Raw genomic sequence first — 57671 nt, 5'->3', positions numbered from 1 at the left:
TCACCTCACCAAAGAACAGCTTCTTGATTTTATTGAAAAATCGTTAAATGATGTAGAGCGACTGGACGATATGGTTGAGAATATGCTGCTTGCATCTAAGATCGAAAACCGCTCATATAGTTTCCCTAAGGCCAGCTTTAACCTTTCGGTTTTGGTTGACAGCATTGTTAACCGTCTGCAGATTTCCAAATGCGATTGCAACCAGCAGATCATCGAGGCCGAGATTGAGCCTAAGGTTGAAATAGTTGGCGATAAGTTTGCCCTGACATCGGTAGTAACCAATTTAATAGAAAACGCCGTAAAATATTCAAGCCCCTGCTCATCGGTTGGGGTAAAGCTGTTTTCGAAAGATGATAAAGTTTATTTGCAGGTATCTGATCATGGTATCGGCATAGCCGACGAGGAGAAAACCCGAATTTTCGACCGCTTTTACCGCGTGGGCAGCGAAGAAACCCGTAACACCAAAGGTACCGGACTGGGCCTTTACATTGTTAAGGAGGTGTTAGATAAGCACCAGGCCAGCATCAGGGTTAAAGATAACCGCCCTGCTGGTAGCATTTTTGAAGTTACATTTGGACTAACCTAAATTAAGACAATGAATAATATGCCAAACAAAAAAAGGATTTTATTGGCCGAAGACGAAGAGCATTTGTTAGAAGCAATTAAGCTTAACCTTGAGCTGGAAGGCTATAAGGTAACTCCGGCTAAAAACGGCAAAAAAGCTTTACAGTTATTTAAGGAAGAACGTTTTAACCTGGTGATACTGGACGTAATGATGCCCGAAATTGACGGCTTTGTTGTTGCCGAAACCATCAGGCTTGAAAATACCGAAGTACCTATCATGTTCCTTACGGCTAAAAACACCAATGAGGACAAGATTTCGGGCTTAAAAAAAGGTGCTGATGATTATCTTACCAAGCCGTTTAACCTCGAGGAGCTTATTTTAAGGGTGAACAACCTGGTAAAACGCAGCTTAAAAGGCGAAGACCTGAAAGAGTTTAACAGCTATAAAATAGGTGATAAAACCATCCATTTTAACTCATTTGAGCTGGTTAACGAAGATGGCTCCATTACCGCCCTTACCAAAAAGGAAACCATGCTGCTTAAATTGTTGATTGAGCGCCGTAATGACGCCGTATCGCGCGAGCAAATCCTGGAAACCGTTTGGAATTATGACGTTTATCCGTCAACCCGTACTATCGACAATTTTATCCTAACCTTCCGTAAGTACTTTGAACCAGATCCTAAAAACCCGGTTTATTTCCACTCCATTCGTGGCGTTGGCTATAAATTTACCGATAACCAGCATTAATGTTCAGTAACAGGACACGTATATTCATTGCGTTTATATTTCTGCTGTCGTTAGGTATATTGGTATACTTTCATATTTATGAACTTGCGGCAGTTGCAGCTATGATGATCATCCTGCTTATTTGGGATTATTTCAGGCAGGGTACGTTGGTTGTAGCATCCAAACATTTTCATGTAAAGGATTATGATAAAACTGCTGCCTCGTTAAACGAGATCATGAAACCCGAATGGCTCAGCAAAAACCGCCGGGGATATTATGAGTTTATATACGGCGGTTTATGCCTGCAAAGGCAGGATTTTGAAGGGGCAGAAATGCACTATGAAATAGCGGCACAATACCCCTTGCGTTCGGTTAACGACCACGTAGCCGCTTTGGTTAGTGTGGCCAATATCAGCATCAGGCGCGGTAATTTTGAAAAAGCCCAGGCCTATCTGCAATTAACTGAAAAACATAAAGAAAAAATAACTGCCAAAATGAGGGAAGTGATAAGCCGCCTTCAGCAGGAGATCAGGGAAGAGCCAGGAAAAAAGAGTCAAGAGACAAGAAAATAAGAAATAAGACGGCAGGAGTCAGGAAGCAAGAATTATTAAGGGAGACGTTCTCTTCTTGGTTCTTGATTCTTGACCTCTTGCATCTAACTAAAGTATGAGAGATTCGTTATTAATAAAAGCGGCATTTTCGGAGCAGACAGAACGCCCGCCGGTTTGGATGATGAGGCAGGCAGGCCGCTTTATGAAAGAGTATTGGGATATTAAAAACAAATACTCGTTCCTCGAAATGTGTAAAACACCGGAGATTGCTGCCGATGTTACCATGCTACCGGTTGATCTGTTAGGGATTGATGGAGCGATTTTATTTTCAGATATCCTGGTAACCGGTGAAGCCATGGGCGGCGACCTAAGTTTCAACGCAGGTGTTGGTCCACTGTTTGCCAACCCTGTACGTACACAAGTCGATATCGATAACCTGCAAACTGATGTTATTGATAAGCTGCAATATGTTGCAGATGCTATTAAGGTGATTCAACAGCGCCTTGGCGGCCGTATTCCGCTTATCGGTTTTGCCGGTGCGCCATTTACCGTAATGAGCTACCTTGTTGAAGGCGGATCTTCAAAAGATTTTAAACGCACCAAACTGATGCTGCACAATGAGCCCGAAATGGCCCATCAACTGTTATCAAAAATTGCCACTGTCACAGCAGATTATCTGAACATGCAGATTGCAGCAGGTGTAAACGCAGTACAAATCTTTGACAGTTGGGCGCAAGCTTTGGCATGGGATGATTATAAAGAATTTAGTCACCGTTATATTGCGGAGATCATCAGCAAACTAAACCGTAAAGATATCCCGGTGATCTCTTTCTGTAAAGGCAGCTCGGTTTTTGCGCCGCTGATGGCAGAGGCTAAGCCAGATGTAATTTCTATCGATTGGAATGTCGATCTGTTAGATATCAAAAAACGTTTACCGGCAGGTATTGCAGTACAGGGTAACCTTGATCCGCATATCCTTTATGCCGATAAAAAAGTAATTAAAGAACGCATCTACCGCCTGTTCGACCGAATGAAAGGCGAAAACGGCTTCATCTTTAACCTGGGTCACGGTATTATGCCTGATATCCCGTTTGACAACGTGAAGTACGCGGTAGAAGTGATAAAAGAATACAGAAATTAAGAATAAAGCCAAAATGTCATTGCGAGCGATAGCGTGGCAATCCCGAACTATGCAAGTCGCTCTGTAAAGTTCGCGATTGCTTCGTTCCTCGCAATGACATGTATTAATTGACATGTACGATTACGTAAAAGCTATACATATCATTTTTGTGGTCTGCTGGATGGCGGGGTTATTTTATAGCGTACGTTTATTTATTTATCATACCGAAGCCCAGGATAAGCCCGAGCCGGATCGTACTATATTGTCTAAACAATTCGAAATCATTGAACGCAAGTTATGGAATATCATAACTATCCCCTCAATGTACCTTACTATAGCAGCGGGCGCAACGATGCTTATCCTCAAGCCAATTTGGCTTCAATTTGGATGGATGCATATCAAGCTAACCTTTGTTGTGGCTTTAGTGATCTATCATTTCATCTGCCAAAATAAAATAAAACAGATGCGTAACGGCGTATTCAAATGGACATCCATTCAGCTCCGCTTGTGGAATGAAGTTGCTACCATTTTTCTGTTCGCCATTGTTTTCCTTGTGGTGCTTAAGAGCGCTTTGAATTGGATCTTTGGTGTTGTTGGCTTGGTATCGCTGGCTGTGATATTAATGATAGCGGTGAAGATTTATAAAAGATATAGGGAGAAGAAATAATCAGCTGATTTTAATATTTATCTAAAAGCCTCATCGTCAAGTTCTATTTTCCCCTCCAGTTCAAGCAACTTCTTTTGATTTTCTAAAATCGCAGATATATCTAATTCATGATCTCCCCTTTGAGCTCTTTGCCATTCTACCGGATCCCCAAATGAAGATTCAGAAGCAGCCCTGAAATTCAAAATCCGCTCTTTGAGCGCTTCGCGGCTTATACTCTCAGTTCCTGCACTTTTTTCTTCTACAATAACATTAAGCTCTTTAGCCAAAGCGATTATCTTCGCGATGCTTTGCTTGTTATCTGATTTTAGGATTAATTCCATGATTTTATCTATTGGCGCTTCTCAAAAAGCTGTAAACCGAAGTTACAACAAATCATCATCATTCATCTTCTTAAACTATTCATCAAAATATTTACATCCCCATGCAACCATTTGCATCACTCTACCATCTTACTTATAAATGATGTTTTTGGAACCTAAATATACCATTCACCAACTAATAGACCGCTGCCGGGCCGGTGAGCGGAAGGCGCAGGAACTGCTTTATAAGCAGTTTGCTTCAAAAATGCTGGGGGTATGTATGCGTTATGCCACCGACCGCATGGAGGCCGAAGACATGTTGCAGAATGGCTTTATAAGGGTTTTCCACAAAATGGATGATTACCGGGGCGATGGTTCATTTGAGGGCTGGGTTAGGCGCATCATGGTTCACAGTTCAATTGAATACTATCGCAAACATCATAAAATGATGCAGTTAATTGATATTGAAGAAGCTGGGCATGAGCCATCGGTTAATCCATTAGCTGCGGCCAACCTGGATGCAAAAGTGCTGATGGGCATGATACAGCAATTGGCACCGGGTTACCGGATAGTGTTTAACCTTTACGCGCTGGAAGGTTATTCGCACAAAGAGATAGCGGAGATTGTGGGCATTACCGAGGGTGCCTCTAAATCGCAGCTGTCACGGGCTCGTACAATATTGAAAGAACAAATTGCTAAAATGGAGGGCAAAAGTTATGGATATGCAGGATAAGGAACTGGACAGGCTGTTTCAACAAAAGCTTGATGACCTGGAAATACAACCGTCGGCCCATGTATGGCAGGGCATCAACGCCGAATTAAACGCCGGCAGGCGTAAAGGAATATTATTGCCTTTGCTAAGCGCAGCAGCAGGTGTTATATTACTGATCACCGCAGGTATCCTGTTTATCCCTAAACAAAGAGTTAAACATAATGACCATCCAACAGAAATAGTTAAAACCCATCAACCAGTAAAACAATCCGTTGCAGTTACAGTTGAGCCTGTGGTACCTCCAACCCCGGCGCAAAACAAAGTACCCGCAAATCCGGTTATAGCACCTGTTAATACTATAGCGAAAGTTAATAAAACCAAAATAAAAAGCAATTTGACACCATCTGTATCACAGCCGGTAAATCCTATCCCCTCACCTGTAACCGCCCATACAGATGAACCATTATTAGCAAATGCCCCTGCCGCAGATTATCCTGTTGTTAACGCCGCAGCCCCGGATACAGCAGCCAGGATCAGCCCGAAATCAACCATCATTGCCAGCGACAACACACAGCCGGTATTGATAGCCCAGGTACCGCATGCCGTTCCTGCTACAGCAAAATCTGTAAAAAAGCACCGCATCCGCAGCCTTGGCGATGTTTTTAACGTGGTGATAGCCGCTGTTGATAAACGTAAAGACAAAGTAATTGAATTCAGTAATACCGATGAAGACGATGCCACCATTACAGGCCTGAACCTGGGCTTTATTAAAGTAAAAAAAGAGAAAGACAAATAATATCTTAGCGAACGATAGACATACCACAACATATGAAACGCCTTATTTTTACCATCACAATATGCCTTGCCGTGAGTTTTGCTTTTGCTCAAAGCACACCTGCCGATTCTGCACAAAACACCACCGATACCACTACACATAAAAAGCATGTTAAAGTAAAACTTGGCTTTGGCGATGACGTAACCCAGGTTAACATTAATAATGATGAGCCAGATACTACCTACCATGCCCACAAGGCACCTGGATTTTCCTTTGGGGTAACCTTTTCAAGGATCGACCTGGGTTTTGCCACGCTGATTGACAATGGCAGTTTTACCCTATCTGACAAAAACAAATTTTTAAGCTACCGCCAATGGAAAACCAGCAACTTTGGTTTTGATGTGCTGCAATTTGGTTACCGGTTTAACAGTGCTTTCAAAATTTATGTATCCGGCGGTTTCGACTGGACCCATATCCGCCTACGTAATGATATCACCATACAGCGTAACGCGCCGGTGCTCACCTACGTTCAGGACAGTATCCACTTCAGTAAAAACCGTTTTTCATCAACCTACCTTCGCATACCGCTATCGTTCTATTACCGCAGCCATGAAGATGACCGGGGGAATTATTTCAGGTTAGTTGCCGGTCCGGAGATTGGCATCTTACTCAACGGCCGTGTAAAACAAATCAGCGAGGAAAATGGCAAGCAAAAATTTAACGACGATTATCATTTTGCCAAACTGCGCAAAGGCGTGTTTGTACGCATGGGATACGGCATCATGGGTCTTTATGCCAAGTATTACTTCAACGATATGTTTGAAAACAGCCCGGATCAAAAAGGCTTGAGAAACTTCTCGTTTGGATTGACTTTTGGCTTCTGACCGTTGATTTATTTGATTGCGCTGATTTCGCTGATTATTTTTGGATGTGAATGATTAAGATGATTTGATAATCTTCCGCGAGATCTCATCCCGAAAATGATCAGTGTAATCCCAAAAAAGAAATCAACGCAATCAGCGTAATCATAACTATCAACGGTTTATCTTTGCCACTGATGTCAGAGATTCCTTTTTTGCAGGCAGTTGCCATAAGTAAAATATACCCGGGAAAGCAGCAGGCCGGTGTAAAAAAAACCGGGCTCATTATTGAGCCGGGCAAAATCACCGCCATTATTGGCGAAAGTGGCAGCGGTAAAAGCACTTTACTACGCTTGTTATATGGATTGCTCTCACCCGATGAAGGCACCGTTTACTTTAAAGGTGAACGCATTTGGGGCCCTGAAGAAAAGCTGATCCCCGGTCATGATGCCATGAAAATGGTAACCCAGCATACCGATGATCTTAACCTGTTTGCCAAAGTTTGGGATAACGTGGCGGCTATGCTGCCGGCAACAGATCTCAAAGCCAAACAGGAGAAAACCGAAAGCGTGCTCAAACAGCTCAATATGTTCAACATGGCTGATAAGCGGGTGGCCGACCTGAGCGGTGGCGAAAAGCAACGCGTAGCCATCGCCCGCGCCATCGTTACCCATCCCCAGGTATTATTGCTCGATGAACCTTTTAACCAGGTTGATACTTCGTTCAGGGAAGGCCTGCAGCATGATATCAGGCAGATAGTTAAAGAAACCGGATTAACGGTGATCATGGTATCCCATGACCCTGCCGAAGTGCTATCGATGGCAGATGAGCTCATTGTTATAAACAAAGGAGAAATTGTTGAGCATGGCAACCCTAAGGCGTTATACAAACATCCAAAATTTCTTTACACAGCTCAATTACTTACCAACTGCAACGTACTAACCGCTCATGAGGCCCGTTTTTGCGGCATTGACATAACCAAAGAATATGCGGTTGTTTATCCCGAGCAGATCAAAATTAAATTGATAGCAGCTACCAAAAGCTGGATTGTTAAGCAGGTGTTATTTAAAGGTTTTTACGAGGATCTGATCCTTCAGCATGAAGATATAACCCTACGGGTTTTGAGCGAGGAAACCGGGAAATATATCGAGGGAGATTTGGTAGCGGTAAGGGTTGAGAAGTATTTGGAGTATTAATCCCACGATTAGGCTTACAAGGCAAGCAAGATATTTAGTTGTAGTTAACTGATATCGGCCCGCTCATTCGCCGCGGGTTGGCTTTGTTCTTTTTCTTGATAAAAAGAACCAAAAATCAAGTCAGCAGATAGGCTTCTTTGCGCTCAAGGCCTTTGCCCTGCAAACCGGGCATAACCACGGGCTGCAATTATTTTGCCCTGCTTCGCTCGCTCGTTGTCCCCGCTTCTGCAAAAACTTGCTATGCCCCAACAGCAGCACAGGCCACCATTGTTCTGCCCGCTTTCGCCCGAAGCTTACCTGCTGACGGGAAGGAAAAGAATTTTCTTAAAAATAAACCGGCGCCATACCTCGCGTTGACCACCGGTTTTTAAACGTATATTTAAAAAAGATCTTAATGCCTTAAATCAAGGCTCAGCATTACCAGATTTTTACTTTCAACATAGGCGGTGCGCTCGTTCAACCTGTCAAGGACCTGATCAAGCGCCAGGCGGGTCTTTTTCTCTTTAATGTTGAGTTTGCTGTAAACTGTTTCCTCGTATATCAGCTTATTGTTATCGTTATAAAACTTAATGGTTTGCACGCGGGGCAAATTAATGTTGTGTTCAACTACCCAAAAACCGTGTACGTTTGTTATTTTATTTTGAGCCTGCACCGCAACTGCTGCAAATGCCAGTATACAAACTGTGATAATCAACTTTTTCATGGTGTTATTTTTAATATAAACTAAAATTAAGGGCTCGTAAAATGGCTTGAAAATAGCATAGGCACACAACCCGCCAGTTACGATTAACCGCATTTTAATACGACAAATAAACATCCAACCTGAAAAACGTACCGAAGCAGCCTTACTCCAGGTAGTTCGTCATCAAATGATTGCAGTTTGTCGCACTTTTATCCTAAAAGCCGTCCAATTAAACTGTTTTACAGTAAATTAGCTATATGAATACCGGCTTCGATCTCCTGCTCAATAATATAAAGCTGCCGCGCTTTTGGCAGCACGTGATATTTTGGGTAATTGTATCGTTTTTCATCACGACGCTTTATTCGTTCCAGACCAATTTTTGGGTATCCTTACGCAATAACCTTTTGTACATGCCCATACAAATAGCGTATTACTATGCCATTGCTTACTGGCTGGTGCCCAAATATGTTTTTGAAAAACGATATGTGATGTTTTTCATGATGCTGATACCGCTTGTTTTTGCATGTATGTTTATCAGCCGTACCATCGGAATCCTTTTTGTTGCGCCCTACCTGATCAGGGTGATGCACGTAACAGATGCCGGTTATATCGCCTCAACCCAACGCCCGTTTTTTGAGCAGTTAACAGATGGGCAAAGCCTGGTAAATTCATTTAAAGGGACCAACCTGTTTACCGGGTTTGTGCTTGCTATTAAACTTTTTAAAATGTGGTATGAGCGCAAGCAGGCGGCATTAGAAGCCGAACTCAACGCGTTGAAAGCCCAGGTACATCCGCATTTTTTATTTAATACACTTAATAACCTTTATTCGTTAAGTCTTAATAATTCGCCCAAATCGCCGCAGGCCATAATTGGCCTGTCGGATCTGCTGCGCTATATGCTCTATGAATGCTCAGATAACGAAGTACTTTTGGAGAAGGAAGTATTTATGATGCAGCAATATGTAAAGCTCGAAAAACTACGCTATGAAGAACGCATCGACATTAACTTTACCATTACCGGTAATTTGAAAGATAAAACTATAGCCCCGCTGCTCATTTTACCTTTTATCGAAAATGCCTTTAAACATGGCACCAGCGAGCAGGTAGGCGCTACCTGGATCAATATTGATATCAGCGTTACACTAAACCACTTCAAGTTAAAAGTAGCCAACAGCAAACCCGAACATCCCGTTGAAGAAGGCTATACGCCGGGGCATATCGGGCTAAAGAATGTGACCAAAAGGCTCAACCTGCTGTACCCTCATACCTCACGGCTGAAGATCGTGAACGAAGAAGATACTTTTTTTGTAGCGCTTGATCTCGACCTGAAAATCATAAAACAATCTGCTGCACAACAAATGGTAACCGCATGAAAATCCGTACACTTATAGTCGACGATGAGCCACATGCCATTGAGGTATTGAAAAACTATCTTGCGCGCTTCAGCGAGATGGAGGTTACCGCCACCTGTAATGACGGTATTGAAGCCTTTCGCCTCTTGCAACAAAAACCTATCGATTTGATGTTCCTGGATATTCAGATGCCGGGAATAAAAGGTACCGATCTGCTGAAAAGCCTCAAGAACCCGCCTAAAGTAATTTTCACCACCGCCTACAGCGAATACGCCCTTGATGGTTTTGAGCTCAACGCGGTTGATTACCTTTTAAAGCCTATCTCTTTTGAGCGTTTCCTGCGGGCGGTCGACAAGATTTATCAGCTAAACGAGCATAAGGGCAAACTCCTGATTACCCATGAAGAGCCTGTAAGTGATACCCATACATTCATTTATCTTAAAGTAGACCGCAAAACAATTAAGGTTAATATCAATGATATTTTATGGATAGAAAGCCTGCGCGATTATGTTAAAGTAGTGGCCGTAAATAACCACGTCCACATTACCAGGCAAAAGATCAGCTTGCTCGAAGAAATGCTTCCTGAGAACAGGTTCGTACGCATCCACCGGTCATTTATAGTGGCATTAAACAAAATAGATTCTTTCTATGCCTATAGCATGGATGTTGCCGGGCATGAGCTGCCTATCGGTCGCAACTATAAGCAGGATGTACAGAAAAAGCTGAAGAGTGAACGGTTGCAGATGGGGTGATGTGTCTTAAAATTCTATTAATAATAAAAGCGTCATTGCCAGGTACGAAGACAACCGACCGCAGGGAGATCATGATTGTAAGTCATTGATTATTAAGTGTATTTTTCTTGATGGATTTTATAACATGGGCATTGCCTGCGGCCCGGGCTTTCCGTTGCAAGTCCTCGCCTTTCCCGCCCGCAACCCCTTTACGCGCTCCGGGCTTTACACTGCAATCCCTAATGCGGCCGACGCGCAACACCGTTAAAATATATTTTACATGTCATTACATTTTTTTTAGGGTTTCCCTAATGGATACTCGCAATAACTTTTTTTTAAACTCACGCAACCCACCAGTCATTTACCAAATTCAATTCATCTTTTGCACGGGTAACGGCAGTGTACCACCATTTGCAAAGTTCATAGTATGGTGAACCGTACATGCTTTTATCTAAAAAGAGGTAAACATTGTTCCACTCGCCACCCTGGGCTTTATGACAGGTTACGGCATAGCCGTACGAAACTTTAAGGCAGTTGAGATAAGGGTCTTCGCGCATGGCTTCCCTATACTGTTCACTTTTTTGAGAAATGCCTTTTGCCTTCATCTGGTCATTAAAATCGATGATCAGCGCTTTGGATTGATCGTTAGTGAGATTTCCCTTTAAGCTTTCAAGCGCATCTAAAGAAAGCAGCATCTTAAACTCCTTCCCCGAAGCCAGCGCGGTGACCAACACTTTTTGAAATTTCATGCCCAGCTTTTGTTCGGTTTTTTCAAGCTCATTTACAATTACAAAATCGCCGTTGGTGAGTGGTACCGAATAATTATTTTGTGTTACCAGCAGCACATCGCCTACCTGCAGGGGCACATATCCCGAACCAAAAAGTTCGCGTCGCATATTCCGGTTTATCATTTGAACTTTTTTATTGCTGCGTGCTATAGCCAGGCAGCTATTGGGTCCGGCCGCCTTATAATTTGCCGCGTACAGGTTAAACATAACATCGTCTGTAGCGTGAAGTTTTACATTGTTGAGGTTTGATGCCGGGATCTTTGGAAATTTGGTGCGCTCCCGGCTTTCGCTCATCGTGCGGATAGCTCCTGCCAAAACCAGAATATCGTTGTCATCTTTATTACGTTCTATTTTTGAAAGCTTAACAGATACCGGGAAACGCTGATTTTTAGCCAGCCAGTCTGTATCAAGCGCGGGGCTAAAGCTTTGCCCTACGGGTGGCAACTGGCAGGGGTCGCCGACAAAAATAATCTTGCTCTTGTTAGCTACCTGGAAAAAATCCTGCAACAGGATTCCCGAGCCAAAAACCGCGAAGCCATTGCCTTCAGTCAACGTGCCTGAAAGCATCGAAGCCTCATCAACAATATAAATGGTGGTTTCAGCATCGGCAGTGCGGGTTGAAAACTGCATGGTCATTTGTCCGGCCATACGTGGTGCCGAACTTTCGGCCAGTGTTTCCTCGTCAAGGCCATCTATCTTATCAAAATTATATAATTCGCCATGAACTGTTGAGGCGGAGAAACCCGTTTTACCCCTTAAAACTGTGGCGGCTCTGCCCGTTGCCGCCAGCATGCAAAACTTCTTTTCCTTTTCTTTAAGCCATTGCGCAATGTGCTGCATCAAAAAGGTTTTACCGGTACCAGCATATCCTTTCAGCACAAAAACATCGGCAGCCGGATGGTCAAGAAATTTTTGGATTGCCTTGAAGGCTGCCTTTTGATCTGTATTTAAATTAATCGGCACAGGAATCCGTCTTTAATTAACGGGCACGAAACCGGCAAACATATCCCGGGCCTCTTTCAAAGTACTCAACGGCACATAATCACAAACCTCAGCGTATTCGCTCCACATTTGCTGCACTGCTTTATTATGATGGGCATTTGCAATAGCCTCGGCACTCAACCATTCAAAAACTTCAATGACGGTGCCATCGGCAGCTTCCATAATGATGGATTTGCGGTCGGTCACCAGTCCTTCCTGTTTCAGGCGCGGTATATGCGTTTTCATTAGTTGTTTCAATGCCTCCTCCTTGCCTGGTTTAGGTTTATAGGCAACAATTACAATCTGTCCCATGGGCTTCCGTTTATTAATATGCAATTTACAAAAAACTGCAGAGGCTATATGACTAAAAAACAAGTTTAAAACTGGTCGTTCCTGAGTATGGTGTTTAGCATTGTAAGCAGGGGCACTTATCGCTATTGGAGACCAGGCAAGGGACGCTTAATGCAAAAACGGCGACAAGATATCTTGTCGCCGTTCACTGATCTCCCCTTCAGGAGAGATTTATAAGATTATTTTTTCCAAACGTTATTTTCAGGATTGTAATCCGGTAATACTTTATCAGGATCGTAAGTAACCGATTCAATTTCTTCGGTTGATGGATATTTAAATGTCCATGACGCATAACGCTCCCAAATTTCAACCGGCAGTTTTACGCGGTCAACTTTACCACCTTTGGTTTTAACTTCCAGGATAACCGGCATTGCCATTTTACCCAGGTTATCTAAAGTGATCAGCGAGCCTTTGGTTGGATCATTATCAACATATTTTACATCGCTTACAGCAACATCCAAACGCCAGTCGTTCAGGAACCAGCCTCTCCAAAACCATTGCAGGTTTTCGCCGCTTGCATTTTCCATCGTGCGGAAAAAGTCGTCGGGAGTTGGGTGTTTAAATGCCCAGCGGTTAATGTAGGTTTTAAAGGCGAAATCAAAACGCTCAGGACCTAAGATCTGCTCGCGCAGCAATACTAAACCGGCACTTGGTTTTGAATAAAGCAGGGTGCCGGTATTTTTTTCTTTAAGGTTGGCCGGCTGGCTCATAACAGGCTCAAGGTCGGGCCTGGTAAAGAAAGCGCCGATAGTGTGCATATCCGGCACGCGGGTATTTTTGTATTCGCCGTTATTAAAGTTAGCTGTCGATAGCGTATTGATGAACGTATTAAAACCCTCGTCCATCCAGCCGTACATACGCTCGTTTGAGCCTACGATCATCGGGAACCAGGTATGACCAAATTCATGATCGTTTACACCCCAAAGACTTGCCTTTTTGGCTTTAGCTCCGCAGAAAACAATGCCTGGATATTCCATACCACCCACTATACCTGCAACCGCAGTAGCAGCAGGATAAGGGAACTCGAACCATTTTGATGAGTTATACTCAATAGATTTTTTAACATACTCTGTTGAACGGCCCCAGGCATCGTTGCCGTCGCTTTCAACCGGGTAGGCAGATATGGCAGTTGATTTTTTACCGCTTGGCAGGTCCATTTTGGCAGCATCGATAATAAATGCTGCAGATGAAGCCCATGAAGCATCGCGAGCGTTCTTGATTTTAAAGTGCCAGGTTAATTGAGTTTTACCTGCAGGACGCGATTTTGGATCGGTAACCTCAGCAGCCGAACGGATGATCACTGTGCTTTCGCTTTTTTCGGCGGCAGCCCAGCGTTTCAATTGCTCAGGGGTATATACTTCCTGCGGGTTTAATAATTCGCCCGATGCTACCACGATATGGTTTGCAGGAGCGGTGATGCTCAGGTCGAAATCGCCATATTCCAGGTAAAACTCACCCGGACCGCTATACGGCAGGGTGTTCCAGCCCATTACGTCGTCATACACACATACACGCGGGTACCATTGTGCAATAGTATAAACTTTACCATTTTTGGTTTGCAGGTAGCCCATACGGTCTGATCCATAGTTTGGCGACACAAATGAGTATTCAATTTTCAATTTAGCCTGACCGCCATTGGCAGCAATTTCCTTCGGAAGGAAAACCTGCATCCTGGTATCGGTGATCAGGAATTTAACGTCAACGTATTCTCCTTTCAAACTGGCAACTTTTACCGATTTAATTTTATAACCAGCATCAAATGCTTCACCGCGGCCCCAGTTACGGCTACCCGCAGGCGGAACGATAGCTGTGCCTCTTGAATCGAGCTTAAACAGGTTCTGATCAAGCTGCATCCACATAAAGCCCAATGTTTGCGGACTGTTATTGGTATACGTTAAAACTTCCGAACCGGTAATTTCGTTGGTTTGATCGTTCAGCTTTGCCGCCAATTGGTAGTCGGCACGGTTTTGCCAGTATTTATATCCCGGCTCACCGCTTGCCGCGCGGAACTCAGTACCATTCTTAGTGTAAAACCCGGGACCGAAAGTTTCGTGATAATCGTAAACAGAACCGGCGGGGAGTGTGGTGGTAGGCGCTGGCTGCTGGGCATAACTCACCCCTGCGGCCAACATAAAGGCAAGGCTGCAACCTGCCATCAGTTTTAGTTTCATGTTCAGTCAAATAAATTGCGTAAAGGAACAAGTATACTACAAATTAGGCAGAAGCAAAAGATCGGTAAAACGATTGTTACGGATTTATTAAGGAATTGATTTCGTGCTTAAAGGCTGCTTATCAAGTGAATTGGTTATTGTTGGTGACAACACCGACAATTGCTAAAAAATTAGGGACGCGTTAGATACCACGCCGTTGTTGGTGTTGTCACCAACAACTATTCACCCTGCATGATGTGTAACTAAACCGAACTCGTCTATCCCTGTTTCATAAAACCTGGCCGACGAATATTTATATTCTTCAGGATGTTGAGCCAGCTTCCATTTATCTTGTAAAGGATTATTATGTATGTAATCCAATTTTTGCATAAAAACTTTTGGAGACCACAAATCAATACTCAAAGAGTTGCGTTCCCAAAACTGATATTTCCTATCTTTTGCATTAACTATGAATTGGGTTAATCTATCATCATCGCTATCCAATAATTTGAACTTCATTTGCTGAGCAGTAAATTTCAAGAAACGCATTTGAACCAAATCACGTGTATGTCCGTCTTGTATCTGCCATATCAAATGAATATGATTAGGCATTATCACGAAACCATAAACAACTATACTTCCTTCATTTTTTAAAAACAGCAGACTCCTTATAATTATATCCTTATAAATATCTTCTGTTAGCAATTGCTTCCATTCTAAAATTGTTGCAGTGAAAAATTGTGGATGATAGTCAAAATTAATTTCAGCCATATATGCTAAAATAAGGAAAACTTGCTCACTTCCACTTGGTGTTGTCGCCAGTAAAGTTGTTGGTGACAACACCAACAACGGCAAGGTTTGAAAGCCAACTAAACTTACGAAGCTTTTTCCCTTCGTAAGTTCCAAGCTATCTTTACTTCCCCAAAAAATGATCGGCATAAACCTTCTCATCAAAACCGAAGAAAAGGAAGCCGTTATCCTCAATAACCGGGCGTTTGATCATGCTGGTTTTTTGCTGTAATAATTGCATCGCGTCGACATTGGTTTTGATGCTTTCTTTAACCGCGGGGTCAAGCTGTTTCCAGGTAAGGCCCTGTTTGTTCAGAAACTTCTCGTAACCTGCTTTGGTATCCCATTCCTGCAGTTTTTCAGTGCTTACACCCAGCTTTTTAAAATCCTGAAAATCGTAAGCTACCTTATTTTCTTTAAGCCAATCGAGGGCTTTTTTTACTGTATTGCAATTGGTTATTCCGTAAACTTTCATGGGGGTAAATTTACGGATTTCGATATATCATGAGCAGGGACTATTTCAACTCGCCTGTTGTTTTATAATATGGCGATAAAAAACAAAAAGAGGCGCCATTACGCGCCTCTCCTAACAAATATCTATCAGCAATTAACCATTGCCGCCGCCATTGCTTTTTCCTCCGCCTTTGGTATCATCGTTATTAATGCCACGCTGGTTCTTTTTGATATCGCCATTCAATTTACCAAACTTAAAGTTTAATCTCACGGCAAAATTCCTGTAGCGGTTATGGTATAATGATTCCTGGTCAAAATCAACTGTATGTGTGGTCGATCTGAATGTACGGTATCTACTGTATGGGTTGTTGGCTACCGCTGATATGGTTAGCTTTTTGTTCAGGAACTCTTTAGATAGTACGTAGGAGTTAAAAATAAAATTGCTCGATTTACCTTGTAAGGTAACATCACCGCTAAAGAAACCGGCATCAAGCCCTAAACGGTAGCCACCATCAAACTTGTAACCAATATTGGCAAAAGCGTTGCCGGTGTAACCATCGTTTTTGTAAAACTGACCATTATAAGTACCTTTTAACCATACATGCGAAATTTGCCCGTTGATGTTAACCGTAAACTTTTTAGTGATTGAGTAATTGGTATTCAAGTTTAAGCCAAGTGAACGGTTGCTGCCCAAATTTTGGTACGTAGTAAACGTAACCGTATCAATATGATCACCCATGTTGTTTTGAATCAGGCTGGTTACGTTTTGGATAGCGTTGTTGGAGAACGCATAGCTCAAACCAACATTGATTGATCCTTTTGAGAAATTACTATAGTTCAACTCAAAAGTATTGTTCAGCTCCGGCTTCAAATCGGGATTACCTGTGCTGATAAATTTGGGGTTCGATTTATCGATAAATGGGTTTAATTGGTAAATGCCTGGCCTTTGAATGCGCTGGGTAAAGCCCAAACTGATGCTGCTGCTTTTCATAGAGCGCTGAACAGAAACCGATGGAATAAAGTTATTATAGCTTTTATCAAGCGGCGTGCCTGTAAACACGGCATTTACCTGGGTATGCTCTAAACGTAAACCCGCCTTGCCTGTCCATTTATCCATCTTTAACTGGTATGAGTTATAAGCACTGTACACATCCTGGTGATAGTCGAACTCGCCGGTTTGCCCTGCATTGACGTTATATACCGAACTGGTTGAATCTTTGTCTTCGCGTCTGTAGTCGCTGAAATTGTTCCGCAGGATCACTTTACCGCCGGCCTCAATACTGATTTTCTTCAATGGATAAGCATAATCTAACTGGAAAGTATGCTCACGATTACCTGCATTATTATATTGCCTGAAATCGGACTGAAGTGCATTGTAATAATTAACCCTGTCCGAAAACTGGTTATCAGTAAAATTTTTGCTCGGCCCGTAGCTGTATTTGTAGGATAATGTTAGCAATTCATCTTTATGCCCTTTAAACCCTAACTGATAGTTGACAGACGCATCAAGTCCCTGATCATGATTATAGCTATTGCTCAACAGGTTATAGCCTTGGGTCAAATCGCCGGCGGCGTTTGTCTGGGCTGATCGCTGTGATCCGTCCTGATTAAATTCGCCGTGAAAAAATTCAAATGAACCGGTAAGCAGGTTCAAGGTGTCTATCTCATAGCTTAGCTCGGCATTGGCGTAACGATACTTGCCGCCAAATGAGTTGCTTCCGGTTTGTAATATCTCTGATTCAGGATTAAAAAATGTTTGTTTTGTAGTTGAGGTATTGGTGTTGCGCTTCTGATTACCAAAACCCGCATACCCCGAAACTCCGAACTTGCCTTGTTTGGCTGTCATGTTCAGGTTATACCCCGGCCCCCAAACACTGTTATAGCGCATGTTGACACTGCCATTATAGCCCTGATCCGCGTTCTTTTTAGTGATGATGTTAATTATACCTGCCAAGCCCTCCGCATCATATTTTGCAGGCGGCGTAGTGATCACCTCAATCTTTTCGATGTTGGTAGCCGGCATTGCTTTTAACACGTCTGATGGGTTTTTGGCCATCAGCGCCGACTCTTTTCCGTTGATCAGGATCTTGTATTTACCGCTGCCTTTTAATTTAATGTTATCATCGCCGTCCACAGCTAAAAGCGGCACTTTACGCATCATGTCCAATGCAGATACCGCTTTACTTTCCGGATCGGCAGTTACATCGTAACTGAGGCGGTCAACCTCCTGTTTCATTACCGGCTTTACTGCGGTAATGGTTACTTCATTTAGTTGTTTATTTGATACAGTTACCAGGATCCGGCCCGCATCAAACGTTTTACCAGTTATTGTTACCGGGAGCACTTTGGTTGCATATCCTACTGAAGCTACTACTAACTGATACGTTTTACCTTCGGGAGCTTTCAACTCAAAGCTGCCATCATCTTTTGCAAGCGTACTTTTTACCGGAGTTTTGGTAGCGGCATCCTGCAATGCAACAGTGCCATAACCCAATGGCTTATTGGTTGCCGAATCGATCACGGTACCTTTAACGGTTATATTTTGAACAGGAACCGGTGCGGCAGCCTGGGCCATAGCCATGCCCGTGACAAAACAGCATAGCACTGTTAGTAGAAATTGTTTCATAATTGCGATTTTGGTCATAAGACGTTTAAGATACCCGGGCGTGACACCAAAAAGTATGCGTTTAACACTTTTTAACGTTTGCCACTGCCAGGTAACGGATTAGTTACTAAAGTTGTTAATTGCGGCTTCCGCTGCTGGTATCATCATTATTAATACCACGTTGATTTTTCTTTATGTTACTGTTAAGCCTGCCGAACTTGTAGCTCAGGCTCACGTTAATGGTGCGGTAAAAGTTGTTATTGGCTGTGTAAGTTTCAAAGCCATCACCTTTGGTATAAAAGTCGAGCTTGTTGAATTTTTTGAAAGGATTGTTAACATTTACTGATAGTGTGGCCTTTTCCTTAAACATGGTTTTGGTACCGCTGATGGAGCTGAAGAAAAAATAATTATCCTTTCCCTGCAACAATACATAACGGCTGTCATACCCAATGTTTAAACCGGCGCGGTAGCCGCCATCAAATTTGTAGCTGGTATAAGTAAAAATGTGTCCCTGGTTACCACTGTTGCTGAAAAGCGAGCCGTTGTAATAGCCCTTCAGCCAAACAAACAGTAATTCGGCATTTATATTCACGTTCAGTTTTTTGGTGATTGGATAATTCACATTCAAATCAAAACCCCAGTTTTTGTTTGAGCCCACGTTAGCGTAAGTTGTAGTAGTAACTCCTGCTGTATCAACCGAGGCTAAATTTTGCACCGTGTTATTGGCAAATGAGTAATTGGTGCTCAGGTTGATGGAGCCTTTGGCAAAATTGCTGTAGCCTAATTCAAAATTATTGGTTACCGCGGCCCTTAGGTTAGGATTACCAACGTTACGGTATTGCGGGTTGGATTGGTCGGTATATGGGTTAAGCTGGTAAATACCGGGGCGTTGGATGCGTTGGGTAAAACCAAGTGTGAGACTGCTGCTTTTCAGGCTCCGTTGTACCGATATCGAGGGCACAAAATTATCATAGTTTTGGTTAACGGTTGGTTTCCCTACCGCGAAATCGGCGTTAACCGTGGTATGTTCCAACCGCATACCGCCTTTAAAAGCCCATTTGGTTAGCTTAACCGAATAGGAGTTGTACACACCGTAAATATTTTGTTTATAGGTAAAATTATTCACCTGCGCTGTATCGGCGTGGTACTCATTATCCACGTCACTTTTTACATCAGTATTAAACTGGCTATAGTTATTGCGCAGCGTTGCTTTACCACCGGCCTCAACAGTAAGAATTTTGGAAGGTTGGATATAATCTAACTGAAAAGCATGCTGCTTTGAACCTGAGTTATTGTATTGCCTGTAATCTTTAGGGACACCTTCGCCGCTAAAGTCATTACCTTTTGTGGCTTCGCTGGTTTGAAGATTGTTATTATAATTGTATTTGTAGGATACGGTAAGCAGCTGCTCCTTGTTTTTTTTAAAGCCTAACTGGTAATTCAGCCCCACATCCGATCCTTTAAATTCGCCTGTGCCATTGTTAAACAAACGGTAAAATTGCGTAACGGCATCGGCGCTATCGCGTTGGGTAGTAACCTGATAATTATGCTGATTGCTTTTGCCATGATAAAAATCAAACATGCCGGTAATCAGGTTCAGGGTATCTACCTCATAACTTAACTCACCGCTGCCATACAGGTTTTTGCCAGTGTTGCCCCTTGTACCTGTTTGACTAAGTGTTGACTGCGGATCGGTTGACTGTGGCTTAAAAAAAGTGGTCATGTTCTCGAACGATGACGTACGCAAGGGCCTGTAGTTATAACCAGCATAGCCGCTAAAACCAAACTTCCCTTGCTTCAAGGTAAGGTTAACATTGCCCCGTTCACCATAAACACTATTATAGCCCGTATTGATACTTACGTTATACCCCTGGTCCGCATTTTTTTTGGTGATGATATTGATGATCCCCGCAAGGCCTTCGGCATCATATTTTGCGGGTGGCGTGGTGATTACTTCTATCTTTTCAATATTGGCAGCGGGCATGGATTTCAGCACATCCGATGGGTTCTTGGCCATCATGGCCGATTCTTTTCCATTGATCAGGATCTTGTAATTATCATTACCCCGTAGTTTGATAGCGTCGTTGCCATCAACAGATAACAAAGGTACTTTCCGGATCATATCCAGCGCGGTGATAGACTTGCTTTCCGGGTCGGCCTGCACATCATAACTCAGGCGGTCTACCTCTTGTTTCATTACCGGCCTTACAGCGGTAACGGTAACTTCTTTCAATTGTTTGCTCGATGCCGAAAGCAGGATCCGGCCTGCATTAAATGTATTATTTGTAAGTTTTACCGGGATAGTTTTGGTGGCGTAACCAATAAAAACAGCAACTAACTGGTAAGTTTTACCTTCGGGTGCTTTTAGTTCAAAACTGCCATCGTCTTTAGCCAGCGTGCTTTTTACCGGGGCTTTGGTGGCGGCATCCTGGAGCGCAACAGTAACATATCCCATAGGTTTGTTATTAGCCGAATCAATGATAATACCTTTTACAGTAATATTAGGAACTGCCGGAGCGACGGGAGCTTTTGTTTGAGCAAATAAGAAGGTAGAAAAGCAACAGCAAAGTACCGTTAGCAGGATTTGTTTCATAAGGTTATTTAGGTTTACAAGACGTAAGTACATACCCGTGCGTTACAACACGAATTACGATTTGAACGAAATTTTAACTAAAATATTAGTTTGTAACGACGTTGTTACTTATTATAACGAGTCATGGTAAGTTCGGTTCCAATAGTTGCAAAACTCTTCACCATCTCTATCGAACGATCGATCAATGCAGGCAGTTCGGGCTGTTCGTCTTTATCAAACGGGCTCAGCACAAAATCAACCTGGCGGCCTTTGGGGTAATTATCACCAATGCCAAAGCGCAAACGGGCGTAGTTATTGTTGCCAAGCACCTCTTCAATATTTTTAAGGCCGTTATGCCCGGCGGCACTGCCTTTGGGTTTTAAGCGTAAGGTACCCAGCGGCAGGGCAAGGTCATCCACGATAACTAAAACATTCCCCACCGGAATTTTCAGGTCTTTCATCCAGTAGCTCAGGGCTTTTCCGCTCAGGTTCATATAGGTAGTAGGTTTAATGAGGCAAAGCGTACGGCTTTTGAACGATACCTCGGTATAATAAGCTAAGCGTGAGTTTTGAAACCTCGCTCCCTCTTGCCTGGCCAGTTCATCCAACACCATAAAACCTATATTATGCCGTGTATCTGCATACTCCGGACCAATATTTCCTAAACCTACAATTAAATATTTCATGCCCCCTGGCCCCCTAAAGGGGGAATTATGAAGCTATCCAAACCAACAATACAATCGTCATTGCGAGGTACGAAGCAATCGCAAACTGTACAGGGCGGACCTCCTAATCGGGGATTGCTTCGTACCTCGCAATGACGTGATGGTTATCTTTCAGAAATGCTCCGAGTAATTAATTAAATTTTTATGCGAAGATATTATTTATTGCTCAAACAAAAACAGCGATAGAAATTACTCTACCGCTGTTTTTAATTTCACCTCTTGTTCCCCCTTCAGGGGGTTAGGGGGCTTATTTTTTACCTTGAGCTGCTTCTTGTTCTGCCTGACGTAAAGCACGTGAGGTAGTTACAGAAACAATGGTATCTTCTTTAGCGTTGGTGATAGTTAGGTTTTCTAATTTAATATCAGATACTTTTACTGATTTACCAACTTCAAGAGATTCGATGCTTACTTCAATAGCATCAAGATGATCTTTAGGAAGCCCTTTAATACGCAGTTTCCTTAATTTTTGAACCAGTTTACCACCTACTTTAACACCTGGAGAAGTGCCGGTTAATTTTACCGGGATTTCGATGGCGATAGGTTTTTTCTCATCTAACAATAAAAAGTCAACGTGAGTGATTTTTTCAGTTAGTGGGTGGAACTGAATGTCCTGGATGATAGCTTGTGATTTAACACCGGCAATTTCAAGATCGATGAAATGAACAACCGGAGTGTAAACTACGGCCCTCAAATCAGCTGCGGACACAGAAAAGTGGGTCTGGGTAGCACCACCGTAAAGCACTGCAGGCACCAGGCCATTGTAACGCAGCTCTTTCGCGTCTCTTTTCCCTACGTTCTCTCTTGGAGAACCGCTAATAGCAATTGATTTCATTTTTATTTATTTGTTTATTATTTAGTTCATGGTTGATAGATCATTGTTCATGGCTCTATCTCCCACAAGCTCTTTTTAGTTCATGGTTCATAGATCATTGTTCATGGTCTATTCCCAAGTCGCTATTTTTATATTTATGTTCTCACTCTCAAGGCAGATGATTACTATGAACCATCAACCATGATCTATGAACTTCTTAATCCACCTTAAACAAGGTACTAATCGAACCGTGTTCGTTTACGTTGCTTATCGCTTTAGCAAACAGTTCGGCGGTTGAAAGCACCCTTATTTTAGGGCTGCTGTGTTTAAGCGGGATCGTATCTGTAACTATCAGTTCGGTTAATGCCGAGTTTTCGATAGTTTCATAAGCTTTACCTGATAATACCGGGTGTGTACAAACCGCGCGTACGCTGCGTGCGCCACGTTCCATGATCAGTCCGGCTGCTTTTGCTAACGTACCTGCGGTATCACAAATGTCGTCAATCAGTACAATGTCCTGATCAGTAACATCACCTATCAGCGTCATGGCTTCAATTTCGTTAGCACGTTTACGGCGTTTGTCGCAAATTACCACTTCGGCATTAAAGAACTTGGCAAAGCTGCGGGCCCTGTATGAACCGCCCATATCAGGCGATGCGATAGTAAGGTGACCTAAACCAAGGCTTTTAATATAAGGTACAAAAATGATAGAGGCATCCAGGTGATCAACCGGAACATCAAAAAATCCCTGGATCTGCGCTGCGTGCAAATCCATGGTCATGATGCGGTTAATACCGGCTGCAACTAACAGGTTGGCTACCAGTTTTGCACCAATGGCAACACGGGGCTTATCTTTCCTGTCCTGACGGGCCAAACCAAAGTAAGGTATAACGGCGTTTACATAATGTGCTGAAGCGCGGCGGGCGGCATCAATCATCATGAGTAACTCCATTAAATTATCGGTAGGCTGGTGGGTAGACTGGATCAGGAAAACATCGCATCCCCTTACAGATTCATTAAAATGCGGCTGGTATTCGCCATCGCTAAAACGCGATATCACAACTTCGCCTAACTCACGACCATAAGCATCAGCTATAAGATGCGCAAGTTCCTGCGAACCTGATCCTGAAAATAATTTAACCGGGTTAAATTGTAAGGGCATTTTGATTTTGAATTTGGGATGTTCGATTTCGGATCTTACCTGTCCTTCACCGTTGATCTTTTACAAATACAACCGTTATAAAACACAATTCGGATTTCAAGTTTTCCAATCAGAATAAATCCGAAATTGAAAATCCGAAATCCGAATTTTATTGTTGCCCGACCAGGATTCGAACCTAGACAAACGGTACCAAAAACCGTCGTACTACCATTATACTATCAGGCAATCTCCTTTGGTTTGTTTTACTCCCCGAAAAGGAATGCAAATATAGCGCGAATATTTGATTCTCAAAATAGAATTTTAAAAAAAGTCATTATTAACTCAAACACAGCAAAATAAAATACAAATACGCCTCAAAAGCCCGTTTTTGATGGCAACATCCCAATAGTTTTATTATTTTCGGCTGCATTAATCCTGTTTTTTTACATAGTGTTCAATCATGAATTATAAAAAACTCAACAATATATTTGGCTGGGTAGCCTTTATTATTGCCACAGTAACCTACATTTTAACTCTTGAGCCATCATCAAGCTTTTGGGATTGCGGCGAATTTATAGCCTGTATTTATCGCCTGCAGGTGGCCCACCAGCCGGGCGCGCCTTTATTTACCATCATTGGCAAGGTATTTACCCTGTTATCTATGGGCGATAATACCAAAGTTGCTTATTGGGCCAATATGGCATCGGCATTGGCCAGCGGAGCCACCATCATGTTCCTGTTCTGGACCATTACGGCCCTCGCCAAAAAGCTTTTGATTAAAACAGAAGAGCAACTGAATTCAACCAACCTGATCCTCATCATTGGTTCGGGCCTTGTTGGTGCTTTAGCCTACGCCTGGTCGGATACCTTTTGGTTTTCGGCCGTTGAATCGGAAGTTTACGCACAATCATCACTTTGTACCGCGGTAGTATTTTGGGCGATATTAAAGTGGGACGCTCACGCCGATGAGCCTCATGCCGACAGATGGATAGTTTTTATCGCCTATGTAATGGGCCTTTCCATCGGTATTCACTTATTAAACTTACTGGTGATCCCGGCTATCGGTTTGGTGATCTATTTCCGCAGGGTAAAAAATGTTACTACAAAGGGAACGTTGCTTACCTTTTTGGCAAGCGTGGTGGCCCTGGCCTTTGTACTTTGGGGAGTGATACAATACACCGTAAAAGGCGCGGCTTTTTCCGACCTGCTTTTTGTAAACACCCTGGGTATGGGTTTTGGCAGCGGGGCAGTAGTGTTTTTTGTACTGCTCATTATTACCATTGTTGCAGGCATTTACTATACTATAAATCCTGTTAAACCTGCCATTATTTTAGCGGCCGTATGCTTTGTACTGATATTAGGCATAAGCGGTGGTATTATAGGTCTTATAGTAAGCGGAGTAGTTTTAGCCTTGTTAGAGTATGTAGTAAAGATCCGCGAAAAACGCTTCGCGCTTAACAGCTTTTTGATCTGCCTGCTTTTTATCCTGTTTGGCTACAGCTCATTTGTAATGATTGTGGTACGTGCAAAAGCTAATCCTAACCTCAACAACAGCGACCCTGAAAATGCCTTCGCCCTAAACAGCTACCTTAACCGCGACCAATACGGCGATACCCCGTTATTATACGGGCAGTTTTTTGATTCGGAAGCTACGGCTCAAACCGAAGGCGCTAATATTTACCGCCGCGGGGCAACCAAATACGAGGTTGCCGGTAAAAAATTGAATACCGTTTATGACCGTAATACCATATTCCCGCGCATGTTTAGCGATAAGCCTGGTCACCCGGAGTTTTACCGTGAGTGGACGGGTCTCGGTGAAAGCGAACACCCAACCTTTGGCTCAAACATCAGTTTTTTTGCCAAATGGCAGATCAACCAAATGTATACCCGCTATTTCCTGTGGAACTTTGCAGGCCGCGCCAATGACCTCGATGGTCAAAGCTTAAATTCAGGCGCCGATGGCGAATGGATAAGCGGATGGAATTTCAGTAAACCCCTGCCCTATTCGGTTACCCAAAGCAAAAGCTATAACCGCCTGTTCTTTTTACCGCTTATCATTGGCTTGTTTGGTGCTGTATTTCATTTTGCGCGCAACCAGCGCGAAGCCGGGGTTGTTGCTATCCTGTTTGTTTGCACCGGTTTGGCCATCGTGCTTTACCTTAACCAGGATCCGCTCCAGCCCCGTGAGCGTGATTATGCTTATGCAGGCTCCTTTTATGCCTTTGCCATATGGATAGGTTTGGGCGTGATAGGCATTGCCGATGTGTTAAGCAAAAAGCTGAATGCAAAGATTAGCGCCATTATCTCTACAGTGGTTTGTTTACTGGCCGCTCCTTTATTAATGGCCAACCAGGAATGGGACGATCATGACCGCTCAACCAAGCTTACCCCGCATGATATGGCTTATAACTATCTTAATTCATGCGCACCAAATGCCATTTTGTTTACTTATGGCGATAATGATACCTACCCGCTCTGGTACATACAGGAGGTTGAAAATGTACGACCCGATGTGCGTATCGTAAACCTGAGCCTGCTGGGTACCGACTGGTACATCCGTGGCATGAAAAACAAGATGAACGAATCGGAACCATTGCCGATCAGTATGCCGAATGATAAATTTAAACCGGGCGTACGTGATGTGATCTATTTTAGCGATCAGAAAATTGCGGGGGCTACCGAGCTGAAAGATGTTTTCGATTTCATTACCTCTGATAAAAAAGAAGCTATGGTTGAGTATAACAATGGCGATGTTGCCAATTACCTGCCAACCAATAAATTCAAACTAACGGTTAACGCTGATGAGGTTGTTAAAACAGGCTCCGTACCAGCAGCCGATAAAGATAAAATAGCGCCTGAAATGGACTGGACATTTAACGGTCGTTACGTTACCAAGGATGTACTGGCGATGATGGATATCCTGAGCCATAACAACTGGAAGCGACCGATTTATTTTTCGGTTACCGTACCTAACAGTAATATGATCGGTTTGGACAAATACATGTACAACGAGGGCTTCGCTTACCGTTTACTGCCATTAAAACCGGATACAGCTGTCGGACCACTTGAAGCCAGCAACACCGGTAAGATGTACGAAAACATGATGACCAAATACAAATGGGGCAACATGAAAAACGCCAGCTATCTTGATCACGAATCAATGACCATGTTTTACCCGCTTATCACCAGGCTGTACTCAACCCTGGCCGATGATTTGGCAAAAGCAGGCAAGCCGGATTCGGCCCGTAAAGTGCTTAAGAAGTATGACGAGGTAATGCCAACCACCATTAACTCGTTAGAGATAGCCGTACGCAAATATTACATGATAGAAAACGCATACCGTTTAAACGATATCCCGTTGGGCAACAAACTGGCTAACCTGGTTGATGACTATGTAAGCAATCAGCTTGATTACAGCTACGCACTATTCCAAAAAGGTGAAACCAACCTCGAAAACCGTGACCTGCAATATTCCATGCAGATTTTAGGAGGCTTGGTTGAGTTTAGCAAGCAATACAAGCAGCCGCAATTGTTTAATAAGTTCAGTGCACAGCTGAGCGGCTTTGAAAAGAAATTTGGGGTAACAGGAAAGAAATAAGTTGACCCTTAATATTTGCAAATGCCGGCCGTTGAGCGGGCATTTTTTGTTTTGGTAAATAGCTGGTCGAAGTTGCGCTGTCGCTAAACTTCGACCAGTTTTAGTGATTATAATAATTTTTGACTTTGTTTAAATAATCCAATAACCACGGCCTTTGTTTTTTATCCGCTAATACAGTCTTTAACAATTTATAATGTGAATTAATGAAAAGATAGTCGTTATCAGTAAGGTAGTATGATAGTATTTGGGCTTTGTTAAGTTTAGTTTGTTGGTATCGCGCGCTTAAGGCTTTCGAATTATTATCCCAATCATATCTGATACTGATCGAATCATTTATAAATACTGGGCCATAATTAAAATACACATCGTTATCATCATTATAAAACTGTCGCCGGAAAACCACTTTCATTGTCAACGGATTAGTTTTTTGGATCTTTGCCTCGAATTTCGAAACATAGAAGCGCCAAAAAGCTTCGGCGTTACAAGTTTCGGGATAATTTAATATCGGTATTAAATTATCCCCATCATACTTATAAAAGAAATAATTACGCCACCATATACCGGATCCTTCAGCAAATTCAAATCGACGGTAAACGATACTCCCACCATCTGCATCTTTAAAATGTTCTACATTATCAGTATATCTACTATATCCGCTTTGCTTTGCAATAATTTTTTTACCCTTAAAGAAATACAATTTAGAACCGGGGCAGTGCCCTGCATCACCTATTAATATCCCAAATTCGTCAAATCTATTTTTATTAGTATCAAAGGAGAAGTACTCTAAATAAACGTTTCCTTTTTTAACAGAATCCAATAGACCTTTAGCTGTACAAGCAGAATCAATTTTTAGTTCTCCGAATATATTTTTTGCGTCTTGAGCTTTTATCATTCCAACATGAATGCAACTTTTTAATAACGAAAAATCGGCAGCAGACAATTCTCTGTGCATCGGTTCGGTAAAGGTTTTAAAAATAGAATCAGCATAAAAAGCAGCCGTATCAGCAAGCGGCTGTACCGGCAACCTGCCAACACTATCTAAAAAAGCGATTAGTTGCGACTCGGTATAATTGACCTCTTTATATTCTTTCAGCTTTACTTTCTGCATTTTTTTTACAGTTTTTTTATCAGGTTTCTTAGTCGCATGATTGCAGGCAAACACGACTAAAACAAGCATAAAACAGATTAAATTACTGATGGGTCTGAAAGGATTAGGCATAACCGGGCTTACAATTTAATATCGCTTAATTTAATGATATTCCTGTGGAGTTTAACCAAAACATCATGGTTATTTATTGTTTATACTAAGCGTAATATATATTTGCCAACGATGAAGATCCTGTTGATTGAAGATGAAGCTAAACTGGTATCCATTATCCAGCGCGACCTTACTACCGAAGGTCACGAGATAAGTGTTGCCCTTGATGGTACAACCGGACTGGACATGGCCATGAAGATGGATTTTCAACTCATTATACTGGATATCATGTTGCCCGGCATTAACGGCATTGAGGTTTGCCGCCGCTTGCGGCAGGCCAACCAAAACGCAGCCATATTAATGCTTACCGCACTCGGTACTACCGAAAACGTAGTTGTAGGCCTCGACAGCGGTGCCGATGATTACATGGTTAAACCCTTTAGCCTGGCCGAGCTTAACGCCCGCATCCGCACCCTGGCCCGCCGCAATACCAATCTTGTACAGCCGCCAAACGTGATACAAATTGCCGACCTCGTAATTAACGGCGACGAAAAATCAGTTAAACGCGGTGATAAAACCATTGACCTGACAGCTACGGAATATCGCCTGCTGGAGTTTCTGGCTAAAAATTAAAAACCACATGCTCAGTCGCATTGAGATATTGGAGCACGTTTGGAACATTGATTTCAATATGGGCACCAACGTGGTTGATGTATACATTAACTACCTGCGCAAAAAGGTGGATAAAGATTTTGAGCCCAAGCTCATCCACACAGTTATTGGCATGGGCTATATTTTAAAAAACAACGCGGCATGAGCATCCAGAAAAAAGTAGCGCTGTTGTTCCTGGTGCTAACAGTATCGGTAATATTGATATTCAGCAGTGCTATCTTTTATTTTGTGCACCAGTTTACCTTCGATGATTTTTATAAACGGCTTGAGACCCGTGTAAACATCTCCTCCCAGATCCATCACCTCAATGATCGCGACAGCCTCGGCATGTACCGGGAAATACGCCAGCGCTATCTGGAACGCCTCATAGCCGAAAAGCAATACATCATTAAACCTGATATTTACACAAAAGGCAAAACAGTTAAAGGCGTTCCGCGCCAACTAATTAATAACATCATCGCCAACGGTAAATCGAGGTTTAAAGCCGACAATGTATTTTACGCCGGCAATATCTTCCACTTTCCCGAGGGGGATGCTATCATTGTGGTTTCGGCAACCAATCCATCGGGCCTTAGTGAGCTGAATGATCTTGAGCAGGTGCTGATAATCAGTTTCCTGATTTCGATATTGATCGTGTATATTATCGGTCGCCGGTTTTCATACCATACCTTTAAACCGGTACGCAGCATCATAAAAAAGGTAAATACCATTACCGCCAGCAACCTGCATTTGCGTTTGGAGGATTACAACGGGAAAGACGAAATAGCCGAGCTTACCCAAACTTTCAACAACATGCTCGACAGGCTGGAAACAGCCTTTGAAACCCAGAACAACTTTATCAGCAATGCCTCGCATGAGCTGCGTACGCCACTCGCCATCATTAAAGGCGAGGCTGAACTTTCACTCAAAAATATAGACACGCCGGGAGCCGATCTGCATAAAAACCTGCAGGAGATATTAACCGGCACCCAAAGTCTGCAAGATATTATTACCAGCCTGCTGGGGCTGGCACAAAGTGGCTTCGATGGCAAAAAGCAAAACTGGGAACAGATCCGTGCCGATGAAATGGCGTTTATGGTTAAAGAGGCTGTTGATCATATTAACCCAACAAATAATCTTAGTATTGATTTTTCATCACTGCCCGATGATGTGGATAGCTTAGTGACAGAGGGCAATATTAACCTGCTTAAACTGGCTATAAGTAACATAGGGCTTAATGCCTGTAAATACTCGGAGAACAAACCGGTAGTGCTTAAAGTATATGCCGAAAACAACAGTATTATTTTTAGCGTAAAGGACCAGGGCATTGGTATCCCCGAAAGCGATGTGCAGCATATTTTCGAACCATTTTTCCGTGCATCAAACACCGGGAAATACGAGGGGCACGGCGTAGGGCTTCCGCTGGCGCTGAACATTGTAAGGCTGCATAAAGGGAATATCGGCATTGTTTCTAAAGAGGGGGAAGGCACCGAGATCAGGGTAATGCTGCCGGTTTATAAAACCAAATAACACGTTTTGCCACGAACGTACCCCTGAGGGTATTGTGTGTTTTATGGGCTTTGCAAAGCGAATTAAGCATGGCGTAGGAGATTTCTTTTTCCCGCCAGCTCTCAACCGTTTGTTTATCATTTATTTCAACATTGTATTTATTAACATTAATCCATCACTGGCACAGCTATTGTTTTAATCAACCTGCATCAAAACTAAACACCATGAAAGCATTTAAAATAAAACTGGCCATCATGTTACTGGGATTAACATTGGGCGCTACCGCGCCCTTGCTGGCGCAATCATCTAAAGATACTTCATCATCAACTACCAAGGCTAATGGGGCGGGCGCCGGGAACGGGTCGAGCCAGGGTGCTCCGGGCACAGCTACCGTATCAGGCACCGGAACGGGCACATTGCAGGACAGTGACAAAGCCAGCGTACCCAGCGGCGATGCCGGCGTAAAGCAAAGTACCGATCAGAAAGCGGTAAACCCATCGCAGATAAGCGGTTACTGGATTTTGGGACTATTTAGCCTCATTGGCTTGATCATGCTGATCATATTGCGGAGAAAGAAGCAAGCAAATAACTAAGCATACGCGTTAACGATTATAGCAATTGTTTGCTCTCACGCTTTTTTATGATTCGGTAGCCGATTTTTTGAGCGGGCAACTCAATAAAATAATATAGAAATGAAGCAATGAATATGCAAACCACCAAGACTAATAAAAACCTTGTAGTATAATTTGCTATAGCTTCGGTTCGGCTTTGAACAGTAAAATAATTGAGCAGTTGGAAATGCTTTAGCCAATCTATCACAGCGAAATTGATTAAGTATATGCTGAAACTTATTTTACCTATATACCTTGTGACCTGGTTAACAATTATTTTAAATTCAAATTTGCTTAGGGCAAGGGCCAGCAATAAAAATGCTATTGTGCATAATAGATAATCGGGAATAATGTCTATTTGAGCATTTCGCAGCATCAGAATCAGTGCAGCGAGTAATATGACAGATGGCTTAATTTTTATTTGATAATTATCCTTGATGATAAAATAAAAGATTATACCCAGTGCAAATGCCGGTAATTGTGAGGGAAAGTAAAAGAAGAGGTAATTACTCCATAAAATTTCGTTGTGCATCAATGGATGGCGGTGCAAAATATTATCAAGAATAAAACGAAAAATAAGTGATAAAATAAAAAATACTGCGGCTTGCTGTGTGTTTTTTATTTTATGAAATAAAAAGGGAACAAAGAGATAAAAAAGCATTTCAACAGCAACCGACCAGCCGCCCGGCACAGTGCTGTTGAGCCAGGTGGGATTGAAGCCGTGTAAAAAAAGTACGTTGCCAATAATATTTTCAACTGTTATACCAGGAGCATCACCTAACGAATGGCGGGGGCCAAAACCATCCTGCCATAAAAAATAAATGATGGCGAGATAGTACATCGGCGCGATTCTGAAAAAGCGACGGATAAAAAAATTACCCGTAAAATGTTGCTCTGTTCCATACTTGGCATTTGCGGAAAGAAAAAGAGTAAACGCACTAATAAAAAAGAATAGCTGAACACCGGCGCTCCCACGCACCAAAATGTTATTGAGCTGGGGTGGAATGTAACTGGCCGAGCCTGCCTGCCAGCTGTGTACCATTATAACTCCTAAAATAGCCCAGCCCCTTAAGGCGTCAATATATCTTAATTTTAGCATGCAGACTTTGTGATAAGCTGTCTTTTTATTACACGATTTTTAGGAGGCTAAAGGTGTAAAAAAGATAGCGCAATATAAAGCAAACCGCTATTAAATAATTTTTTCGTAGATGTTGTCATTTTAGACAATGATAATTAATTAACCTCAATGATCTTAACTGCCCACGGCTCCAGTTTTAAATCGCTGTTTTTGCTGATATTATCGCCTGATAACAACTCTTTGCCATTATTATAAGGATAAGTCAAACTGGTTTCATTAGCTGAATAATTAAAATAATAATGAACCGTTTTGCCGCCCTGGTTTACACCTTGTTTGGTGATAACCGGCCAGGCTATCTGCTGATCGGTACCCCAGAGGCCAACTTTTTTAACGGCATCGGCCAATAATTTGTCGGTAACGGCGCTGTTGGTTAAGCTGCCTATATATGTTGCCAGGCCCTTGCCGTAAGTGTTTTCGGTAATGGCCGCGTATTTGCCCCAAACCGGGTGATCATAATAAGCTAATACTTTAGCGGTAGTAGGAGTAATGAGCTCCATCCAGGTGTTCAGCTTTTTATCTTCGGGTTTCAGGTTCCAGTCATCGGCTTTTAATGACACATTGCTGGGTTCGGTGAACTGGCTGTAGTAAATTCCGCAGGCTTCTTCAATAATTCCCGGCTGATGGGTGGTACGTACTTTCACATTTTCATCGGCGAAACCGCTTTTGAAGGTATAAATGATGTGCCCGCCGTTTTTAACATACGTGTTTAAGCGCTTTAACAAACTATCCGGTGCCGCGTATAGCAGGGGAACTATCAGCAGTTTATAATCTTCAATATTTTTACTTGTTGGGTCAACAAAATCACAGCCTACGTTCATATGGTACAGTCCATCGTAAAACTGGCGCAATACATCATTATAGCCGGTACGCACACCCCAGCCAAAGCCAAAAGCTTTAAAGCCGGTAAGGGCTTCGTTACTGAATAGGATGGCTACGTCGTTTTTCTTTTTCAGGTTAATGAGCTTGCTGCTTAGCCTGTCGAAATCTTTGCCGATGGTTTTGGCTTCGTCATAAACCGGGTTGGGCTCAAAATCATGGCTTAACAAGCCTTTCCAGTACGTTTCGGCCGAGTTATGGATGGAGTGCCATGGCCAGTAGCTCACCATATTTGCCCCCGATGCTAAATGACTAAAAGCCTGCAACCTCAACTGACCGGGATAAGGTACCCATTGCGGAAAGCCCTGAGCTTCGGTTTCGATAGTAAGGTAGTTTTTGCCGCCTTTCATTGATCGGGCCACATCGCCCCCAAAAGAGATCTCCACACCGGTAAGCTTATCCTGGCTGGGGTGGTAAATATCAATGCCTGCAATATCCAAAGCTTTGGCTGCTGCAAAATGATCAACATCGGGCTGAATGCCGAACGAATAGCCGTGCCATTCCAGGTCGAAGTTTTGGGTGATGAACTGATCGGGACGTTTGTATTCGCGCACTATGGCGGCCTGCCATGCTAAATAATCAGTAACCAGCTGCCGCTGAAATTTGGCAAACTCCGATGAAAGGCTGCCATTAATGGTATTAACCATCGACGGAAAATCGTCCCAGTTATTGATGCGGTTGCTCCAGTAATCGAGCCCGAAAATATGGTTGATGTTATCAAGTGTTTTATACTTAGCCTTCATGTAGTTAACAAACAACGCCTGCACGTTTGGCCCGGCCGTGCCGTATGATTTGGTTTCGTTATCCACCTGGTATCCTATTACCGCCTTATTGTCCTTAACGTGTTCCATGATCTTGCGGATAACACGCTCGGCATAAAAACGGTAATCTTTATTGGTGATATCCATGTTTTGCCGTGGCCCGTACTGGTTTTGGCCCGATGGGGTAATAGCTAAGATCTCGGGATGCTTTTTTACCATCCAGGTAGGCACAGCATAGGTTGGCGTACCTATAATAACATGGATCCCTGCTTTTTGCATAGCATTTAAAACCCTGTCGATATGAGTAAAATCGAAAACGCCATCCTGTGGCTCTTCCGTACTCCAGGTCGATTCGGCAATGCGTACCACGTTAATGCCGCAGGCTTTCATCATTTGCACGTCCTTATCCAGTCTTTCATAAGGCATGTACTCATCATAATAAGCTACGCCGTAAAGCAGTTTATCCATTTTAGGATATTGCGCGAAAGCAGATGCAATAAAAAGTATTTGCATCACGAAGAGCAGCAGGAATTTCTTGTTCATAAAAGCGATATTTAGGACAACTGGCTTGTGCTGATGAAAGTACGAATTAATTGTGTTTTTAACACACAATGTTAAAATATTTTACGTTGTGAAACAGATGTAGTAGTACACAAAACTTTTATTGCTGTTTAAAAACTGATATTAGCCCCCTGTTGTAATACCATTATAACCTGTTAGTATTTCCTTATGAAAACAGTTACCAGTTATCTGCTCATCCTGATATGTTGCTGCGCAATGAGCGCCCAAGCGCAACAAAAACGCCTTACCTATTGTAACCCACTTAACCTCGATTATGGTTACACCCCCTTCGAAACTTTTGCAAGCTGGGGTAAACACCGTGCCACCGCCGATCCAACCATGACCCTGTTTAAAGGTAAATATTACCTGTTCTCCACCAACCAATTCGGTTACTGGTGGAGCGATGACATGCTGAACTGGAATTTTGTTTACCGCAAGTTCGTCCGTCCGTACAATGAAGTTAAAGACGATGAACTTTGTGCACCCGCTACATTGGTTTTGGGCGATACCCTGCTGGTGATCGGATCAACCTATAATAAAGATTTTACCCTATGGATGAGCACCAACCCAACGCACGACGACTGGAAAGCCGCTAAAGACTATTTTAAAGTTGGCGCCTGGGACCCGGGTATGTTTGCCGACGATGACGGCCGGGTTTATATTTACCATGGTTCCAGCAATACACTGCCGCTTTACGGGCAGGAGATTGACAGGCGCACCTTCGAACCCATCGGCCCAAAAAAAGAAATGGTTAAGCTTAACCCCGAAGAGCATGGCTGGGAACGTTTTGGTGAGCATAACGATAATGTGTTTCTGCTGCCATTTATAGAAGGTTCGTGGATGAACAAGTATAAAGGCAAATACTATTTGCAGTTCGGCGCGCCGGGTACCGAGCAAAGTGGCTATGGCGATGGTGTTTTTGTGGGCGATCACCCGCTGGGGCCTTTCACCTATCAAAAGCATAACCCTTTTTCATACAAGCCGGGAGGCTTTGCCAAAGGTGCAGGGCATGGCGCTACCTGGGCCGATAAATATGGAAATTACTGGCATATCAGCACGATGGGCATCTCGGTGAAAAACAACTTTGAGCGCCGCATTGGCTTCTGGCCTGCCGGGTTTGATAAGGATGGCGTACTGTACAGCAATACCGCTTATGGCGATTATCCGCATTATTTATCCAGCGGCCCCGAAGACCATCTGAAAAGTAATTTTACCGGCTGGATGATCCTTAATTATAATAAACCTGTAGAGGTTTCATCAACCCTGGGCGCTTATGCCGCCAATAATGCTGTTGATGAAGACATTAAAACTTATTGGAGCGCCAAAACAGCCAATAAAGGCGAATGGCTTAAAACTGATCTCGGCGGGATCAGCACTGTAAATGCCATCCAAATTAACTATGCCGATCAGGATGCCACGTTTATGGGCAAATCATTAGGTGTGTATCATCAGTATATCGTTTATTCGTCGGTTAACGGCAAAACATGGCAGCCCCTTATCGACAAAAGCAAAAACCGTAAAGATGTGCCGCATGACTATATCGAGCTTAAAAATCCTGTCAAAGCGCGTTACATAAAAATGGTTAACCTGCACATGCCTACAGGCAAATTTGCAATATCTGGCTTAAGGGTGTTTGGTAAAGGTGCAGGTGCAAAACCCGATACCGTGCAAAACCTGATTATACTGCGTGGCGACAGCGAACGCCGCAACACCTGGCTTAAGTGGAAGCCAAACGATAATGCCACCGGCTACACCATTTACTTCGGCATAGCGCCCGATAAATTGTACAACAACATGATGGTTTACGGCCGTAACGAATACTATTTTAATGGGATGGATAAAAGCCTGCCATACTATTTTCAGATAGAAGCGTTTAATGAAAACGGAATTTCGGCAAGGACAAAGGTTGTGAAGGTGGAATAGTAAAAATCTGTATTGATTGGTTAAATTGTTTCACGCAAAGTCGCTAAGGCGCAATTGAAAACACAATTAACCTTAGTGTCTTTGGGATCCACCACGGAAGCCCCGGAAAAAATAGTGATAGTGTGTATAATATATTTTAGGGGTGTTGTGTGTGGGGTGCGTTAGGGATTGCAGTGTAAAGCCCACAGCGTGTATAGGGATTGCGGGCAGGAAAAGCGAGGACTTGTAACGGAAAGCCCGGGCCGCAGGCAACGCCCATATTTATAAAACAAATCGAAAATATGCCTAATAACCAATGATTTACAATCACGTCATCAGAAAGATATAATCTTTGATTTTGGTTGAAATTTGAGTTATATTTAATAATGAAGTCGATACAAAGACAAAAAATTAAACGCGATAAATTTTCAAGGGAGGATATCTTGAGATCGATGATTGCCTCTTTTAAAATAGAAGGTATTCAAATTCCATATGAAAAAGCCTTGGCTATCTTAAAAAAGATAGATCCATGTTTAAAAAAGTAAGAATTAAATCAACGCATGCTAAAAACCATCCTCCCCCTCCTCATAACCCTAATGCTCAGCATCACTGCCAAAGCCCAGCAAGCCGACAGTACCCTGAAAAAATCGCCCATAAAAACCCTGAGCGACAAAAAGTTTACCCAACTGATTACCGGTGAGTATTTGTTTGACGATATTGAACAGGTTGCCCGGCTTAATCATTACCCCATGCCCGATGCAGCGCTGAAGTTTAAAAAAGAACTAAGCCTGAACCCGGTTCAGCTTACCAAAATTACGGCCATTGCTGCCGAACTGCACCGCAAACGGGTGGAGATGGGCAATTTTATTGTTACCAACGAAACCACGCTTGATAAACTGATGAGAAAAGGCACGGATAATGGTAGTATCATCTTTTACGCTAACCGCTCGGGACTGTATTACGGCGAACTCAGGAACGCTATTTTACAGGCTTGTTTAAGCACCGGAAGCGCCCTCGCACCGCAGCAAATCACGAAGTTGGAAACACTCGCTGCTCATAATTGAAAATATCCCGTTTGATTTGCTTAATTTAGCGCCTCCAAATAAAGTGTATGAAGATTACGTTTGATTTTGAAAAACCACTGGCTGAATTACAGCAGCAAATAGAGAAGGTAAAGCAGGTTGAGGAAAAAAACAAACTCGACATGTCGGCAACTGTTGCCGAGCTGGAAGGAAAGCTGGAAGAAGCCAAAAAAGATATATACAGCAACCTCACAGGCTGGCAAAAAGTACAAATTTCACGTCACCCCGAAAGGCCTTACACCTTGCAGTACATCGAGCTGATGTGCGATGATTTCATCGAGCTGCATGGCGACCGTACCGTAGGTGATGATAAAGCTATAATTGGCGGTTTTGGTACCTTGAATGGCCAAACAGTAATGTTTATCGGTCATCAAAAGGGCCGTAACACTAAAGAGCGCCAGTACCGTAACTTCGGCATGGCTAATCCTGAGGGCTATCGTAAAGCCTTAAGGCTGATGAAAATGGCCGAAAAATTTAACAAGCCCGTTGTTACTTTAATTGATACTCCGGGTGCTTATCCGGGTTTAGAGGCCGAAGAGCGCGGGCAAGGTGAAGCCATTGCCCGTAACCTGCTCGAAATGGCAGTGCTGAAAGTGCCGGTGATCTGTGTTATTATTGGCGAAGGCGCATCGGGCGGCGCATTGGGTATTGGTATTGGCGATAGGGTGCTGATGCTGGATAACTCATGGTATTCGGTGATCTCTCCCGAAAACTGCTCAACCATTCTTTGGAAAACCTGGGAAAATAAAGAGCGTGCCGCTGAAGTTCTTAAACTAACATCGACAGAGATGTTTAAGAACAAGTTGATTGACGGGGTGATCAAAGAACCACTTGGCGGTGCCCATCAAGACCCGGTTGCTATGGCCGGTATTCTGAAAAAACAATTATTAAAAGACCTGAAAACCCTTAAAGAGCGCAATATTGATGAGCTTGTAGCGGAGCGTATTGATAAATTCTGCTCAATGGGTGTGGTTAATGAATAATAACAAGGTATCGCGATGCAATCGCTAAACCATATTAAGCGCTCGTTGCAAACGAGCGCAAGAACTAAATAAAATACCCTTGCGCTCGTTTATAACGGGTGCTTAACATGGGTTTACGTTTGTAACGTAAATCCATGTTAAGCTTTCACGGAGATAAAGCCTCTCTCCAATAAAGTCACTTCCAATAGTCCCCGTTCCCCGGCATAGTTAATCGCCGAGCTATATATGTAATGTTCAGGATAGCTTACTATTTCTGCCCGTACGGGATTATCATGAATGTAATCCAATTTTTGAAAAAGTATGTCTTCCCGGTCGCACTCAATGGAATGATAGCCATCCCGCCACACTTTATAATTTTGTATCCGATCATCAAACCTTGCATTATATTGAAAGCGATATAACATCCAATCCCTCCGGCTTTCATTCTCTTCTTTTATTAGTTTAATGATTTGTTTGTTGGTATGTTTTTTAAAGTCCCGAATAATATCGGGTAATCTTACAGGATGCTTTGCCGACACCAACAGATGGAGGGGTTTGTCATCAGGCAAAATGCATATATCTCTAACCCTTTGCTTTTTTGGCAGTAAATAAGAGAGTCAATGAGGAGTTGTTTATAAGATGGCCTGATAAATATATCAACCCAATCAACTATTGTAAATGTTACAAAGTGAATTTCCTCATGGTTTCTAACTCTGTATTGATGCGACATTGATGATAAGTGTTTAAGCTAAATTAATGATCGTGCGTTACAAACGCAAGACTATGTTAAGCGCTCGTTGCAAACGAGCGCAAGGAGTAGAGCTGCGTTGCAAATGCAAAACCAAGTTAAGCCGCTCGTTGCAAACGAGCACAAGAATATATTAAATTTGATCATCAATTAAACCGTTCCTCATGAAGACTGAAAAATCAGAAAGCCCATTTGGTAAATTGGGCAACCCTGCTCAGCGTGCGTTGGCTAATGCGGGCATAACATCCTTGCTTGAATTATCAAAACTTACCGAGAAAGAGTTTTTGCAGTTGCACGGTGTCGGCAAAAGTTCGGTGCCGATAGTGAAGGAGAAGATGAAAGAAGAAGGTTTAGGCTTTAGGGAATAAATAAGTGAACCCCTGTGCCTTCCCGCACAGGGGTGTAAAGCTTACAGTATATAATATACGTTTGCTTTAGCGGCGGCAGTTTGCACCGGCGCCTTTTCACTCTCATGTTTATCGTTAAGCATCTGCTTTAAGTCGCGTTCAATGGTTTGCGATATGGCAGTTGTTGGGGTGTCTGTCGGTTTATTCTCAAATGGGTCCTGCAGGTGGATGGCCATTTTCTCTACCAGTAAAAATGCTGCTGCTATAGCTATGATCAGCGGTACTTCAAACATGCCGAAGAATTCGATGAGGCCAAATGGCAGCAATATGATAAACAGGTACAGGCAAAAATGGATGTATAAGCTGTATGTAACCGGAAATACCGTGTTCTTGATCCGCTCGCATTTGCCCATAGCATCACACAGGCGATTAAGTGTACCATCTATCTGCACTTGCTGGTAATCATTAAGCCATCCATTTTTATAAGCCAGTTTTAGGTCAAGCCCGTGCAGTTTTAGCAAGCTGTTGGGCATGTTTGTAAAACGATGAGTGAATTTTACTTCTTCGTCAACCAGCAGGTGGGCGTTTTTAGCATATGGATCTTGCTTGCGTAATGATTGGCTTAAGCCATGGCACCAGGCTATTTGCCTGTAAACAAACCGTTTTTTGAATCCTTCAATTTCTTCACATACAGCGTTATCGCCATCTAAGAAAGTGATCAACTCGCGCACCAGCGATCTTGAATCGTTCACTATAGCTCCCCAAATGCTCCGGGCTTCCCACCAGCGGTCGTAGGCCTGGTTTGAACGAAATGCCAGCAGCAAGGATATGATGGTAGCCAATATGGCCGGCACAGCAATTGGGATTGAAATGCGGTATTCAGGCAAAAAACGATGGAATAAGGCTATAGCTACAGCATACACGGCAACCAGTAACAATTCATTCTTTATTTTGCCTACCACATATTTTACCGGGATATTTTCTTTTAGTAACATAGATAGTTGTTTTAAATGATTTTAATAAATATTAAACCTCCAGCAGCTCATGCTCTGCTTCGGCATTAACTATGATTAAAGGCTGTTTAACCTCAGCTTTAAGGGTAATTATTTTATACCCGCTCCGTTGCATCAATATGGTAGGGTCAAAACTGTTAGGTGTTAACCTTGCATAGCTGTGGTTTTCGGGCATGGCAATCAGGCCTGTCTCTTTTTCTTCGAGATAGTTTTTAAATACAGCCACCGTGTTGCCATAAAAAAAATCGGGGGTGATGTTTTCTATCCGGTCTGCATAGTCATTCTTCAGCATAGTACAACCGGCGTAAAATTCATCGCTGATGAGCTGATATTCCCTGCTTCTGCGGGATAATAATAGCAGATCGGATATAGAGTCGGACAATTGGAGGAAATGAACGAGCGATATATTGAGCTTTTGATCCGGATAGCGCTCTGCCAAAACAGGTATAATGTTTAATGATGATAAGGTGAAATCAGACGGGATGATAATGTTTAATGTTTTCATGATGATACCTTTTTTGTGTTTACTACTGTTTGTTGATACAATAGTCGGTACCGGGCATTAAAACGGTTTAAGAAAGAAATTAGAATGTGATTAGAATTTTCAGGATGTCATCGGGATGATTTGTACGTTAGGGCGATAGAAAAATCCTATATACCCTGCCAAGGGCTATACAGGGCAGATAAGATTTCTTACCCTGTCGTCGCCCGTTCCCGCCTTTCGAAGTATTTCGGGATTTGACATCTTTATTTCAGGTAATAAAAAAAGCCCTGGCCCTGCGTTGCAAAACCAGGGTTGAAAATCCAAAAAGTACCCGTTTAAGGGGGGATTAAACCACCATATTTACAATCCTGCCTTTTACTACAATCAGTTTTTTAGGAGTTTTACCATCCAGGTATTTTTGCACATCGGCATTAGCCAAAACAACGGCTTCTATTTCTTTAACATCAAGGCTTAACGAGATGCTTAGGTTCATTTTCATTTTACCGTTGATAGAGATTGGGTAAGCAAACTCGTCTTCAACCAAATACTCCGCGTTAAATTTAGGGAATGGTGCGTATGATAAAGTACCATCAGCATTACCCAATAACGACCAAAGCTCCTCGCAAATGTGCGGCGCATAAGGCGAAAGGATGATCACCATATCCTGCAATATCGCTCGGTTGTTGCATTTCAGGTCGGTTAATTCATTAACAGCGATCATAAAGCTTGAAACCGAAGTATTGAACGAAAAACGCTCGATATCTTCTTCAACCTTTTTAATGATCTTATGCAATGATTTCAGCTCAGCTTTTGATGGAGCGGCATTGTTTACGCCAAATTCCCATGCATCATTATGGAATAACCTCCAGAATTTACGCAGGAATTTGAAAACACCCTCAATACCATTGGTATTCCACGGTTTGCTCTGCTCCAGCGGCCCCAAGAACATCTCATACATCCGTAAGGTATCGGCACCAAAGCGGGTTGCTATATCATCCGGATTTACAACGTTGTAATACCGTTTCGACATTTTTTCAACTTCGACGCCACAGATGTATTTACCGTTTTCCAGGATAAATTCAGCATCTGCAAATTCAGGTCGCCATTGTTTAAACTTGGCAATGTTTAATACTTCGTTTTCAACAATGTTAACATCAACGTGTATTGGCGTAGTTTTATGTTCTTTGATCAATCCGTGCGATACATAGGTGTTGGTACCTTTGCCTTCCTCGTCAATCAGCCTGTAAACAAAATTACTACGGCCCTGGATCATGCCCTGGTTGATTAATTTTTTGAAAGGCTCTTCCTCAACAACCAGGTCAAGGTCTTTCAAAAACTTATTCCAGAAACGGCTGTACAACAGGTGACCCGTTGCATGTTCACTGCCACCGATGTACAAATCAACGTCTTTCCAGTATTCAATAGCCTCGCGCGATGCAAACTCCTTATCGTTTTGGGCATCCATATAACGGTACCAGTACCAGCTTGAGCCAGCCCAGCCCGGCATGGTGCTTAGCTCGTAAGGCAAACCACCTTCATATTTCCAATCCTCTGCCCGACCTAACGGCGGTTCGCCGGTTTCGGTGGGGAGATATTTATCAATTTCGGGCAATAGTAATGGCAAGTGGCTTTCATTAATTAAATGAGGTAAACCCTCTTTAAAGTAAACCGGCACCGGCTCGCCCCAGTAACGTTGACGACCGAAAATGGCGTCACGCATCCTGAAGTTAACTTTGGCTTTACCGGCATTGATCTCTTCCAGTTTGGCAACCACCGCGGCAGTTGCTTCTTTGTAAGCTAAGCCGTTGATAAAATCAGAGTTGATGTAGGTGCCTTCTTTAGTTGGGTCGGCTTCAGTTTCGATATTTTGAATATCGATGATCGGCACTATCGGCAAATTAAAATGCTTCGCGAAAAGGTAATCTCGCTGATCGCCTGATGGTACGGCCATAACCGCGCCCGTTCCGTATCCTGCCAAAACATAATCGGCAATCCAGATTGGAATTTGCTGCCCATTTAACGGGTTAAGCACATAGCTGCCGGTAAATGCGCCTGATACAGTCTTGGCATCAGCCATCCTGTCAAGCTCCGATTTCTTTTTGGTTTGAGTAATGTAAGCTTCAATTTCTGCCTTTTGCTCAGGTGTAGTTAATGCAGAAACTAATTCATGCTCAGGAGCAATTACCAAGAAGGTAACACCGAAAATAGTATCAACCCTTGTGGTAAACACTTCGATGAAGTCGGTATCCAAAACAGCGTTATGACCTGATTTATCTATCGGGAATTTAACTGAAGCACCAGTACTTTTACCGATCCAGTTCCTTTGCATTTCTTTCAAAGGCTCGGGCCAGTCGATATTATCAAGGCCTTGTAATAACCTTTCGGCATATGCGGTAATGCGCATGCTCCATTGGGTCATTTTCTTTTGTTCAACGGGGTAGCCGCCACGCTCGCTAAAGCCGTCTTTTACTTCGTCGTTTGCCAATACGGTACCAAGAGCGGGGCACCAGTTTACGGTACTTTCGCGCAGGTAGGTAAGGCGGTATTTTAACAATTCGGACTGCTGTTCTTCATTGCTGAACGCTTTCCACTCATCGGCAGTAAAACTTAAAATTTCATCATCACAAACGGCATTGATACCGGCAGAGCCTTTTGTTTCAAAATGTGCAACCAACTGATCAATTGACTGGGCTTTGTCGGCATCTTTATTATACCAGCTGTTAAACAACTGCATAAAGATCCATTGGGTCCATTTATAATAATCGGGAGAGCTGGTACGCACCTCGCGGCTCCAGTCGAACGAAAAGCCGATCTGGTCCAACTGGCGGCGATAGGTTGCAATATTATCTTCGGTAGTTATAGCAGGGTGCTGACCGGTTTGTATGGCGTATTGCTCGGCCGGCAAGCCAAAGCTATCATAGCCCATAGGGTGCAATACGTTAAAGCCTTTTAAGCGTTTGTAGCGTGCAAAAATATCAGAAGCGATATAGCCCAGCGGGTGCCCAACGTGCAGGCCAGCCCCTGAGGGGTAAGGGAACATATCCAGCACATAATATTTGGGCTTACTGCTTTTGTCTTCGGCTTTGAAGGTTTGGTTTTGTGCCCAAAACTGCTGCCATTTTTGCTCTATCTCTTTAAATTGGTAGTCCATTTGATGTTTACGCGTATGAGGTTGCGAAATTAAGCATTTCCCTATTAGTTTAGTAGTTATTAATGGATTAGTTGACGGTTAATGGTGTCTTTTTAAACAATTTGCTATGGAGTTTAACCTATCAGGAGCTTTTGCATATTTAGGTTAACGCACAAAATTAATCAATCTAAAATTTCAACAGGATGAATCTCCGCAGTTAAAACCGTTCTTTATGTCTCGTCCTAAAAAAGTTTACAGATTGTAGTGTAGTGCTCTTAGGTATTTACGGGGCTATAAATACGTAGTGCAGCCGGGGCTTACGTTGCTTTATATTATGATCAGTTATGGCTGCGCAAGTCCCTCCTACTCTGCAACCAGGCAATATCCCCCCACAAAAAAAGCCCTGTCTGGAATTAACCAAACCGGGCTTAATTATTATCGAAACAAAATTAATTATTTCACTTCTTCAAAATCAACATCTGTTACAGTGTCAGAGTTGTCTTGCGCGCCTGCACCGTTATCACCGGCACCTGGTGCGCCTTGGGCACCTTCGGCAGAAGCTTTGTACATATCTTCAGATGCAGCAGTCCAGGCAGTGTTAAGCTCGGTTTGTGCAGCTTCGATAGCGTCAAAGTTTTTAGCTGAATAAGCCTCTTTCAATTTAGCTAAACCAGCTTCGATAGGTGCTTTTTTATCAGCAGGGATCTTATCGCCGTACTCTTTCAGTTGTTTTTCAGTCGAGAAGATCAGGGCATCAGCAGCGTTCAGTTTTTCAACTTCTTCTTTTGCCTTTTTGTCAGCATCGGCATTAGCCTCAGCTTCGTCCTTCATCTTTTTGATCTCGGCATCAGTTAAACCTGAAGAAGCTTCGATACGGATTTTTTGCTCTTTACCTGTAGCTTTATCTTTTGCAGATACGTGCAGGATACCGTTAGCATCAATATCGAAAGTAACTTCGATTTGTGGTACGCCACGAGGTGCTGGCGGAATGCCATCCAGGTGGAAACGACCTATAGTACGGTTACCCGCAGCCATTGGGCGCTCACCTTGTAATATGTGGATCTCAACTGAAGGCTGGCTGTCGCTGGCGGTTGAGAATGTTTCAGATTTTTTGGTAGGGATAGTTGTGTTCGACTCAATTAATTTAGTCATTACACCACCCATTGTTTCGATACCTAATGAAAGCGGGGTAACGTCAAGCAATAACACATCCTTAACCTCACCGGTTAATACACCACCCTGGATAGCAGCACCGATAGCAACAACTTCATCAGGGTTAACACCTTTTGAAGGAGCTTTACCAAAGAATTTTTGTACAGCTTCCTGGATAGCAGGGATACGGGTTGAACCACCTACCAGGATCACTTCGTCGATATCAGAAGTGCTTAAACCGGCATTTTTCAAAGCTGATTTACAAGGCTCAATAGTACGTTTGATCAGGCTATCAGCTAATTGCTCAAATTTAGCACGGGTTAATGTTTTAACTAAGTGCTTAGGCATACCGTCAACTGCAGTAATGTATGGCAGGTTAACTTCAGTTTGAGCAGAGCTTGATAACTCGATTTTAGCTTTCTCAGCCGATTCTTTTAAACGTTGTAAAGCCATTGGGTCTTTACGCAGGTCAATGCCTTCGTCGCTTTTAAACTCGTCGGCTAACCAGTCAATAATTACCTGGTCAAAGTCGTCACCACCTAAGTGAGTATCACCATCGGTAGCTTTTACTTCAAATACACCATCACCCAATTCAAGTACAGATACGTCATGTGTACCGCCACCGCAGTCAAACACAACTATCTTCATATCTTTATGAGCTTTATCAAAACCGTAAGCTAATGCAGCAGCAGTAGGTTCGTTAATGATACGGCGTACTTTTAAACCGGCAATTTCACCAGCTTCTTTAGTTGCCTGGCGCTGAGCGTCGTTAAAGTAAGCAGGAACGGTAATAACCGCTTCGGTTACTTCGGTACCTAAGAAATCTTCGGCAGTTTTCTTCATTTTCTGAAGAATCATTGCAGAAATTTCTTGCGGGGTATATTTACGGTCGCCAATTTCAACACGAGGAGTGTTGTTGTCACCTTTAACTACTTTATAAGGTACACGTGCCGCTTCACTTGTAACTTCACTAAACTGGTTACCCATAAAGCGTTTAATTGACGAAATGGTTTTTGTAGGGTTTGTGATAGCCTGACGTTTTGCAGGATCACCAACTTTACGTTCGCCATTATCAATAAAAGCTACTACAGACGGCGTAGTACGTTTACCCTCGCTGTTAGCTATAACAACAGGCTCGTTACCTTCCATTACAGCAACGCAGGAGTTTGTTGTTCCTAAGTCGATTCCAATTATTTTAGACATATATGATTGTTTTTTCTTTTTGATTATTGTTTACTTACCACTGCTGTTTATCAATGCCTGTGCCAATATGCCAATGGCAGTAAAAATTGCCTGTAATTGTCAGTTCGTGAACAAGGCGACAGGATAACTTACTTTGTGATGACAGGTTGGCAGGACTGTTTGAGGTAAAAGGCGAAAGGTTGAAGGCAAAAGGTTATTATTTGGTTTGCTAATTGGCAGGATATCGACTAACTTGAAACTTCGAATCACAGGTATCAATCATGAAGTACGTCAGGGAGGGCAATAATAAATTTGGAACAATATTATACACTATCGATGGCAGCTATGTGCGGAAAGGCCAGGGCAGGTTTGGCGATATTTTATATACCATAGATGGCAAAATAGTAAAAAAGGGCCAGGGGATGTTTGGCGATGTAGTTTGCAATATTGACGACAACCTGATCAGGAAAGGCCGTAGTCTCTTTGGCGATGTGCTGTATAATATCGACGGAAATTTTGTGCGGGAAGGCCGCAGCCGGTTTGGGGATATCAAGTTTTATATTGATGGGTGAGGGTAGCGTTTACATAGCAGAGTTTTATTTTATCAATAACTTTTTATTCAACAATCACTTTCAAAATTTGTATTTAATAAAGTGTAAATTGGTATATGGAGACATTGATTGTACTGCCGAAGGATAAAGAGCAGTTAGCTGCATTAAAAGCAATTATGAAAGCTCTTAAAGTTGATTACAAAACCGAAAAAGGCGAAAAAGCCTATAATAAGGATTTTGTAAATAAAATGACAAAGTGAAGATGATTTAAAGGCCGGTAGAACTACACAAATAACACCTGCCGATATATGGAACTTGTAATAACCGACACTGCTAAAGAAGATATTAGATTTTTCTTAAAAAGTGGCCAGAGTTCTATAGTAAAGAAAATTGAACGTCTACTCATTGCTATAAAAGAATCACCATTTATGGTATTGGCAAACCGGAGCCATTAAAACATGAATATTCGGGTAAATGGTCAAGGCGAATTGATAACCAGCACCGCATCATCTACGAAGTGATAGACAATAGTATTATTATTTATTCCTTAAAAGGGCATTACGCCTAATCATTTAATTACGTTGCTATAATGTGTGATCATCAACTGCAAACTGCCTACTCAAAACTGCCAACTGATATGGGCATTGCCTTCGGCCCTGGCTATATGCTCATACGCCTGCAGGCCTTACGCTCATGGCCGGTATCTGCTCCTATACCTAACGCACTTCTCAGTTTTATAAAATGCCGTGGATTTTCAACTAAAATCCTTTATATTTATCCTAATCAAACAAATCGCCTCTGTTACTTAACACCCCCAACAGGCTTATTACATTGCCTGGAATTGCTTAACAAACAGCCATAGCACACCGGCTGTACTTTCACTTTAAAAAAGCGAACTGGTTTCTTATTGTTATTTAATTCCAACATCCAATGTTTTCTATACAATCACAACGGTTAAAGATGATACCGTTAACATACGCGCAATTATTATTACTTAAACAAAACCGCAATTTGCTGGAGCTATCATTAGGCTTAACACCCTCAGCTATGCTGATCGATCCGTTATATCTCAAAGAAATTGATGATGCCTTCGATAATTTCTGGCTGCCTAATACGCTCGCCTTCCCTGATAAATACCTATGGTATACCGGCTGGGAGATTGTTCTTAAAAACACCAATACTGTCATTGGCGGCATGGGCTTTGCCGGCTATCCTAATGATGCCGGAGAAGCGGAGATTGGTTATATGATCGACGCTAACCAACATAACCAAGGTTATGCTACAGAAGCTTTACAGTTGCTTTCGCAATGGGCATTTACGCATGAATTTGTGAAAGCTATCATAGTGCACACCTATGCAGATAACCTGCCATCGCGAAGGATATTGGAAAAGTGCGGTTTCACTTTGATGAATGAAGTTGAATGCTTATTGACTTATAACCTGACCCGCGAGTAAACAGATCAGGGAATTACCATGATTTTACCTAAACCGGCAGTCAATTACATAAAAAACGGCACCGATCATAGATCAGTGCCGTTTTTTGTATCTGTTAAACCGAATAATTAATTATTCGCCTTTTTCAGCGTTTTCTTCGTTTTCAGAAGGTGCAGGTGCTTCAGCAGCCGGCTCTTCTTTAACGTCTTCAACTACTACAGCTTCTTCTGCAGCTACTGGAGCAGCAGTTTTAGCTTTTGCGCCAGAACCACCACGACGACGGGTTGATTTCTTAGCAGGAGCAGCAGCGTCAGCACCGTAAACAGTGTTGTAATCAACAAGCTCGATGATTGCCATTTCAGCGTTATCACCTAAACGGTTTTCTAACTTGATGATACGGGTATAACCACCCGGACGGTTAGCAATTTTTTCAGCGATTTCGCGGAAAACGATTGATGTAGCATCTTTATCCTGCAGGTAGCTGAATACTGTACGACGTGAGTGCGTAGTATCGTTTTTTGATTTTGTTAAAAGTGGCTCAACATAACCGCGTAAAACTTTTGCTTTTGCTAATGTTGTAGTGATACGCTTGTGTAAAATAAGCGAAGATGCCATGTTAGCCAGCATCGCTTTGCGGTGGCTGGTAGTACGGCCTAAGTGATTGTTTTTGTTTCCGTGTCTCATTGTTTTATATATTTCACGTGCATACCGTTGGGCGATAGGCTCAAGCCCTCGGAATTATGCTTTCGCTTAATGTTTGCAACAAGAATCAAGAGCCAAGAAATCAAGAGCCAAGATCTAAAATCTATCTTGCCTCTTGCTTCTCACAGTCTTGCTTCTCTATTATTCTTCGTCTAACTTAAATTTAGACAGGTTCATGCCAAAAGATAAACCTTTTGACTTAACCAGGTCCTGGATTTCAGTTAACGATTTTTTACCAAAGTTCCTGAATTTTAACATGTCAGCAACATCGTACGATACCAGATCAGCAAGGCTGCGGATATCAGCAGCTTTAAGGCAGTTAAGGGCACGTACAGAAAGGTCAAGATCAACCAGTTCGGTTTTAAGGATCTTGCGCATGTGCAGGATCTCTTCATCCACTTCTTTGGTTTCTTCTTTAGCCTGTGCTTCAAGCATCATGTTTTCATCGCTGAACAGCATAAAGTGCTGGATCAGGATTTTAGCTGCTTCTTTCAAAGCATCTTCAGGGTGGATCGAACCATCGGTAGCAATATCCAATACTAATTTTTCATAGTCGGTTTTTTGCTCAACACGATAGTTTTCGATGGTATATTTTACGTTTTTGATCGGCGTATAGATCGAGTCGATAGCGATCACACCTACGTTAGCGTCAGGATTTTTATTTTCCTCGCTTGGTACGTAACCACGGCCCTTGCCTACAGTAAGCTCAACTTCAAGCGTTACAGCCGGGTCCATATTGCAAAGTACCAAATCAGGATTTAATACAGTAAAGTTGTTAGAGAATTTGGTGATATCTCCTGCTTTAAATGCATCCTGGCCATTTACAATAACAAATATTTTCTCGCTGTCGCCAGATTCACCTGTTTTCTTAAAACGAACTTGTTTAAGGTTCAGGATGATCTCGGTTACGTCTTCAACAACACCTTTGATGGTTGAAAATTCATGCGTTACTCCCGAAAAACGAACAGAAGTAATTGCATAACCTTCAAGTGATGAAAGTAAGATACGACGCAGAGCATTACCAATGGTTACACCAAAACCTGGTTCTAACGGACGAAATTCAAACGTACCATCAAAATCATTTGCTTTTTGCATGATAACCTTGTCTGGTTTTTGAAATGCTAAAATTGCCATTTATATCCTTTATTTATTGTTTACTTGATAATTGATTTGAGATATGGGATTTGAGATGTGAGATTTACTCTGCTGTTCAAACGCTTATTCAAATCTTTTGTTTGTGATTTGCATATATACGAAAACCAGAAATGAGATTTGAAAAAACTCCCAAATCTCACATCTGATATCTCATATCTTATTTAGAGTACAACTCGACGATCAGGTTTTCCTTGATGTTTTCAGGGATCTCATCGCGGTTAGGATAGTTAAGGAATTTACCTGTAAGGTTGTTCGCGTCCCACTCTAACCAGCTGTATTTGTTGATTCTTCTACCGGCTACTGAAGTAGTGATAGCCTCTAATGATTTAGATTTTTCACGTACCGCAACCACGTCACCAGCCTTTAATGCATATGAAGCGATGTTTACAACAGCACCGTTAACAGTGATGTGTTTGTGGTTAACCAATTGGCGAGCTGCCGAACGTGTAGGAGCAATACCTAAACGGAAAACAGCGTTATCTAAACGTGCTTCCAGGAATTTCAACAGGTTTTCGCCTGTGATACCTTCTTTAGCAGAAGCACGGTGAAATAAGTTTTCGAACTGACGCTCTAATACACCATAAGTGTATTTAACTTTTTGTTTCTCTTGCAACTGAGTAGAGTACTCTGATTGCTTTCCACGGCGTTTTGAAGCACCGTGCATGCCCGGAGGATAGTTTTTACGTTCTAACGCTTTGTCCGGACCGAAGATCGGCTCACGGAAACGACGGGCAATTTTGGATTTTGGTCCTGTATATCTGGCCATTTTTGTGTGTTCTTAAAGTATCATGCAGCCTGCAGCTGCCGAATCTTAGCTTTAAAAAATATGTTAATTAAACTCTTCTTCTTTTTGAAGGACGGCAACCGTTGTGTGGAAGCGGTGTAATATCTTTAATCGTAGTTACTTCGATACCTGCAGTTTGCAAAGTACGGATAGCTGACTCACGACCGGCACCTGGGCCTTTTACAAATACTTCAACTTTACGTAAACCTAAGTCATAAGCAACTTTACCGCAATCGGCAGCAGCTTGTGAGGCAGCGTAAGGAGTATTCTTTTTTGAACCTTTGAAACCCATTTTACCAGCTGATGACCATGAAACTGCCTGGCCGGTTTTGTTGGTAAGGGTGATGATGATGTTGTTGAAAGTAGCATTGATGTGTGCTTCGCCAACCGGCTCAACAATCACAATGCGTTTCTTGGTTACTTTTTTAGCTTTAGCCATTTTTTTAATTTTTGAATTAATGAATTACTGAATTAACGAATAATCCGGACCCATTAATTATACTGTCAAAATGAGGTATTCCTGATGATTTAAAGGTTATCAAGCGGCAATTAACCAATCTCTAACCTCTAAGCACCAATCACTATTTAGTAGCTTTTTTCTTGTTAGCAACTGTTTTACGTTTACCTTTACGGGTACGTGAGTTGTTTTTAGTACGCTGACCACGTAATGGTAAACCTTTACGGTGACGTGTACCGCGGTAACAACCAATATCCATCAAACGCTTAATGTTAAGCTGCACTTCTGAACGTAATGCACCTTCAACCTTAATTTGGTCGTTAATAATTCCGCGTATAGAAGATAATTGCTCATCGGTCCAGTCTTGTACTTTGATATTAAAATCAATACCAGCCTCAGTCAAAATTCTTTGAGCTGTTGAGCGGCCAATACCGAAAATGTAAGTAAGTCCGATTTCTCCTCTTTTATTCTTTGGTAAATCAATACCTGATATCCTTGCCATATTGTTTATTTAGTGATTTAGTGACTTAGTGATTGGGTGAGTTTTAAATGCTGATAAATTCAACAACTCACTAATTCACTAATTCAAAATTAATTTTTCTTAGCCCTGGCGTTGTTTAAACTTCGGGTTCTTCTTGTTAATAACGTAAAGTTTCCCGTTACGGCGGATGATCTTGCAATCAGCGCTGCGCTTTTTGATGGATGCTCTAACTTTCATCTTTTTATTTATATCTATAGGTTATTCTACCCTTTGTTAAATCGTATGGACTCATTTCCAGCTTCACCCTGTCGCCAGGAAGAATTTTGATGTAGTGCATACGCATTTTGCCCGATATGTGCGCTATAATCTCATGACCATTTTCAAGTTCAACTCTGAACATTGCATTTGACAATGCCTCTCTAATTGTACCGTCTTGCTCAATCGAAGATTGTTTAGCCATATTTTGTTGATTATTACTTAATTATCCGCCCTAAAACCGGGATGCAAAATTAATAAAAAATTATTTAATTATTATTTTTTTCTTTTAAAACATTTTCTACGTAATCAAACGTCGATAAAATGTCTGGAGTACCTTTTCGTACCGCTACTGTATGCTCATAATGTGCCGAAGGTTTCTTGTCAGATGTTGAAACTGTCCAGCCATCATCCCAAAACTTAACACCGGCACGGCCGGCATTGATCATGGGCTCAATGGCTATCACCATGCCTTCTTCCAGTTTGATACCGGCACCGCGTTTGCCATAGTTAGGTACTTCGGGCTTTTCGTGCAGCTTTAATCCTACACCATGGCCAACAAGTTCCTTTACTACACCAAAGCCGTTCTTTTCGGCATGCTCCTGTACCGCGTATCCTATATCACCAATACGCATCCCTACAACCGCCTTTTCAACACCCAGCTTTAAGCATTCCTGCGTTACACGCATCAGCTTTTTAACCTGGTCGTTAACTTCACCAATGGCAAAGGTATAAGCCGAGTCGCCGTAGTATTTATTTAAAACAACGCCGCAATCAACTGATACCAGGTCGCCCTCAGTTAAAACATGCGATCCGGGGAAGCCGTGTACAACCTGGTCATTCAAGGAGATACACAGTGAATAAGGAAATCCGTGATAGTTTAAAAAGGCAGGAATCCCGCCGTTGTCCCGTATAAAGGTTTCGGCAAGCTTATCCAGTTCAATTGTTTTAACACCCGGAGCAATAACCTTAGCTATCTCTCCGAGTGTTTTTGAAACAAGTAAAGAACTTTCTCTTATGAGTTCTATCTCTTCGACAGACTTATAATTGATTTTTGACATTGCTAATTAAATCGCTGTCGGACTGGTACCGGCAGCGGCAGGCATAGCTGTACGTCCCTTAATCCGTCCGGTTTTCATTAAACCATCATAATGGCGCATCAACAGGTGACTTTCTATTTGCTGTAATGTATCCAAAACAACACCCACCAGGATGATCAGCGATGTACCGCCGAAGAACCTTGCGAATACCGGAGATACACCAACCAAACTGGCCAATGCCGGGATGATTGCTATAATAGCCAGGAATACTGATCCTGGTAAAGTGATCTTTGAAATTACGCCATCAATAAACTCAGCGGTAGTACGGCCTGGTTTAATGCCCGGGATAAAGCCACCATTCTTCTTCATATCATCGGCCATTTGGTTAGGATTAACCGTAATGGCGGTATAGAAGTAAGTGAACAGGATGATCAATATCCCAAACAACAGGTTATGCTCCCATGAGTTATAGTTAGCTAAAGCTATCAATATACCGTTTGATGATACGTTAGGGAAAAACTGCGATACAGTTTGTGGGATAAACATCAATGCCTGGGCAAATATGATTGGCATTACACCTGCAGCATTAACCTTTAAAGGTATATACTGGCGTACACCGCCATATTGTTTGTTACCCACAATACGTTTAGCGTATTGTACCGAAATTTTACGTGTTCCCTGTACTATCAGTATAGTAAACATTACCACACCAATAAGACCTACGATCTCCACAATGAAAGCAATTAAACCACCGGCACCGCCATTACGCGAAACGAACTCGGTAGTAAACGCCATTGGTAACTGAGCAATGATACCCACCATGATAATAAGTGAAATACCGTTACCGATACCTTTATCGGTGATCTTTTCGCCTAACCACATTACAAATAATGTACCTGCCGTTAACACAAACGTGTTAATGAAGATAAAGGTAAAAGGATCGGCAATAGTCCTTGCATCAGCAGCAACCTGCGACTTAAGGTAACCTATAGCCTGTAAAAAGGTAATACCAATTGTTAGGTAGCGGGTCCATTGGTTAAGCTTGTTGCGACCGCTTTCACCTTCTTTTTGCAATTTGGTAAAATACGGAACGGCAATACCCAGCAGTTGCACCACAATTGAAGCCGAAATGTAAGGCATAACACCTAACGCGAAAATAGAGGAACGTGAAAACGATCCTCCTGCAAACATATTCAGCAATCCTACTAATCCTTCTGCTTTTTGGGTTGATGCTACCGCGGCGTTAACGCCAGGTAAAACCACGAATGAGCCTACACGATATATTAAAAGAAATAAGAGTGTGTTAGTAATACGCACTCTCAGATCTTCGATTTTCCAGATATTGGATAATGTGGTGAAAAATTTCTTCATCGAAATTATAACTTAACTATGGTACCACCTGCAGCTTCAATAGCTTTTTGAGCTGTAGCAGTAAATGCATGTGCTTTAACTTCTAATTTGGCAGTAAGCTCACCACGGCCCAGGATCTTAACCAGGTCGTTACGTGATACCAAACCGTGCTCTTTCAAAGTATCAAAATCAACAGCAGTAAGCGAAAACTTTGTTACTAATTCCTGAAGTACGTCAAGGTTTACACCTGTGTACTCAACACGGTTAGGGTTTTTAAAGCCCACTTTAGGCACACGGCGCTGTAAAGGCATCTGACCGCCTTCAAAGCCTACCTTGGTGCTGGTACCTGAACGTGAACCGGCGCCTTTGTGGCCACGGGTTGACGTACCGCCACGGCCAGAACCTGTACCACGGCCAATTCTTTTTCTATTTTTGGTTGAACCTTCTGCAGGTTTTAAATTACTTAAATTCATGATATTAAATATTTTCAACCGCTACCAGGTGGTTCACTTTCCTAACCATCCCAACTATAGCAGGTGTAGCCTCAACTTCCACACTGTGGTTAATTTTACGCAAGCCTAAAGCCTCGATTGTTTTTTTCTGGCGTTCCGTTCTGTCGATCACGCTCTTAATCTGTGTTATTTTGATCTTAGCCATGACTGATTATCCGTTAAATACTTTACCTAAACTAATTCCGCGCTGTTGTGCTACTGTATTTGCATCACGTAACTGGGCTAATGCCGATACGGTTGCTTTTACCACGTTGTGCGGGTTTGATGAACCTTTTGATTTTGCCAATACGTTGTGTACACCTGCCGATTCTAATACGGCACGCATAGCACCACCAGCAATTACACCGGTACCGTTAGCAGCTGGTTTAATGAAAACAAAACCACCGCTAAATTTACCAATTTGCTCATGAGGTACAGTTCCGTTAATGATTGGAACTTTTACCAGGTTCTTTTTAGCATCATCAATGCCTTTAGCAATAGCTTCAGTTACCTCTTTAGCTTTACCTAAACCGTAACCTACAACACCGTTTTCATCACCTACTACCACGATAGCAGAGAAGCTGAAAGTACGGCCGCCTTTGGTTACTTTGGCAACACGCTGTATGCTTACCAAGCGGTCTTTTAATTCGATCTCGCTTGTTTTTACTCTTTTTATGTTGATTGTTGACATTTCTCTTTTCGATTAAAAGTTTAAACCACCTTCACGTGCACCTTCGGCCAATGACTTAACACGGCCATGGTACAGGTAACCGTTCCTGTCGAAAACCACATCTTTAATACCTGCAGCGATAGCTTTTGAAGCTACCAGTTTGCCTACAGCTACTGATTGATCTGATTTTGTACCTTCAGCGGCAAAATCTTTTGATAAAGATGATGCTGAAACTAAAGTTTTACCGGTTACATCGTCAATGATCTGCGCATAAATACCTTTATTACTTCTAAATACTGACAGGCGGGGACGTTCTGTTGACCCTGAAAGGCGTTTCCTGATGCCTTTTTTAATCCTGTCTCTTCTTGATAGTTTAGCTCCCATGACGATTATTTTTTAGATGCTGATTTACCTGCTTTTCTTCTCAAAATCTCGCCCTGGAACTTGATACCTTTACCTTTGTAAGGCTCTGGTGCGCGTAATGAACGGATTTTAGCTGCTACCTGGCCAATTAACTGTTTGTCAATTGATTCAAGGATGATGGTTGGGTTTTTACCCTTATCAGCAGTGGTTGTAACTTTAATTTCTTGCGGTAATTCAAATACATAGTGGTGAGAGAAACCCAACACTAAATCTAATGTATTACCGGTATTGGTGGCACGGTAACCTACACCCACTAATTCCTGGGTTACTTTGTAACCTTCGGTTACACCAATTACCATGTTATTTAAAAGCGCGCGGTATAAACCATGTAACGCTTTGTGACGTTTTTGATCAGACGGGCGTTGAACCAGTAACTGACCGTCTTCCTGTGCAATAGTGATATCGCTATCAATTGCCTGTTGCAACTGGCCTTTAGGACCTTTTACGGTAACAACATTATCTGCTGAAACTGTAATGGTTACTCCCTGTGGCAGTGCTATCGGTGCTTTTCCTACTCTTGACATTGCTTAAATTTCTTCTGTTAATAAACGTAGCATAAAACCTCACCACCAACATTTTGCTGACGAGCTTCTTTATCAGACATAACGCCTTTAGAAGTTGACAGGATGGCGATACCTAAACCATTTAATACACGTGGCATGTTTTCCATACCTGCGTATTTCCTCAAACCTGGTTTGCTGATGCGCGAAATGCTGCGGATAGCAGAAATTTTAGTTATCGGGTGGTATTTCAAAGCAACTTTGATAGTGCCCTGAGGACCATTATCCTCAAACTTATAATTTGCAATGTAACCTTTGTCGAAAAGCACCTTAGTGATTTCCTTCTTCAGATTTGATGCAGGAATTTCAACAACCCGGTGGTTGGCTTTAATAGCATTCCTTACTCTTGTAAGATAATCTGCGATTGGATCTGTATTCATTTTATTGTGTTATGACGGTGGTTTCCTTCCGGTAACATCCCGAGCGACCTTCCATCGGTTAATTCATTCATTTTAAGCTCAATGCATAAAGCAAAAAGCCTAAAGCTTTTATGCCTTACGCTTTTCGCCTTTTGCTTTCAGCTTTTGCTTACCAGCTTGCTTTTTTTACTCCCGGGATCTTGCCTTCAAGAGCCATTTCACGGAATGTAACACGTGAGATGCCAAACTGACGCATATAACCACGAGGGCGGCCGGTTAATTTGCAACGGTTGTGCAGTTTTACCGGTGATGATGCTTTTGGTAATTTATCTAAAGCAGCGTAATCGCCAGCTTCTTTTAAAGCAGCTCTTTTTTCAGCGTATTTAGCTACTAATTTTGCGCGCTTTACTTCACGTGCTTTTACACCTTCTTTAGCCATTGCTATTTTGATT

61 protein-coding genes and 1 tRNA gene (2 of these 62 only partly in view) are annotated in these 57671 nt (G+C 42.5%); 24 read left to right on the top strand and 38 right to left on the bottom strand.

The annotated features are described in order from the left end of the window. The 5 genes from ABID99_RS01490 to hemJ form a co-directional block, all read left to right on the top strand. On the top strand, nt 1–586 hold the 3' portion of the coding sequence (locus tag ABID99_RS01490) for a cell wall metabolism sensor histidine kinase WalK (protein ID WP_090529091.1). 290 nt of this gene lie to the left of the window's left edge; only the last 586 of its 876 coding nucleotides appear in the window; the start codon falls outside the window, past its left edge; the stop codon is at nt 584–586. A gap of 18 nt (nt 587–604) precedes the next feature. Beyond that, nucleotides 605–1312, top strand: coding sequence for a response regulator transcription factor (locus ABID99_RS01485; protein WP_090529686.1), 708 nt, complete (start codon nt 605–607; stop codon nt 1310–1312). Continuing rightward, nucleotides 1312–1863, top strand: a complete 552-nt coding sequence (locus tag ABID99_RS01480) for a hypothetical protein (protein ID WP_188833393.1) — start codon at nt 1312–1314, stop codon at nt 1861–1863. The genes ABID99_RS01485 and ABID99_RS01480 overlap by 1 nt, the downstream gene beginning before the upstream one ends. A 94-nt stretch (nt 1864–1957) precedes the next feature. Continuing rightward, entirely contained in the window at nt 1958–2983 is a 1026-nt protein-coding gene (gene hemE / locus ABID99_RS01475) for a uroporphyrinogen decarboxylase (RefSeq protein WP_373612641.1), read from the top strand. 112 nt (nt 2984–3095) lie between these two features. Further along, nucleotides 3096–3629 carry a protoporphyrinogen oxidase HemJ gene (gene hemJ, locus ABID99_RS01470; RefSeq protein ID WP_188833395.1) on the top strand — a complete coding sequence of 178 codons (534 nt, stop codon included), beginning with the start codon at nt 3096–3098 and terminating at the stop codon, nt 3627–3629. 17 nt (nt 3630–3646) lie between these two features. On the opposite strand, the gene ABID99_RS01465 is transcribed toward hemJ, so the two are convergent. Next, nucleotides 3647–3949: a hypothetical protein gene (locus ABID99_RS01465; RefSeq protein WP_373612640.1), complete on the bottom strand. Its 303-nt coding sequence runs from the start codon at nt 3947–3949 to the stop codon at nt 3647–3649. A gap of 142 nt (nt 3950–4091) precedes the next feature. Here ABID99_RS01465 and ABID99_RS01460 point away from each other — a divergent pair, with 142 nt between their 5' ends. The 4 genes from ABID99_RS01460 to ABID99_RS01445 all read left to right on the top strand — a co-directional run bounded on the left by ABID99_RS01460 (nt 4092) and on the right by ABID99_RS01445 (nt 7471). After that, nucleotides 4092–4661, top strand: coding sequence for an RNA polymerase sigma factor (locus ABID99_RS01460; protein WP_373615883.1), 570 nt, complete (start codon nt 4092–4094; stop codon nt 4659–4661). Beyond that, nucleotides 4651–5436 carry a hypothetical protein gene (locus ABID99_RS01455; RefSeq protein ID WP_373612639.1) on the top strand — a complete coding sequence of 262 codons (786 nt, stop codon included), beginning with the start codon at nt 4651–4653 and terminating at the stop codon, nt 5434–5436. Before ABID99_RS01460 ends, ABID99_RS01455 begins: the two co-directional genes overlap by 11 nt. A gap of 32 nt (nt 5437–5468) precedes the next feature. After that, nucleotides 5469–6299: an outer membrane beta-barrel protein gene (locus ABID99_RS01450; RefSeq protein WP_373612638.1), complete on the top strand. Its 831-nt coding sequence runs from the start codon at nt 5469–5471 to the stop codon at nt 6297–6299. Between the two features lie 173 nt (nt 6300–6472). Further along, nucleotides 6473–7471, top strand: a complete 999-nt coding sequence (locus ABID99_RS01445; protein WP_373612637.1) for an ABC transporter ATP-binding protein — start codon at nt 6473–6475, stop codon at nt 7469–7471. Between the two features lie 391 nt (nt 7472–7862). Here the strand turns inward: ABID99_RS01445 and ABID99_RS01440 are convergent, their stop codons facing one another. Further along, nucleotides 7863–8174, bottom strand: coding sequence for a hypothetical protein (locus ABID99_RS01440; protein ID WP_373612636.1), 312 nt, complete (start codon nt 8172–8174; stop codon nt 7863–7865). Between the two features lie 236 nt (nt 8175–8410). On the opposite strand from ABID99_RS01440, the gene ABID99_RS01435 reads away from it, so the two are divergent. Both ABID99_RS01435 and ABID99_RS01430 read left to right on the top strand, forming a co-directional pair. Then, a complete protein-coding gene (locus tag ABID99_RS01435; RefSeq protein ID WP_112657849.1) occupies nt 8411–9526 on the top strand; it encodes a sensor histidine kinase in 1116 nt (371 codons plus the stop codon). Next, entirely contained in the window at nt 9523–10257 is a 735-nt protein-coding gene (locus ABID99_RS01430) for a LytTR family DNA-binding domain-containing protein (RefSeq protein ID WP_090529123.1), read from the top strand. The genes ABID99_RS01435 and ABID99_RS01430 overlap by 4 nt, the downstream gene beginning before the upstream one ends. Before the next feature lie 320 nt (nt 10258–10577). Here ABID99_RS01430 and ABID99_RS01425 read toward each other — a convergent pair whose 3' ends face one another. From ABID99_RS01425 to ABID99_RS01375, 11 genes are all read right to left on the bottom strand, one after another. Then, a complete protein-coding gene (locus ABID99_RS01425; protein ID WP_373612635.1) occupies nt 10578–11987 on the bottom strand; it encodes an ATP-dependent RecD-like DNA helicase in 1410 nt (469 codons plus the stop codon). Nucleotides 11988–11999: 12 nt separating this feature from the next. After that, nucleotides 12000–12317: a hypothetical protein gene (locus tag ABID99_RS01420; RefSeq protein WP_373612634.1), complete on the bottom strand. Its 318-nt coding sequence runs from the start codon at nt 12315–12317 to the stop codon at nt 12000–12002. Nucleotides 12318–12535: 218 nt separating this feature from the next. Beyond that, on the bottom strand, nt 12536–14527 hold the full coding sequence (locus tag ABID99_RS01415; protein ID WP_373612633.1) for a M1 family metallopeptidase: 1992 nt from the start codon (nt 14525–14527) through the stop codon (nt 12536–12538). Between the two features lie 222 nt (nt 14528–14749). Further along, nucleotides 14750–15445: a transposase gene (locus tag ABID99_RS01410; RefSeq protein WP_373612632.1), complete on the bottom strand. Its 696-nt coding sequence runs from the start codon at nt 15443–15445 to the stop codon at nt 14750–14752. Beyond that, nucleotides 15420–15770 carry a Spx/MgsR family RNA polymerase-binding regulatory protein gene (locus tag ABID99_RS01405; RefSeq protein ID WP_373612631.1) on the bottom strand — a complete coding sequence of 117 codons (351 nt, stop codon included), beginning with the start codon at nt 15768–15770 and terminating at the stop codon, nt 15420–15422. Before ABID99_RS01405 ends, ABID99_RS01410 begins: the two co-directional genes overlap by 26 nt. Before the next feature lie 132 nt (nt 15771–15902). Then, complete coding sequence (locus ABID99_RS01400) at nt 15903–18374, bottom strand: TonB-dependent receptor domain-containing protein (RefSeq protein WP_373612630.1); 2472 nt, start codon at nt 18372–18374, stop codon at nt 15903–15905. Nucleotides 18375–18489: 115 nt separating this feature from the next. After that, the gene (locus ABID99_RS01395) at nt 18490–20946 is read right to left on the bottom strand and encodes a TonB-dependent receptor domain-containing protein (protein WP_373612629.1); all 2457 of its coding nucleotides are present in this window, start codon (nt 20944–20946) and stop codon (nt 18490–18492) included. 104 nt (nt 20947–21050) lie between these two features. Continuing rightward, nucleotides 21051–21611 (bottom strand): aminoacyl-tRNA hydrolase, encoded by a 561-nt coding sequence (pth, locus tag ABID99_RS01390; RefSeq protein WP_090529151.1) that lies wholly within the window; start codon nt 21609–21611, stop codon nt 21051–21053. Nucleotides 21612–21897: 286 nt separating this feature from the next. Beyond that, on the bottom strand, nt 21898–22482 hold the full coding sequence (locus ABID99_RS01385; RefSeq protein WP_176627940.1) for a 50S ribosomal protein L25/general stress protein Ctc: 585 nt from the start codon (nt 22480–22482) through the stop codon (nt 21898–21900). A gap of 196 nt (nt 22483–22678) precedes the next feature. Beyond that, the gene (locus tag ABID99_RS01380; protein ID WP_090529157.1) at nt 22679–23623 is read right to left on the bottom strand and encodes a ribose-phosphate pyrophosphokinase; all 945 of its coding nucleotides are present in this window, start codon (nt 23621–23623) and stop codon (nt 22679–22681) included. A gap of 154 nt (nt 23624–23777) precedes the next feature. Next, a tRNA-Gln gene (locus ABID99_RS01375) sits at nt 23778–23848 on the bottom strand. A 214-nt stretch (nt 23849–24062) separates the two neighbouring features. Here ABID99_RS01375 and ABID99_RS01370 point away from each other — a divergent pair. Then, the gene (locus ABID99_RS01370; RefSeq protein ID WP_373612628.1) at nt 24063–27200 is read left to right on the top strand and encodes a DUF2723 domain-containing protein; all 3138 of its coding nucleotides are present in this window, start codon (nt 24063–24065) and stop codon (nt 27198–27200) included. 100 nt (nt 27201–27300) lie between these two features. Here the strand turns inward: ABID99_RS01370 and ABID99_RS01365 are convergent, their stop codons facing one another. Then, nucleotides 27301–28377, bottom strand: a complete 1077-nt coding sequence (locus ABID99_RS01365; RefSeq protein WP_373612627.1) for a hypothetical protein — start codon at nt 28375–28377, stop codon at nt 27301–27303. 153 nt (nt 28378–28530) lie between these two features. On the opposite strand from ABID99_RS01365, the gene ABID99_RS01360 reads away from it, so the two are divergent. The 4 genes from ABID99_RS01360 to ABID99_RS01345 all read left to right on the top strand — a co-directional run bounded on the left by ABID99_RS01360 (nt 28531) and on the right by ABID99_RS01345 (nt 31151). Beyond that, nucleotides 28531–29031, top strand: a complete 501-nt coding sequence (locus ABID99_RS01360; protein WP_373612626.1) for a response regulator transcription factor — start codon at nt 28531–28533, stop codon at nt 29029–29031. Nucleotides 29032–29038: 7 nt separating this feature from the next. Then, a complete protein-coding gene (locus ABID99_RS01355; protein ID WP_373612625.1) occupies nt 29039–29215 on the top strand; it encodes a winged helix-turn-helix domain-containing protein in 177 nt (58 codons plus the stop codon). After that, nucleotides 29212–30579 carry an ATP-binding protein gene (locus tag ABID99_RS01350; protein ID WP_373612624.1) on the top strand — a complete coding sequence of 456 codons (1368 nt, stop codon included), beginning with the start codon at nt 29212–29214 and terminating at the stop codon, nt 30577–30579. Before ABID99_RS01355 ends, ABID99_RS01350 begins: the two co-directional genes overlap by 4 nt. 203 nt (nt 30580–30782) lie before the next feature. Next, a complete protein-coding gene (locus ABID99_RS01345) occupies nt 30783–31151 on the top strand; it encodes a hypothetical protein (RefSeq protein WP_373612623.1) in 369 nt (122 codons plus the stop codon). A 16-nt stretch (nt 31152–31167) separates the two neighbouring features. Here ABID99_RS01345 and ABID99_RS01340 read toward each other — a convergent pair whose 3' ends face one another. Both ABID99_RS01340 and ABID99_RS01335 read right to left on the bottom strand, forming a co-directional pair. Then, the gene (locus ABID99_RS01340; RefSeq protein WP_373612622.1) at nt 31168–32268 is read right to left on the bottom strand and encodes an acyltransferase family protein; all 1101 of its coding nucleotides are present in this window, start codon (nt 32266–32268) and stop codon (nt 31168–31170) included. A gap of 134 nt (nt 32269–32402) precedes the next feature. After that, nucleotides 32403–34487: a beta-galactosidase gene (locus tag ABID99_RS01335; protein ID WP_373612621.1), complete on the bottom strand. Its 2085-nt coding sequence runs from the start codon at nt 34485–34487 to the stop codon at nt 32403–32405. Nucleotides 34488–34673: 186 nt separating this feature from the next. Between ABID99_RS01335 and ABID99_RS01330 the strand changes: the two genes are divergently transcribed. From ABID99_RS01330 to ABID99_RS01320, 3 genes are all read left to right on the top strand, one after another. Then, the gene (locus ABID99_RS01330) at nt 34674–36428 is read left to right on the top strand and encodes a family 43 glycosylhydrolase (RefSeq protein WP_373612620.1); all 1755 of its coding nucleotides are present in this window, start codon (nt 34674–34676) and stop codon (nt 36426–36428) included. A 539-nt stretch (nt 36429–36967) separates the two neighbouring features. Further along, nucleotides 36968–37471 carry a hypothetical protein gene (locus ABID99_RS01325; protein WP_373612619.1) on the top strand — a complete coding sequence of 168 codons (504 nt, stop codon included), beginning with the start codon at nt 36968–36970 and terminating at the stop codon, nt 37469–37471. Between the two features lie 47 nt (nt 37472–37518). Next, nucleotides 37519–38472 (top strand): acetyl-CoA carboxylase carboxyltransferase subunit alpha, encoded by a 954-nt coding sequence (locus ABID99_RS01320; RefSeq protein WP_090529188.1) that lies wholly within the window; start codon nt 37519–37521, stop codon nt 38470–38472. Nucleotides 38473–38609: 137 nt separating this feature from the next. Here ABID99_RS01320 and ABID99_RS01315 read toward each other — a convergent pair whose 3' ends face one another. Continuing rightward, nucleotides 38610–38990, bottom strand: a complete 381-nt coding sequence (locus ABID99_RS01315; protein ID WP_373612618.1) for a hypothetical protein — start codon at nt 38988–38990, stop codon at nt 38610–38612. A 373-nt stretch (nt 38991–39363) separates the two neighbouring features. On the opposite strand from ABID99_RS01315, the gene ABID99_RS01310 reads away from it, so the two are divergent. Beyond that, entirely contained in the window at nt 39364–39567 is a 204-nt protein-coding gene (locus ABID99_RS01310) for a DNA-directed RNA polymerase subunit alpha C-terminal domain-containing protein (RefSeq protein ID WP_188833408.1), read from the top strand. Between the two features lie 41 nt (nt 39568–39608). Here ABID99_RS01310 and ABID99_RS01305 read toward each other — a convergent pair whose 3' ends face one another. The 4 genes from ABID99_RS01305 to dnaK form a co-directional block, all read right to left on the bottom strand. Then, entirely contained in the window at nt 39609–40541 is a 933-nt protein-coding gene (locus ABID99_RS01305; protein ID WP_112653540.1) for a bestrophin family protein, read from the bottom strand. Nucleotides 40542–40572: 31 nt separating this feature from the next. After that, on the bottom strand, nt 40573–41064 hold the full coding sequence (locus tag ABID99_RS01300) for a hypothetical protein (protein WP_090529199.1): 492 nt from the start codon (nt 41062–41064) through the stop codon (nt 40573–40575). Between the two features lie 325 nt (nt 41065–41389). Beyond that, the gene (leuS, locus tag ABID99_RS01295) at nt 41390–44194 is read right to left on the bottom strand and encodes a leucine--tRNA ligase (RefSeq protein ID WP_373612617.1); all 2805 of its coding nucleotides are present in this window, start codon (nt 44192–44194) and stop codon (nt 41390–41392) included. Nucleotides 44195–44626: 432 nt separating this feature from the next. Further along, complete coding sequence (dnaK, locus tag ABID99_RS01290; protein WP_354485898.1) at nt 44627–46528, bottom strand: molecular chaperone DnaK; 1902 nt, start codon at nt 46526–46528, stop codon at nt 44627–44629. A 260-nt stretch (nt 46529–46788) separates the two neighbouring features. On the opposite strand from dnaK, the gene ABID99_RS01285 reads away from it, so the two are divergent. The 4 genes from ABID99_RS01285 to ABID99_RS01270 all read left to right on the top strand — a co-directional run bounded on the left by ABID99_RS01285 (nt 46789) and on the right by ABID99_RS01270 (nt 48513). Further along, nucleotides 46789–47079 (top strand): hypothetical protein, encoded by a 291-nt coding sequence (locus ABID99_RS01285; RefSeq protein ID WP_188833411.1) that lies wholly within the window; start codon nt 46789–46791, stop codon nt 47077–47079. A gap of 95 nt (nt 47080–47174) precedes the next feature. Further along, nucleotides 47175–47318: a DUF2683 family protein gene (locus tag ABID99_RS01280; protein ID WP_354485896.1), complete on the top strand. Its 144-nt coding sequence runs from the start codon at nt 47175–47177 to the stop codon at nt 47316–47318. A 158-nt stretch (nt 47319–47476) separates the two neighbouring features. Next, entirely contained in the window at nt 47477–47626 is a 150-nt protein-coding gene (locus tag ABID99_RS01275; RefSeq protein WP_373615882.1) for a Txe/YoeB family addiction module toxin, read from the top strand. A 392-nt stretch (nt 47627–48018) separates the two neighbouring features. Next, entirely contained in the window at nt 48019–48513 is a 495-nt protein-coding gene (locus tag ABID99_RS01270) for a GNAT family N-acetyltransferase (RefSeq protein ID WP_354485894.1), read from the top strand. 111 nt (nt 48514–48624) lie between these two features. Here ABID99_RS01270 and rplQ read toward each other — a convergent pair whose 3' ends face one another. The 17 genes from rplQ to rplE all read right to left on the bottom strand — a co-directional run. Beyond that, nucleotides 48625–49176, bottom strand: a complete 552-nt coding sequence (gene rplQ / locus ABID99_RS01265; protein WP_176627929.1) for a 50S ribosomal protein L17 — start codon at nt 49174–49176, stop codon at nt 48625–48627. A 159-nt stretch (nt 49177–49335) separates the two neighbouring features. Then, nucleotides 49336–50328: a DNA-directed RNA polymerase subunit alpha gene (locus ABID99_RS01260; protein ID WP_090529218.1), complete on the bottom strand. Its 993-nt coding sequence runs from the start codon at nt 50326–50328 to the stop codon at nt 49336–49338. A gap of 178 nt (nt 50329–50506) precedes the next feature. Continuing rightward, entirely contained in the window at nt 50507–51115 is a 609-nt protein-coding gene (rpsD, locus tag ABID99_RS01255) for a 30S ribosomal protein S4 (protein WP_090529221.1), read from the bottom strand. A gap of 67 nt (nt 51116–51182) precedes the next feature. Beyond that, entirely contained in the window at nt 51183–51572 is a 390-nt protein-coding gene (rpsK, locus tag ABID99_RS01250) for a 30S ribosomal protein S11 (RefSeq protein WP_090529224.1), read from the bottom strand. Nucleotides 51573–51714: 142 nt separating this feature from the next. After that, nucleotides 51715–52092 (bottom strand): 30S ribosomal protein S13, encoded by a 378-nt coding sequence (rpsM, locus tag ABID99_RS01245; RefSeq protein WP_090529226.1) that lies wholly within the window; start codon nt 52090–52092, stop codon nt 51715–51717. A gap of 99 nt (nt 52093–52191) precedes the next feature. Continuing rightward, nucleotides 52192–52308: a type B 50S ribosomal protein L36 gene (gene ykgO, locus ABID99_RS01240; RefSeq protein ID WP_022833269.1), complete on the bottom strand. Its 117-nt coding sequence runs from the start codon at nt 52306–52308 to the stop codon at nt 52192–52194. A gap of 4 nt (nt 52309–52312) precedes the next feature. Further along, the gene (gene infA / locus ABID99_RS01235) at nt 52313–52531 is read right to left on the bottom strand and encodes a translation initiation factor IF-1 (RefSeq protein WP_022833270.1); all 219 of its coding nucleotides are present in this window, start codon (nt 52529–52531) and stop codon (nt 52313–52315) included. 64 nt (nt 52532–52595) lie between these two features. Next, a complete protein-coding gene (gene map / locus ABID99_RS01230; protein ID WP_090529229.1) occupies nt 52596–53387 on the bottom strand; it encodes a type I methionyl aminopeptidase in 792 nt (263 codons plus the stop codon). Nucleotides 53388–53393: 6 nt separating this feature from the next. Then, the gene (gene secY, locus ABID99_RS01225; protein ID WP_090529231.1) at nt 53394–54737 is read right to left on the bottom strand and encodes a preprotein translocase subunit SecY; all 1344 of its coding nucleotides are present in this window, start codon (nt 54735–54737) and stop codon (nt 53394–53396) included. A 5-nt stretch (nt 54738–54742) separates the two neighbouring features. Continuing rightward, entirely contained in the window at nt 54743–55189 is a 447-nt protein-coding gene (gene rplO, locus ABID99_RS01220; protein ID WP_090529235.1) for a 50S ribosomal protein L15, read from the bottom strand. 4 nt (nt 55190–55193) lie between these two features. Further along, nucleotides 55194–55373 (bottom strand): 50S ribosomal protein L30, encoded by a 180-nt coding sequence (gene rpmD, locus ABID99_RS01215; RefSeq protein ID WP_022833274.1) that lies wholly within the window; start codon nt 55371–55373, stop codon nt 55194–55196. Between the two features lie 6 nt (nt 55374–55379). Further along, nucleotides 55380–55898: a 30S ribosomal protein S5 gene (gene rpsE, locus ABID99_RS01210; RefSeq protein ID WP_090529238.1), complete on the bottom strand. Its 519-nt coding sequence runs from the start codon at nt 55896–55898 to the stop codon at nt 55380–55382. A gap of 12 nt (nt 55899–55910) precedes the next feature. Further along, nucleotides 55911–56261 carry a 50S ribosomal protein L18 gene (rplR, locus tag ABID99_RS01205; protein WP_090529241.1) on the bottom strand — a complete coding sequence of 117 codons (351 nt, stop codon included), beginning with the start codon at nt 56259–56261 and terminating at the stop codon, nt 55911–55913. Between the two features lie 5 nt (nt 56262–56266). Next, nucleotides 56267–56824 carry a 50S ribosomal protein L6 gene (gene rplF, locus ABID99_RS01200; RefSeq protein WP_090529244.1) on the bottom strand — a complete coding sequence of 186 codons (558 nt, stop codon included), beginning with the start codon at nt 56822–56824 and terminating at the stop codon, nt 56267–56269. A 17-nt stretch (nt 56825–56841) separates the two neighbouring features. After that, entirely contained in the window at nt 56842–57240 is a 399-nt protein-coding gene (gene rpsH, locus ABID99_RS01195) for a 30S ribosomal protein S8 (protein ID WP_090529247.1), read from the bottom strand. Between the two features lie 148 nt (nt 57241–57388). Next, nucleotides 57389–57658: a 30S ribosomal protein S14 gene (rpsN, locus tag ABID99_RS01190; protein WP_090529250.1), complete on the bottom strand. Its 270-nt coding sequence runs from the start codon at nt 57656–57658 to the stop codon at nt 57389–57391. Then, nucleotides 57651–57671: the 3' end of a 50S ribosomal protein L5 gene (gene rplE / locus ABID99_RS01185; protein ID WP_090529254.1), read on the bottom strand. 543 nt of this gene lie beyond the right edge of the window; only the last 21 of its 564 coding nucleotides appear in the window; its start codon lies off the right edge, out of view; its stop codon occupies nt 57651–57653. The genes rpsN and rplE overlap by 8 nt, the downstream gene beginning before the upstream one ends.

The sequence above is a fragment of the Mucilaginibacter sp. OAE612 genome, assembly GCF_041806395.1.
Lineage (GTDB): Bacteria > Bacteroidota > Bacteroidia > Sphingobacteriales > Sphingobacteriaceae > Mucilaginibacter > Mucilaginibacter rubeus.
The sequence above is the reverse complement of the archived record's forward strand: the minus strand, read 5'-3'. Positions and strand labels throughout refer to the sequence as shown.

Bases quoted from the DNA above. Each gene is read 5' to 3' on its own strand.
- ABID99_RS01395 (WP_373612629.1), bottom strand. From the start codon at position 20,946: ATGAAACAAATCCTGCTAACGGTACTTTGCTGTTGCTTTTCTACCTTC.
- ABID99_RS01405 (WP_373612631.1), bottom strand. From the start codon at position 15,770: ATGAAAGTTTACGGAATAACCAATTGCAATACAGTAAAAAAAGCCCTC.
- secY (WP_090529231.1), bottom strand. From the start codon at position 54,737: ATGAAGAAATTTTTCACCACATTATCCAATATCTGGAAAATCGAAGAT.
- ABID99_RS01460 (WP_373615883.1), top strand. From the start codon at position 4,092: ATGTTTTTGGAACCTAAATATACCATTCACCAACTAATAGACCGCTGC.
- ABID99_RS01445 (WP_373612637.1), top strand. From the start codon at position 6,473: ATGTCAGAGATTCCTTTTTTGCAGGCAGTTGCCATAAGTAAAATATAC.
- ABID99_RS01465 (WP_373612640.1), bottom strand. From the start codon at position 3,949: ATGGAATTAATCCTAAAATCAGATAACAAGCAAAGCATCGCGAAGATA.
- ABID99_RS01325 (WP_373612619.1), top strand. From the start codon at position 36,968: ATGCTAAAAACCATCCTCCCCCTCCTCATAACCCTAATGCTCAGCATC.
- rpsN (WP_090529250.1), bottom strand. From the start codon at position 57,658: ATGGCTAAAGAAGGTGTAAAAGCACGTGAAGTAAAGCGCGCAAAATTA.
- ABID99_RS01310 (WP_188833408.1), top strand. From the start codon at position 39,364: ATGAAGACTGAAAAATCAGAAAGCCCATTTGGTAAATTGGGCAACCCT.
- rplO (WP_090529235.1), bottom strand. From the start codon at position 55,189: ATGAATTTAAGTAATTTAAAACCTGCAGAAGGTTCAACCAAAAATAGA.
- map (WP_090529229.1), bottom strand. From the start codon at position 53,387: ATGTCAAAAATCAATTATAAGTCTGTCGAAGAGATAGAACTCATAAGA.
- ABID99_RS01270 (WP_354485894.1), top strand. From the start codon at position 48,019: ATGATACCGTTAACATACGCGCAATTATTATTACTTAAACAAAACCGC.
- dnaK (WP_354485898.1), bottom strand. From the start codon at position 46,528: ATGTCTAAAATAATTGGAATCGACTTAGGAACAACAAACTCCTGCGTT.
- ABID99_RS01485 (WP_090529686.1), top strand. From the start codon at position 605: ATGCCAAACAAAAAAAGGATTTTATTGGCCGAAGACGAAGAGCATTTG.
- ABID99_RS01435 (WP_112657849.1), top strand. From the start codon at position 8,411: ATGAATACCGGCTTCGATCTCCTGCTCAATAATATAAAGCTGCCGCGC.
- ABID99_RS01455 (WP_373612639.1), top strand. From the start codon at position 4,651: ATGCAGGATAAGGAACTGGACAGGCTGTTTCAACAAAAGCTTGATGAC.
- ABID99_RS01450 (WP_373612638.1), top strand. From the start codon at position 5,469: ATGAAACGCCTTATTTTTACCATCACAATATGCCTTGCCGTGAGTTTT.
- leuS (WP_373612617.1), bottom strand. From the start codon at position 44,194: ATGGACTACCAATTTAAAGAGATAGAGCAAAAATGGCAGCAGTTTTGG.
- ABID99_RS01330 (WP_373612620.1), top strand. From the start codon at position 34,674: ATGAAAACAGTTACCAGTTATCTGCTCATCCTGATATGTTGCTGCGCA.
- ykgO (WP_022833269.1), bottom strand. From the start codon at position 52,308: ATGAAAGTTAGAGCATCCATCAAAAAGCGCAGCGCTGATTGCAAGATC.
- rpsH (WP_090529247.1), bottom strand. From the start codon at position 57,240: ATGAATACAGATCCAATCGCAGATTATCTTACAAGAGTAAGGAATGCT.
- ABID99_RS01350 (WP_373612624.1), top strand. From the start codon at position 29,212: ATGAGCATCCAGAAAAAAGTAGCGCTGTTGTTCCTGGTGCTAACAGTA.
- ABID99_RS01430 (WP_090529123.1), top strand. From the start codon at position 9,523: ATGAAAATCCGTACACTTATAGTCGACGATGAGCCACATGCCATTGAG.
- ABID99_RS01345 (WP_373612623.1), top strand. From the start codon at position 30,783: ATGAAAGCATTTAAAATAAAACTGGCCATCATGTTACTGGGATTAACA.
- rpsD (WP_090529221.1), bottom strand. From the start codon at position 51,115: ATGGCCAGATATACAGGACCAAAATCCAAAATTGCCCGTCGTTTCCGT.
- rpsM (WP_090529226.1), bottom strand. From the start codon at position 52,092: ATGGCAAGGATATCAGGTATTGATTTACCAAAGAATAAAAGAGGAGAA.
- ABID99_RS01340 (WP_373612622.1), bottom strand. From the start codon at position 32,268: ATGCTAAAATTAAGATATATTGACGCCTTAAGGGGCTGGGCTATTTTA.
- ABID99_RS01280 (WP_354485896.1), top strand. From the start codon at position 47,175: ATGGAGACATTGATTGTACTGCCGAAGGATAAAGAGCAGTTAGCTGCA.
- ABID99_RS01360 (WP_373612626.1), top strand. From the start codon at position 28,531: ATGAAGATCCTGTTGATTGAAGATGAAGCTAAACTGGTATCCATTATC.
- ABID99_RS01385 (WP_176627940.1), bottom strand. From the start codon at position 22,482: ATGAAATCAATTGCTATTAGCGGTTCTCCAAGAGAGAACGTAGGGAAA.
- ABID99_RS01410 (WP_373612632.1), bottom strand. From the start codon at position 15,445: ATGCCGATCATTTTTTGGGGAAGTAAAGATAGCTTGGAACTTACGAAG.
- ABID99_RS01365 (WP_373612627.1), bottom strand. From the start codon at position 28,377: ATGCTTGTTTTAGTCGTGTTTGCCTGCAATCATGCGACTAAGAAACCT.
- ABID99_RS01355 (WP_373612625.1), top strand. From the start codon at position 29,039: ATGCTCAGTCGCATTGAGATATTGGAGCACGTTTGGAACATTGATTTC.
- ABID99_RS01300 (WP_090529199.1), bottom strand. From the start codon at position 41,064: ATGAAAACATTAAACATTATCATCCCGTCTGATTTCACCTTATCATCA.
- rplQ (WP_176627929.1), bottom strand. From the start codon at position 49,176: ATGAGACACGGAAACAAAAACAATCACTTAGGCCGTACTACCAGCCAC.
- hemE (WP_373612641.1), top strand. From the start codon at position 1,958: ATGAGAGATTCGTTATTAATAAAAGCGGCATTTTCGGAGCAGACAGAA.
- ABID99_RS01440 (WP_373612636.1), bottom strand. From the start codon at position 8,174: ATGAAAAAGTTGATTATCACAGTTTGTATACTGGCATTTGCAGCAGTT.
- rpmD (WP_022833274.1), bottom strand. From the start codon at position 55,373: ATGGCTAAGATCAAAATAACACAGATTAAGAGCGTGATCGACAGAACG.
- ABID99_RS01480 (WP_188833393.1), top strand. From the start codon at position 1,312: ATGTTCAGTAACAGGACACGTATATTCATTGCGTTTATATTTCTGCTG.
- ABID99_RS01305 (WP_112653540.1), bottom strand. From the start codon at position 40,541: ATGTTACTAAAAGAAAATATCCCGGTAAAATATGTGGTAGGCAAAATA.
- ABID99_RS01420 (WP_373612634.1), bottom strand. From the start codon at position 12,317: ATGGGACAGATTGTAATTGTTGCCTATAAACCTAAACCAGGCAAGGAG.
- ABID99_RS01400 (WP_373612630.1), bottom strand. From the start codon at position 18,374: ATGAAACAATTTCTACTAACAGTGCTATGCTGTTTTGTCACGGGCATG.
- rplR (WP_090529241.1), bottom strand. From the start codon at position 56,261: ATGGGAGCTAAACTATCAAGAAGAGACAGGATTAAAAAAGGCATCAGG.
- rpsK (WP_090529224.1), bottom strand. From the start codon at position 51,572: ATGGCTAAAGCTAAAAAAGTAACCAAGAAACGCATTGTGATTGTTGAG.
- rpsE (WP_090529238.1), bottom strand. From the start codon at position 55,898: ATGTCAACAATCAACATAAAAAGAGTAAAAACAAGCGAGATCGAATTA.
- ABID99_RS01335 (WP_373612621.1), bottom strand. From the start codon at position 34,487: ATGAACAAGAAATTCCTGCTGCTCTTCGTGATGCAAATACTTTTTATT.
- pth (WP_090529151.1), bottom strand. From the start codon at position 21,611: ATGAAATATTTAATTGTAGGTTTAGGAAATATTGGTCCGGAGTATGCA.
- ABID99_RS01260 (WP_090529218.1), bottom strand. From the start codon at position 50,328: ATGGCAATTTTAGCATTTCAAAAACCAGACAAGGTTATCATGCAAAAA.
- ABID99_RS01370 (WP_373612628.1), top strand. From the start codon at position 24,063: ATGAATTATAAAAAACTCAACAATATATTTGGCTGGGTAGCCTTTATT.
- ABID99_RS01415 (WP_373612633.1), bottom strand. From the start codon at position 14,527: ATGAAACTAAAACTGATGGCAGGTTGCAGCCTTGCCTTTATGTTGGCC.
- ABID99_RS01285 (WP_188833411.1), top strand. From the start codon at position 46,789: ATGAAGTACGTCAGGGAGGGCAATAATAAATTTGGAACAATATTATAC.
- ABID99_RS01380 (WP_090529157.1), bottom strand. From the start codon at position 23,623: ATGCCCTTACAATTTAACCCGGTTAAATTATTTTCAGGATCAGGTTCG.
- hemJ (WP_188833395.1), top strand. From the start codon at position 3,096: ATGTACGATTACGTAAAAGCTATACATATCATTTTTGTGGTCTGCTGG.
- ABID99_RS01320 (WP_090529188.1), top strand. From the start codon at position 37,519: ATGAAGATTACGTTTGATTTTGAAAAACCACTGGCTGAATTACAGCAG.
- rplF (WP_090529244.1), bottom strand. From the start codon at position 56,824: ATGTCAAGAGTAGGAAAAGCACCGATAGCACTGCCACAGGGAGTAACC.
- infA (WP_022833270.1), bottom strand. From the start codon at position 52,531: ATGGCTAAACAATCTTCGATTGAGCAAGACGGTACAATTAGAGAGGCA.